41 protein-coding genes and 1 tRNA gene (2 of these 42 running past the window's edge) are annotated in these 57671 nt (G+C 59.1%); 25 read left to right on the top strand and 17 right to left on the bottom strand.

What is annotated here, in order from left to right:
- The 3 genes from ACVMIH_RS25905 to ACVMIH_RS25895 all read right to left on the bottom strand — a co-directional run.
- On the bottom strand, positions 1–61 hold the 5' end (the start) of the coding sequence (locus tag ACVMIH_RS25905; protein ID WP_057021118.1) for an FAD binding domain-containing protein. It extends 740 nt beyond the left edge of the window; the window shows 61 of its 801 coding nt (coding positions 1–61); it begins with the start codon at positions 59–61; its stop codon lies off the left edge, out of view.
- Positions 62–74: 13 nt separating this feature from the next.
- Positions 75–2414: a xanthine dehydrogenase family protein molybdopterin-binding subunit gene (locus ACVMIH_RS25900; RefSeq protein ID WP_076834783.1), complete on the bottom strand. Its 2340-nt coding sequence runs from the start codon at positions 2412–2414 to the stop codon at positions 75–77.
- Positions 2415–2504: 90 nt separating this feature from the next.
- Positions 2505–2990 (bottom strand): (2Fe-2S)-binding protein, encoded by a 486-nt coding sequence (locus ACVMIH_RS25895; RefSeq protein ID WP_028335209.1) that lies wholly within the window; start codon positions 2988–2990, stop codon positions 2505–2507.
- Positions 2991–3394: 404 nt separating this feature from the next.
- Here ACVMIH_RS25895 and ACVMIH_RS25890 point away from each other — a divergent pair, with 404 nt between their 5' ends.
- The 4 genes from ACVMIH_RS25890 to ACVMIH_RS25875 all read left to right on the top strand — a co-directional run bounded on the left by ACVMIH_RS25890 (position 3395) and on the right by ACVMIH_RS25875 (position 8183).
- The gene (locus tag ACVMIH_RS25890; RefSeq protein ID WP_456863908.1) at positions 3395–5110 is read left to right on the top strand and encodes a PQQ-dependent dehydrogenase, methanol/ethanol family; all 1716 of its coding nucleotides are present in this window, start codon (positions 3395–3397) and stop codon (positions 5108–5110) included.
- Between the two features lie 27 nt (positions 5111–5137).
- Positions 5138–6346, top strand: coding sequence for a c-type cytochrome (locus tag ACVMIH_RS25885; protein ID WP_316395493.1), 1209 nt, complete (start codon positions 5138–5140; stop codon positions 6344–6346).
- Between the two features lie 135 nt (positions 6347–6481).
- Positions 6482–7162 carry a response regulator gene (locus tag ACVMIH_RS25880; protein ID WP_016843264.1) on the top strand — a complete coding sequence of 227 codons (681 nt, stop codon included), beginning with the start codon at positions 6482–6484 and terminating at the stop codon, positions 7160–7162.
- Positions 7163–7442: 280 nt separating this feature from the next.
- On the top strand, positions 7443–8183 hold the full coding sequence (locus ACVMIH_RS25875; protein ID WP_057021123.1) for a LuxR C-terminal-related transcriptional regulator: 741 nt from the start codon (positions 7443–7445) through the stop codon (positions 8181–8183).
- A gap of 105 nt (positions 8184–8288) precedes the next feature.
- Here ACVMIH_RS25875 and ACVMIH_RS25870 read toward each other — a convergent pair whose 3' ends face one another.
- Together ACVMIH_RS25870 and ACVMIH_RS25865 are read right to left on the bottom strand one after the other, a co-directional pair.
- Entirely contained in the window at positions 8289–9662 is a 1374-nt protein-coding gene (locus ACVMIH_RS25870) for an ATP-binding response regulator (protein ID WP_456863905.1), read from the bottom strand.
- A complete protein-coding gene (locus tag ACVMIH_RS25865; RefSeq protein ID WP_253638355.1) occupies positions 9659–10831 on the bottom strand; it encodes an FIST N-terminal domain-containing protein in 1173 nt (390 codons plus the stop codon). Before ACVMIH_RS25865 ends, ACVMIH_RS25870 begins: the two co-directional genes overlap by 4 nt.
- A gap of 466 nt (positions 10832–11297) precedes the next feature.
- Here ACVMIH_RS25865 and ACVMIH_RS25860 point away from each other — a divergent pair, with 466 nt between their 5' ends.
- Positions 11298–13331, top strand: coding sequence for a methyl-accepting chemotaxis protein (locus ACVMIH_RS25860; RefSeq protein WP_456863902.1), 2034 nt, complete (start codon positions 11298–11300; stop codon positions 13329–13331).
- Between the two features lie 165 nt (positions 13332–13496).
- Here ACVMIH_RS25860 and ACVMIH_RS25855 read toward each other — a convergent pair whose 3' ends face one another.
- Positions 13497–13865: a DUF3175 domain-containing protein gene (locus ACVMIH_RS25855; RefSeq protein ID WP_456863900.1), complete on the bottom strand. Its 369-nt coding sequence runs from the start codon at positions 13863–13865 to the stop codon at positions 13497–13499.
- 184 nt (positions 13866–14049) lie between these two features.
- Here ACVMIH_RS25855 and ACVMIH_RS25850 point away from each other — a divergent pair, with 184 nt between their 5' ends.
- The 11 genes from ACVMIH_RS25850 (at position 14050) to ACVMIH_RS25800 (ending at position 27902) form a co-directional block, all read left to right on the top strand.
- The gene (locus ACVMIH_RS25850) at positions 14050–15540 is read left to right on the top strand and encodes an MFS transporter (RefSeq protein WP_316395465.1); all 1491 of its coding nucleotides are present in this window, start codon (positions 14050–14052) and stop codon (positions 15538–15540) included.
- Positions 15541–15543: 3 nt separating this feature from the next.
- The gene (gene otsB / locus ACVMIH_RS25845; RefSeq protein WP_057021127.1) at positions 15544–16377 is read left to right on the top strand and encodes a trehalose-phosphatase; all 834 of its coding nucleotides are present in this window, start codon (positions 15544–15546) and stop codon (positions 16375–16377) included.
- A gap of 202 nt (positions 16378–16579) precedes the next feature.
- Entirely contained in the window at positions 16580–18031 is a 1452-nt protein-coding gene (locus ACVMIH_RS25840) for a trehalose-6-phosphate synthase (protein ID WP_057021128.1), read from the top strand.
- A gap of 448 nt (positions 18032–18479) precedes the next feature.
- Positions 18480–18569 (top strand) — tRNA-Ser (locus ACVMIH_RS25835).
- 747 nt (positions 18570–19316) lie between these two features.
- Entirely contained in the window at positions 19317–20159 is an 843-nt protein-coding gene (locus ACVMIH_RS25830) for a hypothetical protein (RefSeq protein WP_456863896.1), read from the top strand.
- A gap of 339 nt (positions 20160–20498) precedes the next feature.
- Positions 20499–20693 (top strand): methylation-associated defense system helix-turn-helix domain-containing protein MAD1, encoded by a 195-nt coding sequence (gene mads1 / locus ACVMIH_RS25825; protein ID WP_456863893.1) that lies wholly within the window; start codon positions 20499–20501, stop codon positions 20691–20693.
- Positions 20693–22717, top strand: a complete 2025-nt coding sequence (locus tag ACVMIH_RS25820; protein ID WP_456863890.1) for a type I restriction-modification system subunit M — start codon at positions 20693–20695, stop codon at positions 22715–22717. Before mads1 ends, ACVMIH_RS25820 begins: the two co-directional genes overlap by 1 nt.
- Entirely contained in the window at positions 22714–24054 is a 1341-nt protein-coding gene (locus ACVMIH_RS25815; protein WP_456863887.1) for a restriction endonuclease subunit S, read from the top strand. The genes ACVMIH_RS25820 and ACVMIH_RS25815 overlap by 4 nt, the downstream gene beginning before the upstream one ends.
- Entirely contained in the window at positions 24051–24365 is a 315-nt protein-coding gene (locus ACVMIH_RS25810; RefSeq protein WP_456863884.1) for a hypothetical protein, read from the top strand. The genes ACVMIH_RS25815 and ACVMIH_RS25810 overlap by 4 nt, the downstream gene beginning before the upstream one ends.
- Positions 24365–24766 carry a TIR domain-containing protein gene (locus ACVMIH_RS25805; protein WP_456863881.1) on the top strand — a complete coding sequence of 134 codons (402 nt, stop codon included), beginning with the start codon at positions 24365–24367 and terminating at the stop codon, positions 24764–24766. The genes ACVMIH_RS25810 and ACVMIH_RS25805 overlap by 1 nt, the downstream gene beginning before the upstream one ends.
- A 133-nt stretch (positions 24767–24899) precedes the next feature.
- Positions 24900–27902, top strand: a complete 3003-nt coding sequence (locus ACVMIH_RS25800; RefSeq protein WP_456863878.1) for a type I restriction endonuclease subunit R — start codon at positions 24900–24902, stop codon at positions 27900–27902.
- Between the two features lie 1175 nt (positions 27903–29077).
- Here the strand turns inward: ACVMIH_RS25800 and ACVMIH_RS25795 are convergent.
- A complete protein-coding gene (locus ACVMIH_RS25795; protein WP_057021133.1) occupies positions 29078–29281 on the bottom strand; it encodes a DUF3606 domain-containing protein in 204 nt (67 codons plus the stop codon).
- 86 nt (positions 29282–29367) lie between these two features.
- Here ACVMIH_RS25795 and ACVMIH_RS25790 point away from each other — a divergent pair, with 86 nt between their 5' ends.
- Positions 29368–29655, top strand: a complete 288-nt coding sequence (locus ACVMIH_RS25790) for a hypothetical protein (RefSeq protein WP_456863874.1) — start codon at positions 29368–29370, stop codon at positions 29653–29655.
- Positions 29656–29854: 199 nt separating this feature from the next.
- Here ACVMIH_RS25790 and ACVMIH_RS25785 read toward each other — a convergent pair whose 3' ends face one another.
- Positions 29855–30070 carry a hypothetical protein gene (locus tag ACVMIH_RS25785; RefSeq protein ID WP_456863872.1) on the bottom strand — a complete coding sequence of 72 codons (216 nt, stop codon included), beginning with the start codon at positions 30068–30070 and terminating at the stop codon, positions 29855–29857.
- A 178-nt stretch (positions 30071–30248) separates the two neighbouring features.
- Here ACVMIH_RS25785 and ACVMIH_RS25780 point away from each other — a divergent pair, with 178 nt between their 5' ends.
- Positions 30249–30704 carry a TspO/MBR family protein gene (locus ACVMIH_RS25780; protein ID WP_456863870.1) on the top strand — a complete coding sequence of 152 codons (456 nt, stop codon included), beginning with the start codon at positions 30249–30251 and terminating at the stop codon, positions 30702–30704.
- 370 nt (positions 30705–31074) lie between these two features.
- Here the strand turns inward: ACVMIH_RS25780 and ACVMIH_RS25775 are convergent, their stop codons facing one another.
- From ACVMIH_RS25775 to ACVMIH_RS25765, 3 genes are all read right to left on the bottom strand, one after another.
- On the bottom strand, positions 31075–31347 hold the full coding sequence (locus tag ACVMIH_RS25775; protein WP_456863867.1) for a hypothetical protein: 273 nt from the start codon (positions 31345–31347) through the stop codon (positions 31075–31077).
- 176 nt (positions 31348–31523) lie between these two features.
- Positions 31524–32900: a recombinase family protein gene (locus ACVMIH_RS25770; protein WP_456863865.1), complete on the bottom strand. Its 1377-nt coding sequence runs from the start codon at positions 32898–32900 to the stop codon at positions 31524–31526.
- Positions 32897–33343 (bottom strand): DUF2924 domain-containing protein, encoded by a 447-nt coding sequence (locus ACVMIH_RS25765; RefSeq protein WP_456863863.1) that lies wholly within the window; start codon positions 33341–33343, stop codon positions 32897–32899. The genes ACVMIH_RS25770 and ACVMIH_RS25765 overlap by 4 nt, the downstream gene beginning before the upstream one ends.
- Positions 33344–33700: 357 nt before the next feature.
- Between ACVMIH_RS25765 and ACVMIH_RS25760 the strand changes: the two genes are divergently transcribed.
- From ACVMIH_RS25760 to ACVMIH_RS25735, 6 genes are all read left to right on the top strand, one after another.
- Positions 33701–34783 carry a hypothetical protein gene (locus ACVMIH_RS25760; RefSeq protein WP_456863860.1) on the top strand — a complete coding sequence of 361 codons (1083 nt, stop codon included), beginning with the start codon at positions 33701–33703 and terminating at the stop codon, positions 34781–34783.
- Positions 34784–34875: 92 nt separating this feature from the next.
- On the top strand, positions 34876–35103 hold the full coding sequence (locus tag ACVMIH_RS25755) for a helix-turn-helix transcriptional regulator (RefSeq protein ID WP_456863857.1): 228 nt from the start codon (positions 34876–34878) through the stop codon (positions 35101–35103).
- Positions 35104–35305: 202 nt separating this feature from the next.
- Positions 35306–35956, top strand: coding sequence for a helix-turn-helix domain-containing protein (locus ACVMIH_RS25750; protein ID WP_456863854.1), 651 nt, complete (start codon positions 35306–35308; stop codon positions 35954–35956).
- Between the two features lie 135 nt (positions 35957–36091).
- On the top strand, positions 36092–36355 hold the full coding sequence (locus ACVMIH_RS25745; protein WP_456706866.1) for a hypothetical protein: 264 nt from the start codon (positions 36092–36094) through the stop codon (positions 36353–36355).
- 348 nt (positions 36356–36703) lie between these two features.
- Positions 36704–39067 (top strand): PAS domain S-box protein, encoded by a 2364-nt coding sequence (locus ACVMIH_RS25740; RefSeq protein ID WP_456863851.1) that lies wholly within the window; start codon positions 36704–36706, stop codon positions 39065–39067.
- A gap of 232 nt (positions 39068–39299) precedes the next feature.
- Positions 39300–40643: a sensor histidine kinase gene (locus ACVMIH_RS25735; protein WP_456863848.1), complete on the top strand. Its 1344-nt coding sequence runs from the start codon at positions 39300–39302 to the stop codon at positions 40641–40643.
- A 144-nt stretch (positions 40644–40787) separates the two neighbouring features.
- Here ACVMIH_RS25735 and ACVMIH_RS25730 read toward each other — a convergent pair whose 3' ends face one another.
- On the bottom strand, positions 40788–41654 hold the full coding sequence (locus ACVMIH_RS25730) for a transglutaminase-like domain-containing protein (protein ID WP_456863845.1): 867 nt from the start codon (positions 41652–41654) through the stop codon (positions 40788–40790).
- A 551-nt stretch (positions 41655–42205) separates the two neighbouring features.
- On the opposite strand from ACVMIH_RS25730, the gene ACVMIH_RS25725 reads away from it, so the two are divergent.
- A complete protein-coding gene (locus ACVMIH_RS25725; protein WP_456863842.1) occupies positions 42206–43642 on the top strand; it encodes a DUF1254 domain-containing protein in 1437 nt (478 codons plus the stop codon).
- 347 nt (positions 43643–43989) lie between these two features.
- On the opposite strand, the gene ACVMIH_RS25720 is transcribed toward ACVMIH_RS25725, so the two are convergent.
- From ACVMIH_RS25720 to ACVMIH_RS25700, 5 genes are all read right to left on the bottom strand, one after another.
- Complete coding sequence (locus ACVMIH_RS25720) at positions 43990–48804, bottom strand: hypothetical protein (protein ID WP_456863840.1); 4815 nt, start codon at positions 48802–48804, stop codon at positions 43990–43992.
- On the bottom strand, positions 48770–54004 hold the full coding sequence (locus ACVMIH_RS25715) for a hypothetical protein (protein WP_456863837.1): 5235 nt from the start codon (positions 54002–54004) through the stop codon (positions 48770–48772). The genes ACVMIH_RS25720 and ACVMIH_RS25715 overlap by 35 nt, the downstream gene beginning before the upstream one ends.
- Before the next feature lie 463 nt (positions 54005–54467).
- Positions 54468–55364 (bottom strand): plasmid partitioning protein RepB C-terminal domain-containing protein, encoded by an 897-nt coding sequence (locus ACVMIH_RS25710; RefSeq protein ID WP_456863834.1) that lies wholly within the window; start codon positions 55362–55364, stop codon positions 54468–54470.
- Between the two features lie 3 nt (positions 55365–55367).
- Positions 55368–56246 (bottom strand): ParB/RepB/Spo0J family partition protein, encoded by an 879-nt coding sequence (locus ACVMIH_RS25705; RefSeq protein ID WP_456863831.1) that lies wholly within the window; start codon positions 56244–56246, stop codon positions 55368–55370.
- Positions 56224–57671: the 3' portion of a recombinase family protein gene (locus tag ACVMIH_RS25700; protein WP_456863828.1), read on the bottom strand. The gene runs 151 nt beyond the window's last position; the window shows 1448 of its 1599 coding nt (coding positions 152–1599); the start codon falls outside the window, past its right edge — the gene reads right to left on this strand; the stop codon is at positions 56224–56226. The genes ACVMIH_RS25705 and ACVMIH_RS25700 overlap by 23 nt, the downstream gene beginning before the upstream one ends.

Here is a 57671-nt window from a genome sequence, read left to right as displayed (position 1 = left end):
TGGCGAAGGTTGCGGCGGCGTCAGCGACCGAGGAAGCGCGGTGATAATTTGTCTCGTACATGGCTCTTCCTCCCTCAACCGTGAATGGCGTGCCAGACGCGATCGGGCGTCGCCGGCATTTCCAGCTTGTTGTTGCCGATCGCGTCCGTGATCGCGTTGATCACGGCAGCCGAGGCGCCGATCGCGCCGGCTTCGCCGCAGCCCTTGACGCCGAGCGGGTTGCCCGGACACAGCGTCGTGGTGTGGGAGAGCTGGAACGAGGGCAGGTCGTCGGCCCGCGGCATGGTGTAGTCCATGAAGGACGCGGTCATGAGCTGACCGGTGCCGTCATAGACCACACCTTCGAGCAGTGCCTGGCCGATGCCCTGCGCAAGGCCGCCATGGACCTGGCCCTCGACGATCATCGGGTTGATCAGCCGGCCGAAATCGTCGGCTGCGACGAAGTTGACGAAGGAGGTCTTGCCGGTGCCGGGATCGACCTCGAGTTCGCAGATATAGGCGCCGGCCGGGAAGGTGAAGTTGGTCGGGTCGTAGAACGCCGTCTCCTTCAGGCCGGGCTCCATGCCATCGGGCAAATTATGCGCGGTGTAGGCGGCGAGCGCGACCATCGGCAGCGCGATCGACTTGTCGGTGCCGGTGACCTTGAACTCGCCGTTCTCGATCACGATGTCGCTCTCGGACGCCTCGAGCGCATGCGCCGCGATCTTCTTGGCCTTGGCCTCGACCTTCTCCATCGCCTTCACGATCGCCGTACCGCCGACCGCGAGCGAGCGCGAGCCGTAGGTGCCCATGCCGAACTGCACCTTGTCGGTGTCGCCATGGACGATCGAGACCTGGCTGATCGGCACGCCGAGCCGCTCCGCGATGATCTGGCAGAACGTCGTTTCGTGGCCCTGGCCGTGGCTGTGCGAACCGGTGAGCACCTCGATGGTGCCGACCGGGTTGACGCGGATCTCAGCCGACTCCCACAGGCCGACGCCGGCGCCGAGACTGCCGACCGCCTTCGACGGCGCGATGCCGCAGGCCTCGATGTAGCAGGAGATGCCGATGCCGCGCAGCTTGCCGTCGGCTTTGGCCTTGGCCTTGCGGGCCGGGAAGCCGGCATAGTCGATCGCCTTCATCGCCGCATCGATCGAAGCGTGGAAGTCACCAATATCATACGCCATGATCACAGGCGTCTGATACGGGAACTGGGTGATGAAGTTCTTCTTGCGCAGCTCGGTCGGATCGACCTTCAACTGCCGCGCCGCCGTTTCCATCATGCGCTCGATCAGAAAACTGGCCTCGGGGCGGCCGGCGCCGCGGTAGGCGTCGACCGGCGTGGTGTTGGTGTAGACGCCGATCACCTCGGCATAGATCGCCGGAATCACGTACTGGCCCGACAGTAGCGTCGCGTAGAGATAGGTCGGGACGGCCGAGGAGAACAGCGACATATAGGCGCCGAAATTGGCGTGGGTCTTTACCCGCAGACCAAGGATCTTGTTGTCCTTGTCGAACGCCAACTCCGCCTTCGAGACATGGTCGCGGCCATGCGCGTCGGTGAGGAAGGCTTCCGAACGGTCGCCGGTCCACTTCACCGGGCGACCCACCTTCTTCGAGGCCCACAGCGCCACCATCTCTTCGGGATAGATGTAGATCTTGGAGCCGAAGCCGCCGCCGACGTCGGGCGCGATCACGCGCAGCTTGTGCTCGGGCGCGATGTTGTAGAACGCCGACAGCACGAGGCGGGCGACGTGCGGGTTCTGCGACGTCGTGTAGAGCGTGTAGTGCTCTTCGGCCTGGTCGTAATGCGCGATCGCCGCGCGCGGCTCCATCGCGTTCGGCACCAGGCGGTTATTGGTGAGGTCGAGCGTCACCACATTGGCCGCCTTGCTGAAGGCATCCTTGACCGCGGCTTCGTCGCCGAGATGCCAGTCGTATACGATGTTGCCGGGAGCTTCGGGATGAAGCTGCGCGGCGCCCGGCTTGATCGCGGCCTTGATGTCAGGCACCGCAGGAAGTTCTTCGTAATCGACGACGACCGCTTCGGCGGCGTCCCTGGCCTGGTTCTTGGTCTCGGCGATCACGACCGCGACCGCCTGCCCGACAAAGCGCACGGTCTCCGGCGCCATCGCCGGCCACGCGCCCATTTTCATCGGTGAGCCGTCCTTCGAGGTGATGGCCCAGCCGCAGATCAAATTGCCGACCTTGTCGTCGACGATCTGCTGTCCGGTCAGCACCGCGATCACGCCGGGCATCTTCATGGCCTCGGCGGAATCGATGCCCTTGACCTTGGCATGGGCATGCGGGCTGCGGATGAAGTGAGCGTAGCTCATGCCGACCATTTTGACGTCGTCGACGTAACGTCCTTGTCCGGTGATGAACCGGCGATCTTCCTTGCGCACGACACGTGCGCCAATTCCTTCAACACCCATTGTCTAGTCCTCCCGACCGGAGATTCGATTTGCCGCCGTTTCCATCGAGACCGGCGGTGGTGAGCTTGATCGTGTGCGGTGCGTGGCGCGCTATTCGGCGGCCTGCGCAACCTTCATGCGGCCGGCTGCGTCGAGCACCGCCTTGACGATGTTGTGGTAGCCGGTGCAGCGGCAGATGTTGCCTTCGAGCTCGTGGCGAACCGTTTCCTCATCGAGCTTGCCACCATGGCGGTGCACGATGTCGACAGCGGACATGATCATGCCGGGGGTGCAATAGCCGCACTGCAGGCCGTGATTGTCGCGGAACGCCGCCTGCATCGGGTGCAGCTCGTCGCCCTTGGCGAGGCCTTCGATCGTGGTGACGTTGCAGCCCGCGGCCTGGCCGGCCAGCATGGTGCAGGATTTGACCGCCCGTCCATCGACATGGACGACGCAGGCGCCGCATTGGCTGGTATCGCAGCCGACATGGGTGCCGGTGAGGTTCAGGTTTTCGCGCAAGAGGTGCACGAGGAGGGTTCGGTCCTCAACGTCGACCGAGACCGCCTTGCCGTTTACCGTCAGTTTGACTGTAGACACGCGTTTCTCCCAATAGCTTCGTTATGGGCCCAGTAGACCACGCTTCATGTGGGTCGTAACCGCGATCAAAGTCGTAGTCGCGGCCCTGTCATGAAGGCGCCGGGCAGTGCCTGCGATCCTAGCAGGCAGCCGTTCAATGGGCAATTTGCAAGCAGCCTGCGGCGTGCTCCGGCGCGACGAAATTGCCCGGCAGCGCAAGCGGTTTTCGGCAAACTGACGGTGCTCGCCGCACGCCAAAATCGTCGCCGCGATCGCTACTACCTTCCGCCTATAACGACGCAAGGGCGTTGCTGTCATTTTCATCGCCGACGCAGCGGCAGAAGATCGCTGGTTCATGAAATTCGGTAGCGATCCGCGCCCGCGATGCATCCATCGCGGCAACAAAATCATATTGGAGGAAGCCAATGAAGCTGAGGAGCGGGATTTTCTTTGCCGGCGTGTCGCTGGTCGCCATGGTGCTGGCAGGCATTGGTGCGTCGAAAGCCAATGATTCCGTCGTGAAGGCGGCATCCGATCCCAACGGATGGGCAATTGCCGGCCACGATTACGGCAATACGCGTTTCAGCCCGTTGAAGCAGATCAACTCCGAGAATGCCGGCAAGCTGCAGCTGGTCTACTCGCTGTCGCTGGCTTCGCTCCGCTCCAACGAGTCGTCGCCGGTTGTGATCGGCAAGAACCTGTATGTGTCGACCTCGTGGGGTCCGAAATACGTCTATGCGATCGATGCCGCGACCGGCGCGCGCAAATGGACCTGGCAGCCCGATATTCCGGATGACGTGCTTCAATACGCCTGCTGCGACGTCAACAATCGCGGCGTGTCCTATGCCGACGGCAAGATCTTCGTCGGCCGGCTCGACGGCAAGCTGACCGCGCTCGACGCCGAGACCGGCAAGGAGCTCTGGACCTCGACGGTCGTCGACTACAAGCAGGGCTCGGTCATCACCTCGCCGCCGCTCGTCGTCCGCGACAAGGTCATCACCGGCTTCGGCGGCGGCGAATATGGCGTCCGCGGCGCCTTGCAGGCGTTCTCGCTCAAGGACGGCAAGCTGCTCTGGCAGACCTACACGGTGCCGGCGCCGGGCGAACCCGCCAGCGACACCTGGAAGGGCGACACCGGGCTGCACGGCGGCGGCGCCGCCTGGCTGGTCGGCTCCTACGATGCCAAGTCCGACACGGTCTACTGGGGTACCAGCAATCCGGGGCCGTGGAATACCGCGGTGCGCTCCACCGGCGACGGCAATTTCGGCAAGCTGACCAACCTTTACACGGCCTCGACGCTGGCGATCGATCCCAACACCGGCAAGATCAAGTGGCACATCCAGGGCACGCCGGCTGACGCCTGGGACTATGACGGCGTCAACGAACTGCTGCTCGCCGACCTCATGATCAAGGGTACCGAGACGCCCGTGCTGATGAAGGCGGACCGCAACGGCTTCTTCTTCGTGGCCAACCGCGAGACCGGCAAGATGATCTCCGCGGAGAAATACGTCTTCGCCAACTGGGCCAAGAAGTGGGACATCAACACGATGCGGGCGGAAGAGGATCCGGACAAGCGTCCGGGCCCGGGCCATCCCGCCAAGGACATCTGCCCGAACCTGATCGGCGGCAAGAACTGGCAGCCGATGTCGTTCAACCCGCAGACCGGCCTCGTCTACATCCCGAGCAACAATGTGTGCATGGACTGGTCGGTCTCTGACGTGAACTACAAGCGCGGCGTGTTCTATCTTGGCGCCGAATTCCCGACCAAGCCAGGCCCCGGCGGCTTCCTCGGCGAGCTCGTAGCCTGGGATCCGATCGCCAACAAGAAGGTGTGGAGCATCAAGGAAGACCTGCCCTTCAACGGCGGCACGCTGACGACCGGCGGCAATTTGGTGTTCTCCGGCAACCTGCATGGCGACTTCCGCGCCATCGATGCCAAGAACGGCAAGGTGCTGTGGAGCAAGAACCTCGGCAGCGGCATCGGTGCAGGTCCAGTGACCTATTCGGTCGACGGCAAGCAGTATGTCGCGATCGTGGTCGGACGCACCGCGGCGCTGCCGGCCTTCCTCGGTGACATCGGCAAGAAGATGGTCGCCGCGGCGCCCGAAGGCGGCTCGCTGTTCGTGTTCGCCCTGCAGTAAACGATCGTCTAGGAGGCAGCATTGTCCGTGTCCTGCATCGCCCGAAACGAACTGCGCACCCCCTCGCGCAACACGCGGTTGGAACATGCAATCCGGACCGTGCTGCTCTCCGCCCTGCTCATGGTGCCGGCCCTGGCGGCCGGCGCCGACGAGACAAAGCCGCCGCTTCGGCTCTGCGCCGACCCGACCAACCTGCCTTTCTCGAGCGACGACCCGGGCAAGCCCGGCCTCTATCTCGAGATCGGCCAGGCGGTGGCGCAGAAGCTCGGCCGCACGGTGAGCACCAACTGGTACAAGTCCTATTTCGGCAAGCGCACGGTGCGGGAGACGCTGCTCAGCAAGCAGTGCGACGCCATGGTCGGCCTGCCTTTGATCGACGATTTCATGGGCCCGGCGGTGATCTTCTCGAAGCCGATCGCCCATGAGGGCTATGCGCTGGTCGGCAGCAAGGACCGCAAGCTTGCCGGCGTCGACGACCTCAGGGGATTGCGGGTTGCGGTGCAGTATCAATCGACGCCGCAGAACCTGCTCGCGCTGCGCGACGACGTCCAGAAGGTGACCGTGCTCAGCCCGGAGGAGGGCATGGCGGCGCTCGAACAGGGCAAGGCCGACATCGCCTTCATCTGGGCGCCGGTGGCGGGCTGGCTCAACAAGACCAGCTTCGGCGACAAATATCAGATCGTGTCCACCGAGGGCGACGGCCTGCTCTGGGCGACCGCGATCGGTTTCGCCAAGGCGTCCGGCGCGTTGCGCGATGAAGTCGACGGCGTGCTGCCGGCGCTGCAGCCGGAGATTGCCGCCCTGTTTGCCAAATATGGCGTGCCGAACGGCGCACCGGTGAAGTTCGGCGAGGCCGACCGCGCGACGACGTCGTCCGTCGGCGCCAGCGAGCCCGTCACGGTCGGGCAGGCCGCGGCCGCGGCGGCCGAGAGACCGGTTCAGACCGCCGCGACCGCCGGCGACGCCAAGGGGGATGCCACCGCCGGGCGGGAGGTCTTTAACGGAACCTGCGCGCATTGCCACGGCCCGGACGCGGTGCAGGCCGAGCGAAAGATCGATCTCAGGCTGCTCAAGAAGCGCTATGCTGACGACATGGAATCGACATTCTGGAAGACGGTCCATGACGGGCGGCCGGCCAAGGGCATGCCGGCCTGGAAGGACGTCTTCAACGACGACGAGCTCAGAAACGTATATGTCTATCTGCAGAGCGTGCAGGATACCGGCGGATCGAACTAGAAGCTGCGGTTCGCAAGAGGAGCGTTTTCGAGCGAAGTGGATACCGGTTCGCGTGAAGAAAACGCGTCAGAACATGAATCGAGAGCCCCGTTCCGATCCAATCGGAACGGAGGCTTGGGCAGTGCGAGGGTCCTCATGATGGGGTTCCTGATCATCGACGATCACCCCCTGTTCGGGGAGGCGCTTGGCAACGCCATCCGCATCTCGCATCCCGATGCCCGGATCTATGAGGCCACCTCGATCAAGGGGGCCCTTGGCATCCTCGCCAGCGAGCCGAATATCGACCTGGCGCTGCTCGATCTGCTGCTGCCCGACGTGGTCGGCTTCTCCGGCTTCCAGAAGATCAGGGATCGCTATCCGCGGCTGCCGATCGCCATCGTCTCGAGCGAGGAGGACAAGCACACCATCCGCGAGGCGCTCGAGATGGGCGCGGTCGGCTATCTGCCGAAGTCGACCTCGCTCGGCGAGCTCTCGCAGGCGATCGCGCGTGTGCTGAGCGGGTCGGTCTCCGCGCCGCGAGATTTCGTCGCGGTCGGTGCGCTGGAACAGTCCGAGACGGCGCGGACGCTGCGCGAACGCATTCAGAAGCTGACGCCGCAGCAGATCCGGGTGCTCCATCTGATCATCCGCGGCCTGCAGAACCGCGAGATCGCCGCCGAGCTCAAGCTCGCGGAATCCACCGTGAAGGCGCATGTCACCGAGATCCTGCGCAAGCTGAAGCTGTTCAGCCGCAACAAGGCGATCATCGAGCTCGGCAAGATTCCGCTTCCGGTCCCGGAGGCCTGTTCGGGCGCAAAGGCGGAGAAGGCGCCCTAGTGTGCTGAATGCGAAGTTCGTGCGATTTCGCGGCAGCCACTTTCACGAACTTCGCATTGATAAAGCACACTAGAATCATAAGTTTGCTAGTGTCCTTATCGAATCCGAAGTTCGCTCCGAAGGTGCTGCAAATGATGCGAACTTCGGATTCGGGACACTAGCCGTGCTGCACTGCGAGGCGGGCGCATTGGAAATCCTGCCTATAGGCTGCCATCCGGCTTTGAGATAACGTCGTGCGCACAATGGCTGTTATGAGCATCCGAGGGAGGACGGCGCAGCATTGACCACGACCGCGCCCCTGGCGGACGAGCCGCCGCTCGGCAAGGCGGGTACGCCTCGACTGCTGATCGTCGAGGATCACCCGCTGTTCCGTGCCGCCCTGATCGGCGTGATCGGGGCCGAGTTTCCCGATGCCGAGGTGCTGCAGGCGACGTCGATCGACGGTGCGCTGGATGTGATCGCGGCGCGCGACGGCCTCGATCTGATCCTGCTCGATCTGTCGATGCCCGGCACCACGGGCCTGCTCGGCGCCTACCGGGTGCGTGCCGCCGCGCCGCGCAGCGCGCTGGTGATCGTGTCGGCGCATGACGATCCCCGGATCGTCGGCGGCGCGATCTCGCTCGGGATTTCCGGCTACATCCCGAAGTCGACGCCGAAGCTCGAGCTGGCGCGGCTGTTGCGCGGCATTCTCGAAGGCGCGGTGTGCCTGCCGCCGCGCTTTCGCGATACCGCCGCCGCCCGGAAGGCCCAGGCCGAGGCGCGCGAGCTGGTGCAGCAGCTCGGCCAGTTCACCGCGCAGCAGCTTCGCGTGCTCGACATGATCTGCCGCGGCCTGCAGAACAAGCACATCGCCTATGAGCTCGATATCTCGGTCACCACCGTGAAGGTGCATGTCTCGGAGATCCTGCGCAAGCTCGGCGTGCGCAGCCGCACCGAGGCCATCATCGCGCTGTCGAAGCTGGACTTCGGCAAGCACGACCACGCGCCGGTGACGGCCTCGCCGTCGTCGCATGGCGCCTAGAGCCTTTCCCGTTTCGATGGAATCGCAACGGGAAAGGCTCCAGGTTCTTGTCTGACGCGTTTTCTTCACGCGAACCGGTATCCACTTCGCTCGAAAACGCTCTGCTCATAACCGCGCGCCCGACTGCTCCGCCGCCAGCAGGAACGACAGCAGCGAGCGCATCTCGGCGGGCTTGATCGGCTTCTTCAACAGCTCATGGCCGAAGGCCGATACGTCGGAGGCGGCCTTGGCCGAGTAGTCGGCGGTCACGATGATCGCCGGCACCTTGGCGTTGATCGCGCCGCGGATGACATCGACGGCCTGAATGCCGGTCTCGCCATTGTCGAGATGCAGATCGGCGATGATGGCGTCGGGAATGCCGTCGAGCGCGTGGATGCGCTCGAGCGCCTCGGTCTTGGAGATCGTCACCGCGACGTCGCAGCCCCATTTCTCCAGCAAATGGGCGAGCCCCTCGGCGCTCGAGAGGTCGTTCTCGATCAGCAGGATCTTGGCGCCCTCCATGCCGCCATAGCGATAGTCGACGCTGGCCTGTTCGCGCACCGGGATCGCAACCGGATCCAGCGTGCGAGGCACGGTGACCGAGAACACCGAGCCTTTGCCGGCGCGCGAGCTCAGCCTGATGTCATGGCCGAGCAGGTCGGCAAACCGGCGCACGATCGAGAGACCAAGCCCGATGCCGGCCTTGTCGCCGGCGCTGGTTTCGCCGCGCTGAAACTCGACGAAGATGGCTTCGCGCTGCGCTTCCGGAATGCCCGGCCCGGTGTCGTGCACCTCGATGCAGATGTCATCGCCCCTGGCACGGCATCCCATCAGCACGCTGCCGCGCTGGGTGTAGCGCAGCGCATTGGCGACGAGGTTTTGCAGGATCCGTCGCAGCATCAGCGGATCGGAGCGAACGACCGCGGACGACGGCATGATCCGGAAACCGAGATTGCGCTTGGCGGCGGTCGCGACAAATTCCTGCTCCAGCGGCTCGAACAGCGAGGCGATCGCGACCGGCCCGAATTCGGGCCTGAGCACGCCCGCATCGAGCTTGGAGATGTCGAGCAGCGTCCGCAGCATGTCCTCGAGCGTCGCCAGCGAACGATCGATCTGATCGGTAAGCGCGACGCTCTTGGACTCGGTTGCCATCTCGGTCAGCGCGGACAGCGTCAGCCGCGCCGCATTCAGCGGCTGCAACAGATCGTGCGTGACCGAGACGAGCACGGATGATTTCAAGGAGCTCGCCGCCTCGGCCTGCTGCTTGGCCTGCAGCAGGCGACCATTGGTTTTCTCCAGCGATTGCAGCGCCTGCTTGAGCTGCTGGGTGCGGTCGCGCACCTGCTGATCCAGCGCGATCGCGGTCTCGAACAGCGAGAAGGCGTTGAGCTGCTGATCGGTCGAGCGTTCGACGCGCGACATCAGCGCCGCGTTGATCTTGCGCAGCTTCTCGGCCTCGCGTTCGAGCGCCGTAATTCGCGTGGTCTTGGTATCCGTCATTGCGGCGCGAGTGCCCGCTTGCCGATGGCGATGCCGGTCAGCGTCTGGTTGACATGCATGGAGCGATACTGCTCGCCATAGGTCTGAAAGCCAATCACTTTGTTGCGGCGATAGAGCTCCGACATCTCCCGCGACAGCTGGCGCTGCTCGACGTCGAGCCGGCGCAGCACGCATTCGAAGCCGATGAACATCGAGACCTCGCCGAGATCCTCGGTCAGCTCCTTGAGCAGGCGGCTCGTCACGTCGATCGGGTCGCGCTCGCGCGCCACCGTCAGCACCATGCCCTCGTCGATGGCGCAGAAGAATTGCAGCGATCCGTCCGGGTTGGTGCGCTGGATCGACCGCGCGTAATAGGCGCCGCCGACGCGAACCAGCACGGGATGCGCGGCGAACGAGAACAATTCGAGCTTGCTATCGCTGAGGCCGACGGCGCGGGAATATTCCAGCGCGGCCGGCTCGGCATTCAATTCCTTGACGATCCGGTGCTCGATGTCGGCCTCGGTCACCACCATCTTGGTCGAGGTCGGTTCGAAGTGGTCGCACTTGAACAGGCGGAACGGCAGCCGGGTCCGGATCAGGATCAGGACCGCGGCATCGGTAAAGGCTTCGCCGCCATGGAAGACCCACGATTTCTCGAAGCGCAGGCCGTCGCCGGCGGAGCCGCCGACCACCGGGATGTCGCCGAGCGACGCATAGATCGCCGACATGATGGTCTCCTCACGCTGGCACATGCCGTCGATGAAGAGCAGCCCGAAGGAATCATGGGTGTGATCGCAATGCTCGGTCCGTTGCGCGAATTCGTTCTGCAATTCGGTGCAGATCGAGCGGCCGTGATCGACCCGAAATGTCGAAAGGTCGAACAGCGGCCGGGCCGCGATGACGAAATCGGCCGCGTTGAAGCCCATCGCGACGACGCTGTCCTCGTCCCAACCGCCGGGCGACAATTCGCCGGCCGTGGTGCAGCCGAAGATCGGTACGTCGGGCATGCGGCTGGACAGTTCGGCAATGAATGTCTGCGGCTCGTAGACCGGCGACACGAACACCACGAGCATCGCGAGGTCAGCCGCCGCCAATTGGCGCGCGATCTCGTCGGCTGCTTCCCGCGGCCCGTCGGTCTTTGCCTGCACCACGACGATACTGTCGGCGGTGCTACCGTTCTGCTTCGCCAAAGGCGCTCTCCCTGACCAGAATTTTTTGCTTTTCTTGGCGCGGCCGATTGAACCCGCGCGGGTCGTGAGGGCATCCGGACCATGCCGCGATGGCTGGCGTTCCGGCTTGCCCGCGGCTTTCAGGTCGTGAGGGGAAATGCCATTGGCCGGGCTATTGCGCCGGCAGCTACGCTCGCCGCAAGCGCCAATGGCGCCGGTCGACGCGATGACATGGGACACCTCCCGATGTGTGTTCTCCTGGCCCGGGCAGGGACAGGATTTGATCGGTTCTAAACTATCGGGCCGGACCTGCGCGTCAATCGCCTTACCCACCCGCCTAGCCCGACCAAGGTAGTATCGCGCCGGGCCCGGCGGCCGCTGCCCATTTACCGGGCCTTATCGATTTTGCCTTAGTTTTGCGCTCCGGGGTCTAGGGCGGGTTGCTGCCGGACCTCGCGTGGTTTTCAGAATGAAGACGGGGGTTGGAATGCCGGGGCTGAAGCGATCGTTGTCGATCAGGATCCCAACCCTCAGATTTCGCGCCAAGATCATGCTCGGCTTTGCCGTCACGCTGGCGCTGTCGGCAGCCACCATGGGCTTTGCCTATATGGGCTTCGAGCGGGTCTCCGCCGGCGTCGGCTCCTATCGCCAGAGCGTCGCGGAAGCCGATCTGGCCCGCAACATCGATCGCGAATTGATCTCCTACCGTTCGCTGGCGCGCTACTTCGTCGCGACCGGCAAGGAGGACGACGCCAAGGCCGCGCTCGCCGCCGAGGGCAGTCTGAAGGACGCCATCATGGCGTCGATGAAGGGCACCACCAATCCGGCCCGGCTCGAGCAGATCACCAAGCTGGAGCGCGAATTCCGCGCCTTCACCAAGATCTTCGCCGAGATCGTCCGCATCAAGGACGACAGCGCACAGACCGCGCAGAACAAGCTGACCCGCAGCGCGACCTCGATGCGCTACAAGCTCGACGATCTTCCGAGCAATGCCGATGATTCCGAGCTGCAGTCGATCCAGTTCGGCGCCAAGAAGGTGACCGACCAGCTCCAGTCGATCACCGGGGCCGTCAATACCTTCGTCGTCAACGGCGACAAGACGGTCGCTTCGAGCGCGCTCGCCCGGCTGAAATTCGCCGACAATCTGGTGAAGGCGATCACCTCGAATAACGAGCGGATCACCCAGAGCGTGAAGGACATCACCGCGCTGCTCGAAGAGTACCGCGAGGCGCTCGCCAAGCTGATCGCGAACGCGAAGTCGATCGACGAACTGACCGTCGAGATGACGGAGTCCGCGGCCGCCATCAGCCAGGGCGCGGCGGCGATGAAGTCCGATCTGCTCGCCGACCAGAAGCGGCTTGAAAACGAATCGCACACCATGATCGGCGAGACCGAGCAGCTGATCCTGATGCTCGCCGCCGGCAGCTTCGTGCTCGGGCTGGTCTGGGCGTTCCTGCTGGGCAAGGGTATTTCGCGACCGATCGCGGCGATGTGTGCGGCGATGCGCGAGCTCGCGGCGGGCAATTTCGACGTCGTGCTGCCGGGCCTCGGCCGCCGCGACGAACTCGGCGAGATGGCCGGCGCCGTAGAGGAGTTCAAGGTCCAGGCGATCGCCAAGGCCGAACGCGATGCCGCGACCCAGGAAGCGCAGAACAAGGCAAGTGCGACCGCGCGACGCAATGAGCTGATTCGTTTTGCCGACGAATTCGAATCCGCGGTCGGCTCGATCGTCTCCAACGTGTCGGCCTCAGCCGCGCAGCTCGAATCCGCGGCCGGTACGCTGACCCGGACGGCGGAGACCACGCAGAACCTGTCGAGCCAGGTCGCCGGCGCCTCGGAGGAAGCCTCCAGCAACATGCAATCGGTCGCCTCCGCAACCGAGGAGCTGTCGGCGTCCGTCGACGAGATCGGCCGTCGCGCCAAGGAGTCGAGCCAGATCGCGGATTCCGCCGTGCGTCAGGCCGAGCAGACCGACGCGCGGATCGGCAAGCTCTCGCGCGCTGCGCAGGAGATCGGCGACGTCGTCAAGCTGATCACGGCCATCGCCGAGCAGACCAATCTGCTGGCGCTGAACGCCACCATCGAGGCCGCGCGCGCCGGCGATGCCGGCCGCGGCTTCGCGGTGGTTGCGGCCGAGGTGAAGTCGCTGGCGAGCCAGACCGCCAGGGCCACCGACGAGATCTCCACCCATATCTCGGGCATGCAGGCGGCGACGCAGGAATCGGTCGCCGCCATCAAGGAGATCGGCGGCACGATCGGCCAGATCTCCGGGATCGCGACCAACATCGCAAGCTCGGTCGAGCAGCAGAGCGCGGCAACTCAGGAGATCGCGCGCAGCGTGCAGAACGTCGCGCAGGGCACACAGGAAGCGGCGTCCAGCGTCACCCACGTGAATCGCGGCGCCACCGAGACGGGAGCTGCCTCCGAAGAGGTGCTGAACTCGGCCCGCTCGCTGTCGGTCGAGAGCTCGCGGCTGCGCGAGGAGCTCGACCGCTTCATGGCGAACATCCGCGCAGCGTAAGGCGCGCGCGGGTCTATCCATCGTCGTCCTGGCGTAAGCAAGGACCCATAATCACCACTCACTATTGTTTTAAGTGCAACTCGCCGCGTGCCCTTTTGTTGGGCCGCGGCGTATGGGTCCTGGCTTTCGCCGGGACGACGCTCTTTGGTTGGCGAGATGATGCGATTAATCTCGTCCGAACTGGTGCTTCAACTCGACCTTGGCGCGCTCCAGCCGCGACCGCTCGGTCTTCGGCAGCGTCTTGCCGGCGCGGTTGATATAGAAGGTCAGCATCGAGAGCGCGGAACGATAGGCGCCGCTCTTGCGGCGCACGCTGTGCTCGGCGGACCGCTTCAGCGATGATGCGATCTTCTTCGCGCTGGTCTGCTTGAACACGCCGCGCTCGAGGTCGAGCGCATCGCTCTCCTTGGTCACCCGCTGCGACCAGCGCTTCGCCGTCCTCTTGCTTGCGCCACGCCTGCGACGCGTCGCGCTCGTGGACCGTGCCGGTGATGTCCTTGCCGTCTTGCGCGTTGCTTTCTTGTGTGCGGCCATCGATGCCTCCGTGTCTTTTGAGCCGAGAACAGATCGCCGCGACCGCGGTTCCTATGCCGCATTGCGGGAACCCTTGCCGGCCTGCCGCGTTGACACCGCGTGGCGGGCACTCCGTTTGCCGCAATTCCGGGTGAGTGAACCTTGGAGCAGATCGTTCCGGGGTTTTTCTCATTGGTCGATTCTGATGACAGTGCAGCCGACACAATTGAGTTCCGCGACGACGCAACAGGCCGTGGCTCCGGTCACGCCGGACGATGACCGCATCATCGAGACCTCGATTCCGGTCCGGCTCGACAATCTCAGCTGGAGCCGCTTTCACACCCGCGTCGTGCTGGCGCTCGGCATCACCTGGATCCTCGACGGGCTGGAAGTGACGCTCGCGGGTGCATTGTCGGGCGCGCTGAAGGACAGCCCGACGATGAGCTTCTCCAACGCCGATGTCGGTCTTGCCAGCAGCGCGTATCTCGCCGGCGCCGTGCTCGGTGCGCTGGGCTTCGGCTGGCTCACCGACCGGATCGGGCGCAAGAAGCTGTTCTTCATCACGCTCGCGCTTTATCTGTCGGCGACCGCCGCGACCGCGCTGTCGTGGAATGTCGCGAGCTACGCGCTGTTTCGCTTTCTCACCGGTGCCGGCATCGGCGGCGAATACACCGCGATCAACTCGACCATCCAGGAACTGGTGCCGGCGCGCTATCGCGGCTGGACCGATCTCGTCATCAACGGCAGCTTCTGGATCGGGGCGGCGATCGGTGCGCTGAGCGCCATCATCCTGCTCGACCCCGCGTTCCTTGCGCCGGACCACGGCTGGCGGATCGCCTATTTCACCGGCGCGGTGCTCGGCCTCGTCGTGCTGCTGATGCGGATGTGGATCCCGGAGAGCCCGCGCTGGCTGATGATTCACGGGCGTCCCGAGGAGGCCCACAAGATCGTGGCCGACATCGAGACCTCCGTGCTCGGCCACGAGCAGTCGAGCGCAGACTTCGAGAAGATCAGGCTGCGGATGCGCGATCACACGCCGCTCCGCGAGGTCGCGGTGACGCTGTTCTCCACCTACCGGCAGCGCTCGCTGGTCGGGCTCACGCTGATGGCCGCGCAGGCGTTCTTCTACAATGCGATCTTCTTCACCTTCGCATTGATCCTGACCGACTTCTTCGGTGTCGCCGCCAGCAATGTCGGCTGGTACATCCTCCCCTTCGCCGCCGGCAACTTCCTCGGGCCGCTGCTGCTCGGCCGCCTGTTCGATACGCTCGGCCGCCGCACCATGATCGCGCTGACCTATGGCATCTCGGGCGTGCTGCTGGCGCTGTCCGGCTATCTGTTCTCGATCGGCGTGCTCAGCGCGCAGACCCAGACCATCGCCTGGATGGTGATCTTCTTCTTTGCCTCGCCGGCCGCGAGCGCCGCCTATCTTACCGTCAGCGAGACGTTTCCGCTGGAGGTCCGCGCGCTCGCGATCGCCGCCTTCTATGCGATCGGCACCGGCATTGGCGGCGTGATTGGACCGGCGCTGTTCGGCGTGCTGATCGACACCGGATCGCGCAACAGCGTCTTCGCCGGCTACCTGCTGGGGTCGGCGCTCATGATGGTCGCCGCAGCGGTCGCATGGCGCTATGCCGTCGCGGCCGAGCGGAAATCGCTCGAATCTGTCGCGCGACCACTGGCATGTGTGGAGTAGACTATGACGAAACATGACGTGGCCGAGATGCCCATGGATGATGACATCGCCCCTGACGCCAAGACGGACAGCGTGCCGACGCAGGCGTCGCTGATCCCGCCACTCCGCCAGGTCGCGGTGCTGCTTGACATCGACGGCACCCTACTCGATTTCGCGCCGACGCCGCGCGAGGTCTGGGTGCCGCCGGAACTGTCGACCACGCTGAAGCAGCTGCATGAGCGCACCCACGGCGCGCTGGCGCTGGTCAGCGGCCGCTCCCTCAATGACATCGACCTGATCTTCGCGCCGGAAGTGTTTCCTGCGATCGGCGGCCACGGCGCCGAGATGCGGCTGCAGCCGGACAGCGAGGCGGTCGCCGCACACGCGCCGCCGCTCGACAAGGAGTTGAAGCGCCGTCTTGCCGCGATCGCAAAGCTCAGCCCCGGCATTCTGCTCGAGGACAAGGGCTATTCGCTGGCGCTGCACTACCGGCTGGCGCCGCAGGCGGAGAAGGCGATCTATGAAGCGGTGTCGCTGATCCGCGCCGAGTTGCCGAATGCGCCGATCGAGGTGCTGCCGGGCAAGAGCGTCTGCGAGATCAAGCATTCCGGCTTCACCAAGGCGACCGGCGTGCTCGAGCTGATGACGCATGAGCCGTTCAAGGGGCGGCGTCCGTTCTTCATCGGCGACGACGTCACCGACGAGACCGTGTTCGCGATCATGCCCGATTTCGACGGTCTAGCGTTCTCCGTCGGCCGTCGCGCAACCGGCGTCGCCGGACATTTCGACGGACCGAGCGATGTGCGCGAATTCCTCGCGCATCTGCTCGACGTTGATAGGGACGTCAGCCTGTCCTAACCGAAACGCATTCATCGCAGGCGAATCGAATACGGTGCTTTTGCGTCGTGGCGTCAACCTCGCGCGTAATTTTCTTTTCGCGAGTTCCCGCGAGTTCCGTGCGTGTTCGCCAGAATTTGGTTTCAATTGGGAGATTCCTTGATCAGGAACCATCTTGATGAATGGTTGTTAATACGCGAGTTGACCAACAGGAGGGGACCTGGTGAACCTCGTCGTCGTATCGAACCGCGTCTCGCGCGGAAAACCCAATGAACCCATGACGGGGGGGCTGGCTGCGGCATTGTTGCCGGTGGTGGAAAAGACAGGGGCAATATGGGTGGGTTCCAGCGGACGCGTCCGCGACGGGAACCTGAAGGAACCTTTCGCAGAGGTCGAAGCGCTCGGGGCGGGCGCGCTGGCGATGCTCGATCTGCCGGCCGCGCACTATGGCGGCTATTACGAAGGCTTTGCCAATTCGGCGCTGTGGCCCGCGATGCATTCGCGCGCCGATCTGATTCGTGCGTCTCGCGAGGACTACGCGAGCTATCGCGAAGTGAACGCGTTCATGGCGCGCGCGTTGCTGCGCTTCCGCAAGCCGGATTCCGTGTTCTGGGTCCAGGACTATCATTTCCTCGCGCTCGGCGCCGAGCTGCGCGATCTCGGCGTCACGCAGCCGATCGGCTTCTTCCTGCACACGCCATGGCCGGCGCGCGCGGTAATCGCGGGCGTGCCCAATCATCGCGAGCTGATCGAGGCGATGCTGTCCTATGACCTGATCGGCTTCCAGACCGATGAGGACTGCGAGAACTTCCTGAGCTATGTGCAGCACGATCTCGACTTCGAGGTGCGCGACGGCGTGATCAATTCGTCGTTCGGCCGCACCCGCGCCGCGGTGTTTCCGATCGGCATCGACCCCGGCAAGTTCGCGCAGCAGGCGACCAAGGCGATGACGCATCCCGACGTGACGCGGCTGCGGCGCAGTCTCAACGGCGAGAAGCTCGCGATCGGCGTCGACCGGCTCGACTACTCCAAGGGCCTCGTCAACCGCATCAAGGCGTTCGACAAGATGTGGACGCTGCATCCGAACCTGAAACGTTCGGTGTCGCTGCTGCAGATCGCAACGCCCTCGCGCGGCGCGATCGAAGCCTACGGCAATCTGCAGAGCGAGGTGGCGAAGCTCGTCACCGACGTCAACGGCGTGCATGGCGAGGTCGACTGGACGCCGATCCGCTACCTCAACAAGGGCTTTGGCCAGGGCGTGCTCGCAGGCCTTTACCGCACCGCGCAGGTCGGCGTCGTGACGCCGCTGCAGGACGGCATGAACCTCGTCGCCAAGGAATATGTCGCCGCGCAAAACCCGGCGGACCCCGGCGTGCTGGTGCTGTCGAAATTCGCCGGTGCGGCGAACGAGCTCGACGCGGCGCTGCTGGTCAATCCGCACGATATCGACGGCATGGCGCGCACCTTGGCGACGGCCCTCGCGATGCCGCTGACCGAGCGGCGGATGCGCTGGGAAGCCATGATGGAGAAGCTCAACAGCGGCACCATCCAGCAATGGTTCGCCGACTTCATCGAGGCGCTGCAGGATACGCACAATGCGGGAAACGCGGCGCTGCCGGAGCCACCAACCCTGTGGCCGCGCCGCACGGCGGATTTTGCCGCGCGCTATCACTGAGCGAGCATGACGATGCAGGGTGGGTGCGTTAGTTCGCCCATCCGCGGTTCTGTCGTCCCTGCTAATGCGTAATTGCGCACTAGGCAGGGAACGACACTGAATGTGTTGCGCGGCCAGTGGTCATAACTTCGCGTTCTCGCGACGGGGCTCGCGAAAGCGGGAATCCGGCATCCGTTCTTCCAGGAGCGATGCGGTCCAATAGATTCCCGGCTCTCGTCTGCGGCGAGCCTCCGGACGAAGAGGCGGGCTGATCGGATGCACTCATTGATTTGCGCCGGTCCCTGACCGACCGCCGGCCAAAATCGCGCGCGTCCACGCGCAAGGCCGCAGCGCGCGGCTGCCGTCGCTATCAATTTACCCAATGTTTTCAATCTGTTGTGGAAATTTCGCGCTCCCGGCCTGCGCTCCCTTGCAAAATCCGCCTCAGCCCTTCAAGAGAGGGCCTCCCGGAGAGATGGCCGAGTGGCTTAAGGCGCACGCTTGGAAAGCGTGTGTGCGGGAAACCGTACCGTGGGTTCGAATCCCACTCTCTCCGCCACTTTGCCTCGAAATTTAGTACCTCGAAACGGAGAGGGGCCGAAAACTCGGCCGTTTTCGTGAATCTTTTTGCCCTGGAGAATGTTGGCCGTACTAAAAACGAGCCGCAAATGGGGCTGGAGAACGCATTTTTCTCCGAATCCTAGAACGTTGGGAATTGGTACAGTACGGTATTTCGGCGAAAAGCTAGGCCCTCATACGGGCCAGTTTTGAATCTCTCTCGCTCAACCAAATAGCGATTTGGTATTTCGATTTCTATCGCCTGGGCCAGCAAATCCTGCGTCCGTCCTTGCTCGACAAACCGCTTCTCTTGGACTGAAAATCCAGGCCGCTTTCGACCTAATCTCCGGACTTACGGCAACCCCTCTCGAGCGAGATCGCATAAGCTTCCGAAGGTCGGCCTTCAGCTCAGGACCGGGCCCAAGCGCGAATTGCTCTTCACGTCCTCCGCTGAACAACGGCCGCATCAAGATTTACCGTCATCCGGCGCCGTATCGGTCCCGTTCGAGGAACGTCGTGGAAATGAAGGCGCACCCTAGCTGCCGCTCAATTGCGCCCTCGGCCAATCACATCGACCCTAAGACGATCGCGCCGGTCCAACTCCATCAAGTATCGTCCTTACTGGCTGCTCTTTCAAAACGGTAAGCCGAGAGTCGGAATTGACGTGCAAGCATCTTGGCGAAAGGAGAATGGCGTTTGACCTACAATTCACAGTAGAACAGAAAACAATGGATCGGGAGCTTACCTGGTGTCGAATTCGGATGACTGGTTTTGGCGTTTGCGCATGGGCCTTCCTCCTCGGCCTGAGGATCGAGAAGCCATCCGACGTATCGCACCAGAACTGTTCAACGGCGAGCATTGGTTTAGGGAACCTCCTCAGCAAGAGTTTTGGCACGCCGAGGATTTTCGAAGCGATATTAGGAGCTGGCTTGCGACGGATGATCCGCGCCCCCTCGTAACAGTGCGTGCTGGGACCTGCGCACAGCCGGACTGCCCGCTTCAACTCGGCCGTCCTCATCCCGGCTCTGCTGGTTCGTCCAGCAGCGAGGCCGCCGCAATGAGCGGAGAAATCGTCCTTGAGTTAATGACAGTCGCGGGCGGCTGGAGCGCCAAATCGAATGCGTTTCTGGATGCCGCCCGCAAGGTACATAGCGGCAAAGGACCGGCCAAAGACTTGCTAATTACGGACCCGTTCATTTATGCCGACAAGGGCGAAGAGGGCACGGTCGGAGGAATCAACAACTTTCTAACCTATCTGGACCTGCTTGAGATTCCGACATCAGGCACGCTGACGATCTTCCAGCCGCCCTTTGCGAAGGGCAAGAAGGCAGAATCCGGTTGGATTTGGCGCCGGAGTGTGAAGCAACACGGCGAAAATCGAGGTTACAAGATCAAATTCACATATTTCAGAACGAAGACCGGCACGCGCTTTCATGACAGATTCTACTTGGTGCGGCACCGCAGTGGTGAGATCTCTGGGTTGTTCGGCCCCTCGATGAACGGCCTGAATGACAGGAGCTTCGTTTTGATCGGAGAGCTTGAAGCCGCAACCGTACAACGAGTTTGTAGCTTCATTGACGAGTGGGCCTAGTATCGCGTGCTGCGTCGGGGTTTCAAACTACAACAATGCAGAGCTTGTGGCCGGACGTTTTGGTGTAGATCGGTAGGACTGTTGCTATGGGTAGATAGCACCTCATGCCAACTCCAGGGTTTGCAGAAGCCCTAGAGAGCGCCGCACGGTCCGACGCGCGGCCTCGAAAATGGATTTTTTCGCGATGAGTGCCTGGGGGAAATCGCCGACGACATCTAGTGCCCAGACCAGGGGCCGCATGAGTGCGGGGCGCGAGCCGCAGCCTTTTGTTCGACTTGGATTTCCCGATTTTTCCCGTATTCTCTCATTTCGGGCTGGATACTCCGGTAGGGAGCCGTGGTGGAAACCGACATCATGACGATTCGGGAGGTGGCTGAGTATCTCAAGCTCACCGAGAAGACGGCTTACCGCCTCGCAGCGGACCGCAAGATTCCGGGCTTCAAGGTCGGTGGAGCTTGGCGTTTCCGGCGCGGTGAGATCGACAGATGGATCGAACGACAGTCGGCCGCAGTGAATGAAGGAGAAAGAGAATAGTGTCGGGGGCAAATGCCAAGGTTCAGAGCCTTGAAAGCTTCGTCTGGTCGATCGCGGAAATCCTGCGCGGTGATTTCAAGCAGTCCGAGTATGGCAAGGTCATCCTGCCGTTCGTCGTGCTCCGGCGCCTCGATTGCATCTTAGAGGTGTCGAAGACGGGCGTGCTCAACGCGGCCAAGGCGCTGCCGGACGGCGTGGACGATGAAACTCGCGACATGATCCTGTTCGGCGCAGCCGGCGGCAACATCCGAGTGTACAACCTCAGCGCCTTCACCTTCAAAAGCCTTAAGGCCCAGGATCCCGGCCAGCTTCATGCCAACCTGATTGACTACATCACAAAATTCTCGGGCAACGTCCGCGACATCTTCCTCGACAAGTTCCTGTTCACCGACCAGCTCAAGCGCCTTAACGAAGGCGGCATCCTCTGGCAGGTGTTCGATCGCTTCACGCAGATCGACCTGCACCCCGATCGCGTGAGCAACATCGAGATGGGGTATCTGTTCGAGGATCTGATCCGGCGGTTCTCGGAAATCTCGAACGAAACGGCCGGTGAGCACTTCACGCCGCGCGAGGTCATCCGCCTCATCGTTGATCTTTTGATTGCCAACGACGACACCAAGCTGACTGGCAAGGGCATTATCCGCCAAGTGTACGACCCGGCCTGCGGAACCGGCGGCATGCTGGCGTTGACCGAGGAAGCGCTGAAGGATTTCAATCCCTCGATCCGAGTCGAACTATTCGGGCAGGAGCTGAACGGCGAGTCCTTCGGCATCTGCAAGTCCGACATGCTGGTAACGGGCCACGATCCCGAACAGATCGCGTTCGGCAACACACTGACGAACGATGCGCACAAGGGCAAATCGTTTCACTACATGCTCTCCAATCCGCCCTATGGCGTCGACTGGAAGAAGTATCAGGACCCTATCCGGGAAGAGGCCGAGACGCTGGGCTTCGACGGCCGGTTCGGTGCCGGCCTGCCGCGCATCTCCGACGGGCAGCTATTGTTCCTCCAGCACATGGTCGCCAAGATGCGCGACGATGAGACTGGCTCACGCATCGGCATTGTCATGAACGGCTCCCCGCTCTTCACAGGCGGCGCAGGTTCTGGCGAGAGTGAAATCCGCCGCTGGATGCTGGAGAAGGATCTAGTCGAAGCCATCGTGGCCCTACCAACCGACTTGTTCTACAATACGGGTATCCATACCTACGTTTGGCTATTGACCAATCGCAAGCCAAAAGCGCGGCGCGGCAAGGTGCAGCTGATCGATGCCAGCGGAGAGCGCTTCTGGAAATCGATGCGCAAGTCGCTCGGCTCCAAGCGACGGGAAATTCCCGAGGAGGCGCGCAAGGAAATCGTCCGTATCTATGCAGGGATGCTCAGTGGCAACGGCGAGTATGGCGAGTTCTCCAAGATATTTGACACGGCTGACCTCGGCTATCGCGAAATTCGCGTCGAACGCCCGCTGCGTCTAAACTTCCAGGCCAGCCACGATCGAATCGTCCTGCTTCGGGAAGAGAAGGCGTTCCAGAGGCTTTTGGAGAACGAGCAGAAGGAGATCGAGGTTGCTCTTCTTAGCATCGGTGAGGCGCTCTTCACGAACCGCGATGCTTTCGAGAAGGTACTGAGCAAGGCGCTGAAGGCCGAGGGGGTAAAGGTCGGCGCGCCGATCCGCAAGGCCATCCTGGCAGCTTTGTCGGAGCGGGACGAGGAGGCCGACATCTGCATCGACAAGGACGGCAACCCCGAGCCCGATGCTGAGCTGCGTGAGCACGAACTTGTGCCGCTGAAAGAGGAATGGCGTGACTATATGGCGCGTGAGGTCAAGCCCTTCGTGCCGGATGCCTGGGTGGACGAGAGCCACCGCGACGCCCGCGACGGCGATGTTGGCCGTCTTGGCTTTGAGATCAATTTCAACCGCTATTTTTACCGCTACGTCCCGCCACGCCCGCTTGATGAGATTGACTCCGAGCTGAAGGCGCTCGAGGCCGAGATCGCCAAGTTACTAAGGGAGGTCGTGGCGTGAAAACTCTTCAAGAGCGCGTGCACTCCGCCGCCCCGCCTGTTCATTGGAGCTTGAACAAGCTCCATCACGTTTTTCATGTACGTAAGGGTCTAAAGAACACCGGAATGCAGGAAGAGAACCTGCTTTCGTTGAGCTACGGACGCATCATCCAAAAAGACATCGATGCAGCTGAAGGCTTGTTACCGGAGAGCTTCGAGACCTATCAGCTCGTTGAGCCCGGCAACATCGTAATGAGGTTGACCGATCTGCAGAACGACAAGCGCAGCCTGCGGCAGGGTTTGGTCAAAGAACGCGGAATCATCACATCCGCTTATGATGCGCTTGAGCTGGGCAAGGATCACGACCCCCGCTTTTGGGCATTTGCGTTGCTCGCACTTGACCTCGCAAAATACTACTATTCCCTCGGCGGGGGCGTGCGGCAGTCGATCAAGTTTGCAGATTTTCCCAATGACTGGATTGCAACCCCTGACCTACCTACCCAAAATGCCATCGCGAATTTCCTCGACCGCGAAACTGCTCGCATCGATCAGCTGATTGAGAAGAAACAGCGATTAGCGGAGCTTCTTATTGGGAAACAGGAAGCGCTGCGGGACACACTGGTTTGCAAAGGCCTCAACCGTGAAGCGCGCTATAAAGAAAGCGGCGTCGATTGGCTTGGACAAGTCCCAGAACATTGGACGGTATGTCGCTTCAATCGTCTGATTTCATCGAAAGTCGATTATCGCGGTCGCACTCCCGAGAAGGTTAACGACGGCATCTTCCTGGTAACCGCACGAAACATTCGCACGGGCAAAATTGACTATGAACGCTCTCAAGAGTTCACAACTGAGGAAGATTGGCAAAAGCTGAGCGCTCGTGGGAAGCCAAAGATCGGAGACGTGCTTTTTACGACTGAAGCTCCCTTGGGCAATATTGCGCAAGTTGATCGACTTGATGTTGCGTTTGCACAGAGAATTATGAAGTTCAGAGCCAACGAGGCCTTGGTCTCCAACAACTTTCTGGCCGAGTTCATGATGTCAGCTTCATTTCAACGTTCACTAAACCTCTACGCCTCTGGATCCACCGCTTCGGGAATCAAGAGCGAGCGCATGGCACATCTTTTCGGCCTTGTGCCACCACCCGAAGAACAGGACGAAATCGTCCGTCTGGTTAGGGCTAAGAGTGCGCAGGCCGAGGCCACAATCGAACCTCTACAACGCTCCATAGATCGTTCAAGAGAGTTTCGCGCCGCGCTCATTACTGCCGCCGTCGTTGGTGCGATCGATGTAACCGCTTGGGGTATGCATGGCACGGCGAAGCAGCGGCTTGAAAAAATCCAGGAGGCGGTGCAGGCATGACGAAGTTTCACGGAACGCTTGATGAGCTGAAGGCAGCTGTCGATGTCTGCGGGCTCGTCGGTGAGTGGCGGAACAACGACAAAGGCGGCAATCATTCCTTCCGGGGTCGGACAGGAGAAATTTTGAACTGGTGGCCGGCAAAGGGGACGATCCAATTTCAAGGCCATAACCAGGACGGCTTCCGCGCGGCCTTTTCCGGCGTCGTCGCTGGGGCGACGACGACAACGCCAGTCTCGGCTGCCGCGAACGCAAAGATCTTGTGGTCCATGGCCACGACCGCGACGCCCGTGACCAGCTTGAACTCGTTCTGATGCGTTTGGGGCTTCAGCCGTTCATACTTCAGAACGCCGACGGCGAGAGTAAGACTATCATCGAGGCACTTGAGCAGAACATTTACCGCGAGGCCGCATTCGGCATCGTCCTCTTAACACCTGATGACTTCGGTTACTCGAAATCCGCCGGTGACACCGAGAAGCAACCGCGCGCACGTCAGAATGTGATCCTTGAGATGGGCATGGTCATGGCGGCGCTTGGTCGTCAGAAGATGGTTATCCTGAAGAAGGGGGCACTGGAGATGCCGTCGGATGCGGGGGGGATTCTTTATATTGAGTTCAATGACCACGTTCGAGAGATCGTGCCCAAGCTCGCGCAGCGCTTGCAGGGAGCGGGCTTCCAGATCGACCCGCGCAAGATTGCGGAGGCATCCGCATGAACAGGACCGCGCCACCGTTCAGCACTTATCCGCGTCTCGTGAAAGCGGGCTTGGGGAAGCCGGGCGGCCAGCTCGCTCACCACAGTTTCGAACGTGCCTGGACTCTGGATAACCTATTGCGTGAGGCGTTAGCATGACTGCCCACGCCGCTCAGAATGTTCATCGCGAGCTTGTGCTTGAAGAGCACTTGGTTGATCACCTAGTCGCCAAACAGGGCTATATCGGCCGCCTTCCGCAGGACTATGACCGCGGCCTAGCGATGGACCGAGAGCTTGTCCTTCGATTCGTCAAAGAAACACAGCGGGATGAGTGGCAGAAGCTGGAGGCGCAATATGCCGCTGCCGCGGAGACCGAGTTTTTCAAACAGCTGGACAAGGCACTGAAAACTCGCGGCGCGCTTGATGTACTGCGACACGGATTAAAGCTAATCCCCAACATCCGATTGGCGCTCTGCTTCCTCAAGCCCGCGTCCGGGTTGAACGTCGGCCTGATGCGCCTCTACGAGGCGAATATCCTCTCCGTAATCCGACAGCTCCGCTATAGCCATCGTTCGGAGAATGCCATCGATTTGGCTCTGTTCGTCAACGGTCTCCCAGTGGCGACGGCGGAGTTGAAGAATCTGCTGACTGGCTCCACCTTTCGCCATGCGGAAAAGCAGTATCGCTACGACCGCTCTCCTGCCGGCGAGCCGCTCCTGACCTTTAAGCGCGGTGCGCTCGTCCATTTTGCGATGGACGAAGACAATATCTCGATGACAACGCGCCTCCAAAACGGCAAGACCCGGTTCTTGCCGTTCAACCGTGGCCGAAACGGCGGGGCTGGAAACCCGGACGTGTCAGGCGAGTTTCGCGTGGCTTACTTTTATGCCGACCTTCCAGAGGGCAAGGCGGTGCTGTCTCGCGACGTGCTTCTCGACATTATCGGGCGCTTCCTCCATCTGGAACGGCAAGAAACGCTGACTTCGAGCGGTTCAATGGAAGTGCGGGAGACACTAATCTTCCCACGCTTCCAACAGCTCGACGCGGTACGTAAGCTGATGATGCATGCGCGCGCTTTCGGCTCAGGCCACAATTATCTGATCCAACACTCAGCCGGCTCCGGCAAATCGAACACCATCGGCTGGACAGCGCACCAGGTCACGAACCTGCATGACGATGCGGACAAGCCGATCTTCAATTCGGCCATTATCGTCACTGACCGCGTCGTGCTCGACCGGCAGCTTCAGAGCACCGTGGCGCAGTTCGAGCAGACAAAAGGCGTCGTGAAGAAAATAGACGGCACGTCCCGACAACTGAAGGCCGCCCTGGAGAGTGGCGCGCGGATTGTTATCACGACCATTCAGAAATTCTCGACTGACCACTTGAAGGAGATTTCCGGTCAGGGCGCCCGGACTTTTGCGGTTATCATCGATGAGGCACATGGCAGCCAATCTGGCAAAAGCGCGCAGGCGATGAGCGACGCTCTAACTCGAGACGAGGCCGACGGAGATCGCGACATCGAGGATCTGATCGCGGACTATCAGAAAGCGCGCGGGCCCCAGCCGAACATCAGCTATTTCGCTTTCACAGCCACGCCACGCAACGTGACGCTGGAGCGGTTTGGTACAAAGGGCGCTGACGGGTTACCACACCCATTCCACCTGTATTCCATGCGTCAAGCCATCGAGGAGGGGTTCATTCTGGATGTACTCCAGAACTACATGACCTACAAAGCATACTATCAACTCGAAAAGACAATTGAGGATGATCCCGAGCTGAACACTCGCAGGGCTCAGCGTCGCGTGGCACGCTTCGCCTCGCTCCATCCGACCGCGATCGGCCAGAAGGTTGAGGTCATTGTCGAGCACTTCAGGCGCCATGTACTGGACGAGCTCGAAGGCCGCGCCAAGGCAATGGTCGTCACCGGAAGCCGCGAGCACGCACTTCGCTATTATTTTGGCGTCCGAGACTACCTCAAAACCAATGGGTACAACGACGTGAAACCTCTGGTCGCTTTTTCAGGCGACTTGGAAGTCGACGGCCAGACGTACACCGAGGCGGAGCTGAACGGCTTCTCCGAAAGCGAGCTGCCACGTCGCTTCGACACGGATGCTTATCAGGTACTGATCGTCGCGGAGAAGTACCAAACTGGATTCGACCAGCCGAAACTCTGCGCAATGTATGTGGATCGGAAACTCGCCGGCCTTCAGGCCGTTCAGACTCTCTCACGCCTTAACCGAACCTTTCCGGCGAAGGACCGGACGTATGTCCTCGACTTTCAGAACACCACCGAGGATATGCAGCGCGCCTTCAAGCCCTTCTTCGAGGTGACAGCACTGGAAGCTACTTCCGACCCCAATCAGATTTACGAACTGGAAGCACGACTAAGAACGTTCGGCGTCCTAGACCAGGGCGAGATCGAGCGCTTCGCCGAGACCTTCTATAAGGGCGCACTCGATACTCACGATCGGGCGCGATTGGAAGGGCTGGTGCGGCAGGCGGTGCTCCGCTTTGAGGCAGAGGACGATGAGGGACGACAGGAAGAGTTTCGCCAGCTTCTGAAAAGCTATATGCGCTTCTACAGCTTCGTCGCGCAGGTGATCCGGCTCGGCGACACCGGCCTTGAGACGCTGTATTCTTATTCCGCCTGGCTGTCGCGATTGTTGCCGAACCGGGAGGTGCCGCCCGATATCGAGATCACTGAGGACATGCTTCGGCTTCAGGCGTTTCGCGTCGAACAGAAAGAGCAAGGCTCGGCATCACTTACAGCCGGCGACGGAGAAACGCTCAAGCCCATCAGCGAATTTGCTGCCAAGCCGTATACGGAAGAAGAAGAGCGTTCGCTCTCCGAGATCATCAAGGCATTTAATGACCGCCATGGAACGGCGTTTTCGCGTGAAGACTTCCTCCGCTTCGAGCAGGTCAACCGCGAGATCATGGACGAGGGCCTCGCCGATATGCTGCGCAACAACCCAGCCGACGTGGTGTTCTCAGCTTTCAGTCAAGCGTTCTTCAAAGGAGCCATCAAGATGTTCCAGCGCGACAATGAGATGAAGAACATCGTGTTGAGTGATCCTCAAGCCCGCGAGCAGGCAATCCGCCATTTCTTCAACCGAGCGATTCGAGAGGTCCGGGAGGGTCCACAAGGCCTGATCTAAAGAGGGATTGTTGAGCCGGGCCGGATCCAAAAATGGCCTTTTAGGCGTTCGCGGTCAAAACCACCCGGCCGAGGGCGCAGATATTGCAATTAAGGAAAATTTCTTGCTTTTCCGATCACGCCTCAGATTACGTCTAGAGGATTGAACTTGAGTTAGGGTCGATTCTATTTGGGCGAGGTACCGGGTGGGGAAGCGCCATTCGAACTCTCTCGCTCTCTCTAAAGACAAGGTGAAGTTCCATAACATTCGATGGGCGAATCCGGGCCGATGCAGCCCTGCGACACCATGCAACCAATTTGCATACGGCATCGGTGGCCGGCGGTCCTAACGAAGTCGTAGAAATGAAAGAGAGGCCGCAGATTGCTGCGGCCTCTCTTTTTTCGATCAGGACGTCACCACCAATGGCGGTGATGATGGCGCCAACCGTAGTGGTGGCCTCGGTGCCAGCCATAGTGGTGGCCGCGGCCCCAACCGTAGTGATGACCGCGACCGCCGTGATGGCCCCACCCGTGTCCATGTCCATGTCCGTGGCCGCCTCTGACCTGGATGACTCCATCGTCCGTGTTTGCCAGGGTCTGTGGCGGTGCCATCGGCATGGCAGATGCCGACAGCATTGGCATAAGCAAAAAAGCACAACCGATAACTGCGGATGCCAATAGCTTTTTCATCTTGAGATCGTCCTCCCTTGTTGCGCGATAACCCAGCAGACTATCAGTCGCGCATTCCAATACTCGCTGAACGGTGCATTCACCTGCGGTTCATCGATGCCGCGCTTCAGCGCTTGCCAGAATTCTCCAGGGCCCATCGGAATCCGATCCAAGTAGCCGGCGTACGGGTCGTCCCATCGTTCGGCTGCCCCCGCTATCGAACCCTGCGTTATCTTGGCCTCGGCCCTCGCGGCGCGGCGGCGAAGGTTAGGCCCAGAACCTTGGCCCTGAGCCGTACCGCGGCTTCGCTTCGGTTCATCTCAACGGCAATGTCGACGGCATAACGGCCTTCAGCGATTAGCTTTTGCAGAGTGCCGTCTTCAGCGGGATCCCAGGGGCGGTTCTTCGGCATTGTGATGCAAATCAGTCTTAGAGGCCAATTCGTACTGGTGAGCCTTCTCCAGCAGCGCATCTCTGATCGGGCCGGGCGGAAGGAGAGCGGCCTGTCTTCGCGCTTCGCGTGCACACTCAGAGCTGACTTCCTGCTCTCTCGTCATGGCTCGCCTCCAGCTCCTTGCGGACGGCCGCAGCAGAATTCCCGACTTTATCGATCGCCTTACGAAGCTCTGCCTTTGAGACACCGAGCGCATGAGCCCAGCATCTCATTTGATCAGGCGCATGCACATTGATCTTTGAACGCTCGAACTGATCTTTCTTGGTAAGGCTGTCCATTCCCAATAACTCGAGCTCGGGCGCAGCGTTCCTAAGTAGGAACTGGCGGGCCGACTCATGTGTTGATCCGAGCAGGAGGTGCCGACATGGCAAAGGCAAAGGCAGCATGGAAACGACCGGGTTCACCCATCGGCAAAAAGGGCGCGCGAAAGGCCAACCCTAAGTACAAGCGCCGTTCGCGCCAGCCTTGGACTGATAAGGAAGTCAGCCAGCTTCGATCGCTCGCAAAGGCGAACACGCCTACGGGTGTGATTAGCCTCAAGATGGAGAGACCGAAGGGTTCGATCGCAAGCAAAGCGCAGCGCGAGGGCATCTCGCTTCGGCCGATCAACCGCTCCCCCTACAATCGTCGCAAGAAGGCCGCGCGGCACTAGTTCTCGGTGGGCAGGGTCTCCGAGAGAACCCCGCTCACATCTGGCTCCTCCACGCCTTGATCAATGTCGTCGGAGCTGTTGCACGCGCATCTCATGCCTGCGCCACACTGGCAACCACGCGGGTCTTTCGTCCAGGCCAGGTGAGGGTGGTTTTCGCAAACCCAGCCCAGACCGCCGCAGATCGGACAATGTGGGTTGATCATGCCGCGAGCAGACGCTTGTAGCGCCGGTAAGCGTCAATGGCATTGTTCGCGAGCATCAGCGGCCGATGCTCACCAGTCCGCGCCATGTCGTCAATACTTCTGAGAAGGAAGCGGCTCGCATCGGCGGCATTTGTGATTTCGCCGGAGCGCTCGAGGAAGTCCCAGGCGATCTGAATCGACTTCTCCACGAGGACTGGCAGCGGCTCGCTCATAAAAGCAAAACAGGTCTTGAGCTGGATGGTTCCTTTTCAACATACACCCGGCCGGCGGCAGTCTATCCGCACCTACCGTTATAGCTTACTTTGCAGCCGGGCCGCAGGCGAGGCGTGCGGCTCGCGAAGTCCAGCCTCGCCACCTAAGCTTGTTTGGTCCCAACGTGCCATACCGGCCATGAAAACACGAAATCGCAGCCTGCTCGTCTTTCTTGTTGCCGTTGTAGGCATCGGCTGGCTGATCGGTGCAACCAACTTGCCTGGCGCATGGTACGCTGCGCTGCAGAAACCGCCATTCAATCCGCCGAACTGGGTGTTCGCGCCAACCTGGACCGTTCTGTACGTGATGATCGCCATCGCTGGATGGCGGACCTACCTACAGGAGGTCAATGGCCTGGCCTTGCAGGTCTGGCTCGGACAGATGGCACTTAATTTTCTCTGGTCTCCCGTTGTCTTCCGATTGCATAACTTGGCTATGGGCCTTTCGGTCATCGTTCTGCTGCTGGGTTTGATACTATTTTTTATAGGTCTGCAATGGCGGACCAATCGGCTGGCGGCGCTCTTATTTATCCCGTACGCGGCCTGGGTGGCGTTTGCGTCGCTCTTAAACTTTTCGCTCTACCGCCTAAACTGATCAGCCGAAAAGATCGCGATCATCCAGAGCGATCGTCGTGGCGCACGATTGCGTCGCACAACGCGGTTCGGGCTTTCGAAGGAAGCCGATAGATGTAAAATTAGCTTCAGACTCACAGGGACCGACGACTTGCGGCGGACACTGCTGATCAATCCTTTTAATCTACTCGCCGAAACGCCCGGCCAGCGCGCGGATCCGCGCCAAAGATACACGCCGGTGTGCGATCGTTGCGGCTCAGATGACATTGTTTGTCACGCAACGATCCAGTGGAGCAATGAGGCCCAAGACTGGCAATTGACGAGTAGTTCGGGCAGCCGGCGCACTGCAATCGCTGTAAATCTCCGTGCGGCTTGGAATGGCTTGCCTTCAGCTAGTCACGTGCTGCCATCTGCTGCAAGAGAGCTTCTTGCCGGTCCCACTCGATTGGGAGCGACTTGAGCAAAGTTGCCAGATCAAGCCCGATGGGTTGTTGGCCGTTGAGAATCGCTTCCGTGAGCGTTGGCGAGAGCAGCGTCAGCCGGAGCACCCGGCAGAGATAGGATTCGTTGATCTTCTCGGCCTTTGCCAATTCTCGGACTGAAGTAAATAGGTTCGATTCGAGCATGCCCCGCCATCGATGGGCGCGAACGAGCGCCTTGATCATGGTGTTGTCGATGCGCGTGGGAGCCGGGGACCAGGGCGATGAGTCAGCCGGGGTGACCACGCGCTTCCGACCTCCCTGTCGGCGTGACGCAATTGGGATACTCACTACAATCGAGCGTCCATCACGGCTCAATTTGGGGCGGCCAGGTGGGCCGATGGTAATGGGAGCTGGGCGGGTCATTCGGCGGCCTCTAGGAGGTTTGGCTTGGTAGTGAGTTGGGCCGTTAATGAAGTGAGGCCATCAACCCTAAGCGTGATGTCCAGCCTGTCCGACCCGAGGTCGGCGCGCTCAACCAGCAGCTCAACGATGCGAGCTTGTTCTGCTGGGAACAGCTCATTCCATAGCTCGTCAAATCCGACTAGAGCGTCGCGGACTTCGTTCTCAGTGACGTCCTTGCGCTGCTTGCGGGCTGCACGCCAAGTCTGCACGATGACTTCAGGGGTTTGGAGTAGAAGGCGAACTTGATCGACGACGATCCGTTCGATCTCGGCAGCCGGCACCATTCTGACCGGACAGTCGGATCCGCCCTGCTTCAGGGCTGTCTGGCTGATGTAGTAGCGGTAGAGTCGACCGGATTTCCGTGTGTTGGTTGGCGTCATTGCTGCCCCATCAGGAGCGAAGAGGAGGCCTCTCAGCAGTGCTGGCGATCGCGCACGGGCATTGTTCGCTCGCTTGCGGGGGCTCTCCTTCAAGATGCCGTGCACCTGGTCCCAGAGCTTGCGATCGATAATCGCTTCGTGCTCGCCGGGATACGATGTGCCTTTATGTACGGCTTCGCCGATATAGACCCGGTTGTGGAGGATCTTGTACAGCACCCCCTTGTCGAGCACGTGGCCATATCGGTTTCTCGCGCCGGCGGCGACGAGCTCGCGAGCCAGCAGCGTTGCCGACTTAAGTTGGACGAATCGTTGAAAAATCGACCGCACCCGTTCAGCATCTTGCTCATGAACGAATAGCTTGCGGTCGCGGACCTCATAGCCGAGGGGTGTCCAGCCTCCCATCCATTTGCCACGCTTACGGGACGCGGCAACCTTGTCGCGGATACGCTCGCCGATCACTTCCCGTTCGAACTGCGCAAACGTGATCAGGATGTTCAAGGCCATGCGGCCCATGGCGTCCTTGGTGTTGAAGGACTGAGTCACTGAGACGAATGTGGCTCCGTGCTGCTCGAAGAGCTCAACCAGCTGAAGGAAATCGAGCATCGAGCGAGAGAGGCGGTCGATCTTATAGACGACGATGACATCGATCTTCCCGGCTTTGACGTCCTCCAGGAGGCGCTTGAGGGCGGGGCGCTCCAACGTGCCGCCCGAGAAGCCGCCATCATCGTAGCGGTCTGAAACTGGAGCCCAGCCCTCGGCTCTTTGGCTTGTGATGTAGGCCTCACAGGATTCCCGCTGCGCGTCGAGTGAGTTGAAATCCATGTCGAGCCCTTCTTCGCTCGACTTGCGGGTGTAGACGGCGCAACGCGTTTTACGAACAGCGCCCGGCCGTGAGCTCGTATCAAATGGGCTTGAACGCTTTGCGCCGCTTTGCGGGCGATGGCGAAGGCTCATCTGCGATCCAGTGTGTTCTTAAGGCCGAAAAAGACCCAGCCATTCCATTTCGTGCCTGTGATGTCGCGGGCAATCGAGGAGAGGGACTTGTAGGGCCGGCCAAGATATTCGAAGTCGTTCAAACGGACGGTCACCGAATATTCCACGCCTTGCCATTCTCGGATCAGCTTGGTTCCGGCGATTGGCCGAAGTGCGGGCCGGGCTTTGCGCTCAGTCGGTTCCTGATTGGCGTATTGCGCGGCCATGGCCTTCAGGCGGTCGTGAGTCTCGCGGCTGAGCCCACCGTAAGCCAGTTCCTGGATCCGGTAGGCCAAGCGATTCTCCAGGAAGCGCCGGTTGTAGGCTGGAGGCTCGGTATCAAAGAGCTCGCGCCAGCGGGCTTTAAGGACGTCCACAGGGGCGCTCTTCAGGGCCGCCAGCTGCGACAGAACGTGGGTCTTCACAGAGCTAATTCCTTGTTATTTTGCCGGACATGACCCTCAACCAGCTCGTCACAGTCGAGCGGATTTTCTTCGTTGCGGTGAGATAAAGGACTGGACTTTCGCTCCAGAAGACGCTGGAGGCCGGCGGCTAGAAGGGCCCCCAGTTCGTTTAGTGAGTTATCGTGATGTGCAGTCATACGCCGTCATTCGGCGTAGTCGGTCTGCCTGGTCCAACGGTTTCATATGAAACGGTAGAGGCCGGCATTTGATCGCATTTGATCGTACTGGCTGCGTCGGTGTTTCTGTGGAATGAACTCGACTAAAAGCTTCCACTCGGTCCCGCCGTTCGAAAAACTAGCCACCTGATTCGGGTGGGGAATGAAAGACGGCTCAAATTTCCAGGCATGGACCTTGGACGAGGCTCTCGAGCGTGTGCCGAATTCCAAAATCCATTTGCGTAGTGGCGAGTTGCTGGCTTGGGGTCGATTGAGCGATCCTGGAGCTGAATTGTCCTACGTCCCTCCCTCGCTTTGGCGTGACAGCATTTTCTCCGGGAGAAGCAAGGCCTCGAAAAGAGAGGCTATCTGCGGAGGCATGCCTGTTTTCGATCTGCGCATTTTCCCGGTAATGGAGGCGCCGAACGCAGTTGAGCACTTGGGCCATATTCCCCTGAAGGATTTGTTCAATCGTTTTGTCGTTGGGGATCCAGAGGTGCAACACCTTGCCCAGTTTGCGATCGTGCGTTCACCGGATCTGCGGCGGGTCTATCGACCGTCGGAAAGGAGCGATTTTTGCTTCTGGCCGCTGGATCCGGATGGTCTCATTGATATCGGCGAATTCACGGATCCAATCCAGAACTACCTTCCAGGCTATATCCACACTCCCGAGACAGCCGAAGTCGAGAAGGTGCTCAGGGGACGCTATCGAGCCATGGTTAGAGCGCTGCAATCCGGTCTGTTTGTCGCTGTCGGAGATCCTGTCTGGGAAAGGGACTCGAGAGAGATTCTCCCCACGATTTGGGGAGCGCCCGGCTACTACTTGGATCGGAGAACCGGAGACTTGCTGCAGGACAGGGATTGGGGGGACGAAGAAACCGAGGTTACCCCAATGCTCGACAACAGCGAATGGTACGAATTGCGTTGGCGGGCTGTTCTGCTGAGGCCTGCTAGCCCTGCTTCTTCTGTCGATAAGAGCAACGAAACCAAAGCGGGTAATCACAAAAATAAGTTTCAGGAGCGATCCGACCGGTGTTTAGATTACCTTTGCAAGCTAATGAAGGATAGCCCGCACCACAGGCCCAAAACTAAGCGCATGATTTTTCGCGACGCAAAGATTGTCTGTGGTGGTAATCTGGGTTGGGGAATTTTTTGCTTGGCCTGGGACGCGGCAAAAGAGGCCGTCCCTGATGCGGTCGAGGCGTGGAGCCGCGCGGGCGCGCCGAAGAAATCGTACCGAAAATAATCGTATGAGATCTTCTCTAATTCACTAGGTATTCGCTCGTTTGAAATTCAACCACGTTCGTCTCCATCGAAATTGATGTGGGACTAACGTAGATGAATTCGATTTCAGTACAGCACGACCCCGATGCGCTGCTGACCGAGCTTGCGGTAGCCGAAATTCTGAATCTCTCCATTCGTACGCTGCAGTCGTGGCGTCTGCGAAGCGCCGGTCCGCCGTTCGTGCAGGTTGGCCGCGCCGTCCGATACCGCCGACGCGATCTAATTGGCTGGATCGAAGCAAACACCTGCGGCGGATCCGTGGAGCGTCAGTCGTGCAGATAAAGCTCCCTAACCCATCAAGCGATCATTCGGAAGAAGAGCCGAAAACATATTCGGTATATCTGGGGCGTGAGCGACTCGGACGCTTTGTTCGCATTGGTCGGAATGAGTTCGATGCGTTCGACCGGGGCGACCAACCGTTGGGCACCTTCCCCAAACAAAAAGAAGCGGTTAGCGCAATTCGTGCAGCAGTGGATCGATGCCTATGAGTTGGCAAGCCACCGCCTGGGCGATCAAGCAGAAAACCGGATCAGCGAGGCGCAAAGCAGTTTTGCTTGCGCTTGCCAACTACGCGGACGCGGACGGAGTCTGTTGGCCTTCCCAGGAGAGGCTCGCCAGGGACACCGAGCAGTCCGTTGATTCCGTTCAGCGTCATTCAAATGCACTAGAGGAGCTAAAGCTCATCAAGCGAGAAGCCATGCCAAAGCGACGGGGGCATTACGCTGGCTATCGCTATAGCCTGGCCATGCAAGCAGACCAACGAGAGGGGACAGAAATGGGTTCGCAAGCGCTCGGCTTGCGGTCCGACCAGGCCGCAAAATGTCGAGAGCCCACGCCGCAGAGCCTGCGGTACAAACCTTCCATAGAACCTTCAGATAAACATTCACGCACAAAGGGCTCCTTCGAGGGCGTGGAAGCCCGCCTCAAGGCCTTCCGAGCAAAGCAGGAATCCGTAGAGGTCATTCAACATCGAATAGCTCAAAGGATTGGCTATGATGGCTGGCTTGTTCTGGGCGATATGAATGACAACCAGCGTCAACGGCTCACCAGACTCGAGCGTCAGGGCAAGTTGGACGATCAGACGCTTCGCAGCGTGGTGTTTGCGGCGCGCAGCCTGGCGCGATCGCAAGGGTGACGGGCGCGGAGGCCCGGGGGGGGGCGAAAGTCTAGGACGCCCCGACCACCCGACCGGTGTGGTTCGTACGCAAAGTTCTGGAATTAAATACAAAAAGCCACACGTAGGCGTCCATTAAGACGACGGAGAATATGCATGATCAAGCGGAAACACTCGCCTGAAACCAAAGCTCGCATGGCAGAACTTATGCGCTCGCGTAGTGCCGAAATAAGCAGGCTTACCAAGGAGCGAATGGCAGATCCTGAAGTGAGGAAGCGAATTCGAGATGGGATGCAAGCCGCTTCGGGAGAGGCGACGGAAATTCAGGTGCTCCGGATGGCCTGGGCGGCTGCGCGGCCATCTGCTCGAACTCGGTTTCTTACCGAGTTGACGAAGGCCGATGAAGATCGACAAGAATGAAAAGAATGTGCAGGGTGGAGGAAGCTGCCAAAATCATCGAGCGACGGTTCAGCAGATCAGTTCGTCGATCCCTACCTGACCAGTGCGGCACCGCAGCTTAGTGTCCTGGCGCGTGAAGCTGGGTCACCTTGGTCGGCCAGCGGCTGACTTCTTCCATAACATCCCATACACGAAGCCTATCATGCCTGAGGTGGCGGTGGTCCCGGATACCTGCCATCAAGAACAGGATGCTGCCCTTGCGCAATCGATGGCTCTTTTCAGTACCGCACCATTTCTACGGAACCGAATGGATCGGGCGGTGTTTCTCTAGATTACGTCCTAACCCGAGGGGTCAGGGATAGGATTGGCATGGACACCTCAAACCGCTTCGAAGCCGCACAGACCAGCGACGACCGGTACCGTCTTCTCGTCGAAGCAATCACTGATTACGCGATCTACATGCTGGATCGCGAGGGTCGCGTAACCAGCTGGAACCCCGGCGCCAGGCGCTTCAAGGGGTATGAAGCGGATGAGATCATTGGTCGACACTTCTCGACCTTTTACACAGATGCTGAACGGTCGCAGAACGTGCCTGCAAAAGCGCTGGCAGAGGCCGAGCGTACCGGTCGTTTCGAGCGCGAGGGCTGGCGCGTTCGCAAGGACGGCTCTCAGTTCTGGGCGCATGTTGTCATCGACGCGATCCGCTCGCCTCAGGGAGAGCTTGTCGGCTTCGCCAAAATCACCCGCGACTTGACCGAGCGAAAGGCTGCCGAGACAAAGCTGCGCGAAAGCGAAGAACAGTTCCGATTGCTGGTTCAAAGTGTTACCGACTACGCCATCTTCATGCTAGATACCAGCGGCCACGTGGCGAGTTGGAACGCGGGCGCGCAGCACATTAAAGGGTATGCCCCTGAAGAGATCATAGGCCGGCACTTTTCCGACTTCTACACGGAAGCCGACCGCGCCGCTGGGCTGCCGCGGATTGGCCTCGAGACGGCAACGCAAAACGGACGCTGGGAGCACGAAGGCCAACGGGTCCGAAAGGACGGCACTGCGTTCTGGGCACACGTCGTAATCGACGCAATACGGGACAAAACAGGCACCCTCCTCGGCTTTGCCAAGATTACACGAGATGTCACCGAACGGCGCGAGGCGGAAGCCGCGCTGCATGCTGCGCAGGCGACCATGATCCGCTCGCAGAAGCTGGAAGCGATCGGGCAACTCACCGGTGGCGTTGCTCACGACTTCAATAACTTGCTCCAGGTCATCGGTGGAAACCTGCAACTGCTGAGCAAAGACATAGTGGGCAATGCCCGGGCCGAGATGCGGGTCCAAAACGCCCTCGGCGGTGTCGCCCGCGGCGCGAAACTTGCCTCTCAATTGCTTGCCTTCGCGAGGCGACAGCCGTTGGAGCCAAGAGTTGTGAACGCCGGCCGTCTCATCAAGAACATGGACGAGATGCTTCGTCGCGCCCTCGGTGGAGAGATCGAAGTCGAAACGGTGGTCGCGGGTGGACTGTGGAACAGCCTCGTCGATCCAGATCAACTGGAAAATGCGGTGTTGAACCTCGCAATCAACGCTCGCGACGCCATGAATGGCGAGGGCCGGCTCACGATCGAGGCAAGCAATGCCTTCCTCGACGACGAATATGTCCGCCAGCATGACGAATTGTCTGCGGGGCAATACGTGATGATCGCGGTCACCGATACCGGCGTCGGCATTCCGCCAGATATTCTGGAACGTGTCTATGAACCATTCTTCACAACCAAGACGGAGGACAAGGGCACGGGCCTCGGCCTCGCTATGGTTTACGGCTTCCTCAAGCAGTCCGGCGGACACGTCAAAATCTACAGCGAGGTCGGTGCCGGGACTACGGTCAAACTATACTTCCCGCGAGCGGTAGCGAGCGAAGACACGCTAATCGGAGCTCCGGCCGGTGAGGTTCGAGGCGGAGAGGAAACCGTACTCGTGGTTGAAGATGACGATGAGGTTCGCGAGGTTGCGGTCTCGATGCTCAGCGAGCTCGGCTACCGCGTGGTTAAGGCGCGAGATGCGGCAAGCGCACTCGTCGTCGTGGACAGCGGCATTCCGATAGACCTGATATTCACCGACGTCATGATGCCGGGCAGCCTGCGTAGCCCGGCCTTGGCGCGAAAGGCCAAGGAGCGATTGCCCAACGTCGCCGTACTATTCACATCCGGCTACACGCAGAACGCCATCGTGCACGGCGGACGGCTCGATCCCGGGGTGGAGCTCCTGGCCAAGCCTTACACGCGCGAGGCGCTCGCGCGGAAAATCAGACATGTATTGGCGAATCAAGCTCAACGGCGCGTGGCTCAAGGGTCACAACACTCGGCCCATGCAAAGACTATTAGGGATGCGACCGTGTTGCTCGTCGAAGACGACCCGCTTATCCGCCTAACGACGACGGAGATGCTGAGCGACATCGGGTGCGAGGTAAAAGAGGCCAGCACGGCAAAGGAGGCCCTGAAGATCCTTGATGAGCAACCTGTGGACGTTTTACTTACGGATGTCGGCCTTCCTGGAGTCTCGGGACTGCAGCTCGCAAGGGACGTCCAGGCGCGTCGGCCCGATCTACGCTTGGTTCTCGCAACAGGTGACAGCGGAGTAAAAGCTGAAGCCGCACGACTGGGCGCGCTATTAATCGTGAAGCCTTACACCCCAGAGTCTCTCCGCCAGGGGTTGGAAAATGCGATGAAGAACCGTCGCTGACTAGATTTGCCTCGCTTGATGGCTAACATGGCCCGCCGGGCGCATCTCCCTGCCGTCCGCCGCCCGCGGCATTTGTCGTCAATGACCAGCCAGTCGCGCGGGCCCCTCAGGCAATAAGGAGCTGCAAGTATTTATAAGCGGCCTCTTTTGGGGTAAAAATGTCCCAACCCAGCCATCTCTCGTCTTTAACTGCGGCCGTCGTAGAGAGAGGAGATGGCACGAGCGAGGGCGGATGTCGGACGATCGTTTGGATGGGCTTAGTCGGATTGCGCTTGCCGCGTTGGTCGACGCCATCCCACAACTTGCGTGGATCGCAGACGCCTCCGGCGACAGATATTGGTACAATCGTCGCTGGTACGAGTACACGGGCACTGATTTCGAACTGATGCGAGGCTGGGGTTGGCAGAAGGTTCATCACCCAGACCATGTGGATCGCGTCGTCGCGAAGATGAAAGCGTCATTCGCAAACGGGACGCCGTGGGAAGACACGTTTCCGTTGCGGGGTAGGGACGGCACTTATCGATGGTTTCTTGCGCAAGCGCTTCCATTTCGTGATTCCGCGGGCCAGATAATTCGTTGGTGCGGAACGAACACTGATATTACTGAGCGCAGAGAGATCGAAAGCGCGCTTCGCGATAGCGAAGAGCAGCTGAGATTACTTGCCTCGATAGTCCACTCAAGCGATGACATCATCGTAAGCAAAACTTTAGATGGCATCATCTCGAGCTGGAACGAAGGTGCCGAACGCGCGTTCGGTTACATGGCGGCGGAGGCAATCGGACAGCCCATTACAATTGTCATTCCGGAAAGCCGCCATGCTGAGGAACGGGAAATACTGTCAAAGGTACGGCGCGGAGAACGCATCGAACATTTCGAGACAATTCGTCAGCGTAAAGATGGTACGCAGATTGTGGTCTCTTTGACTGTCTCTCCTATCAAAAACATAGCGGGCGTTATCGTTGGCGCTTCTAAGATCGCTCGCGACATTACTGAGCAGAAACGCGTACAGGAGCGAATTTCCGTACTTGCACGGGAGGCCGAGCACCGAAGCAAGAATGTGCTCGCCAATGTGAGCGCTATGGTCAATCTGTCGCGGGCCGATTCTGTCGATAAACTAAAACGCTCGGTGCAGGGACGCATCCAGGCTCTCGCGAACGTTCATTCGCTTTTTGCAGCGAGTCGCTGGACCGGAGCGGAACTGACGCTGATCCTCAAGCAGGAGATGGCCCCTTATTCATTTGGCGAGAATGATCGCGTTCGCACGAACGGACCTCAAGTGTTGCTTGAACCGGACCTGGCGCAAGCCATTGCCATTGTCGTCCACGAATTGGTGACGAACGCTTCTAAATACGGCGCCCTATCCACAAGCCACGGCTGTATTGACGTGACGTGGTCCGATTCCGACCGGAAGTTGCAGCTTGTCTGGGCTGAGAGCAATGGTCCGAAAGTGGAGGCGCCGAGCCATACAGGCTTTGGCAGCAAAATCATTCAGGTAATGGCTGTCGAGCGAAAGGGAGCCGTGACTTTTGATTGGCGTCCCGAGGGTATGGTATGCCGGATTAGTTTTCCGCTTTGATCGTATGTCGGCGACGACCTGCTCCTCAAGGTACGCTCACGGATCCTTGGAGCTCAATGTGAAGCGCAGCGGCGAGCGTTCTGCGATCACCTAGCCGGTAAAGCTGAGCAGGCGCTGGAGTGTCAAGGCGCAGGAATATCCCAATCAGGCAAACGCTGCCTCGCGTTCAGCGGGAGCATGATTGCACGTCTGCTGCTCGTTTGGAGTGGAGCGTTCTTCGGTGATGACGGCAAAGCTCGACAGTTGCGCGGGTCCAAAAGCCGTCGATATAGCAACGTCCGCAGCATCGCGGCCTCGCGCAATCACAATACGACCGATGCGCGGATGATTGTGTCGAGCATCGAAGGTGTACCATCGGCCGTCAAGATAGGCTTCAAACCAAGCACTGAAGTCCATTGGGGCAGGATCTTTTGGCACACCAATGTCGCCGAGATAACCTGTGCAATAACGAGCGGGAATGTTGAGGCATCGACAAAGTGTGATGGCTAGATGAGCAAAATCCCGGCATACGCCTCGTTGTTCGTCATGTCCCTCGGCGGCTGTTCGATCGCAGCGCGCATGGTGATAGCCGAACTCGAGCCGGTTATGGACATAGTCGCAGACGGCCTGTGCTCGTTGCCAGCCGCCGATGATGGTGCCGAACTTAGACCAAGCAAAATCGCTGAGCTTTTGCATATCGCAGTAGCGGCTACCGAGCAGGTAGATTAACGCGTCGTCCGGCACTTGATCAATCTCGACCTGCCGGGCATCAGGGGCGATTTCATCCGGTCGGCCGCTATCCGAAATGATGAAGCGATTGTGTATCTCAATTAGGCCGGCTGGCGCGGTCAAACGCGTGCATATATTGCCGAACGAATCGCGATAATCGCGATGCGCGACATCGGGAGAAAAGCTGACTTTATGTTGGGTCAACAAGTCAGCGTGCCGCGACGGATGAACAGTAAGCATGAGGACCATGGGCACGTCTTGAAGGCAGTGGAAGGCTATATCGTAACCGGCTTCGATTTCCATGGTCTTGCCTCGTTGCGTTGGTGTGCAATAAGTTGGATCAACGCAGCGGGTTCCAAATCCAATGTGCTGAAAAGACAGGCAAACATCCCGCCGCGCGGGAGGGGACAGAGAACCAGCTTTCCGTGTAGCTCTTATTCTGTTTTCATAACATCGGATGTGCCGAGCTCGCGTTCTATCAGGCTGCCATGCCGCCGCTGGCGTCGCCGGCGCGCGCAGACACCTCGCGAAGAACGGCGGCCGAGAGTTGGACATTGCATCTTCAGAGATGCGATCAGCAGTACCTGGCCTTTGATCAATAGCGCAAACGTGCCTAAGTGACCAACGCAGCGCAGGTAATCATGTCAGCTTTTGGCCCCGTTGCGGACATCGGGCGAGCTTCGACCGATATCGCTTTCTGAAAAGACGACGGCGGTGAGCCTCTGGTTGACAGCGGCCCGGTAGACAACTGTTGGTCTAAATCTATAGGATGGCTCTGCGTAGATACTTGTTTCTAGATCCTGAGCCGGATCGACCGCCTCCAATGTTTATTCAGAAAACCGAAGGGTAACTGCATGAACGCGATTAATCGACGGATTTTTCCCGCTGTTAGCCTCGCTATATCGATTTGTTTTGCGGCCACCGAACCATCGCGCGCGCAATCCATATCAGCTGCGGAAGCGCAGCAGATTGCCACCGATGCCTATGTCTATGGCTATTCGCTGATCACGACCGAGGTAACCCGCGTGCAGATGAGCAACGTGCCCAAAGTCGAGGGGTTCACAAGTCCCACCGGTGAGTTCGTCAACGTTCCTCGCTATCCGCCTGCGGACTATCGTGGCGTTTCCGCGCCCAATGCCGATACGCTGTATTCCGTTGCCTGGCTCGACCTTACCGAGCCGCAGGTATTCAGCCACCCGGATATGGGCGATCGCTTCTATCTTTTTGAAATCACCGATCTGTGGATGTCGGATTCCGAGCACTCGCCGAGCAAGCGGACGGCCAGCGGCAAGGCCGCCAACTATCTCTTCACCGGCCCGGGTTGGAAGGGCGACGTTCCGGCGGATATGAAGCATTTCCCGATGGCGACGCGTAACATGGTCATTCTCGGTCGTACCTACGCGGACGGCACCGAGGGTGACTACAAGGCCGTCAACGCGCTGCAGGCTCAATACAAGATCACGCCGCTTTCGTCGTGGGGCAAACCATACACGCCGGTCGCGCCTCCGGTGAATCCTAATCCCGGCTTCAGCATGACCGACAAGCCGCAGACGGTCATTCTCGCCATGGGAACGGAGGGTTACTTTAGTTTGATGGCCAAGCTCATGGCTTCCACGGCACCTGCCGCCGCGGCAGATGCACCGATGCTCGCAAGCATGGCGAAGATCGGCATCGTGCCCGGCAAGCCGTTCGAGATGAGCAAGCTCGATCCGGCAGTACAGGAAGCGTTGAAAGACATCCCAAATATCGCCCTTAAAAAGATCGAGGCCAACAAGGAAAACCTCGGTGGGATCGTCGACGGCTGGTCGATCACGAAGGGTCTCGGCACTTACGGTCCCTCCGATTACATGAAGCGCGCAGTTGTGGCGGCCTTCGGTTGGCCCGCGAATCAGGAGCGTGATGCGGTCTATCCGAATACCGAGAAGGACTCGAAAGGACAGAAGCTGAGCGGTGCAAACAAGTACACATTGACGTTTGCAAAGGATGCGACACCACCTGTCAATGGCTTCTGGTCGTTCACCATGTACATGATCGACCAGGGCTGGTGGTTCGTTCCCAATCCGCTGAACAGATTCACCGTCAGCATGCGCGACAATCCAAAGTTCGATCCGGACGGCTCGCTGACCCTCTACTTCCAGAACGAGTCGCCGGGTGCTGACAAGGAGTCGAACTGGTTGCCGGCGCCCAAGGGCGATTTTGTCCTGATGCTGCGAATGTACTGGCCCAAGGACACTGCCCCTTCGATCATCGATGGAAGCTGGAAAGTGCCACAGGTGATCAAGGTCAACTGAATAGAACAGCTGAACTCCGCCGGCGCGAGACCCACAGCGTCGGCGGAAGCATTTTTAGTGCCCGGAGCTTTGCGAGCACTGTAGGCGTCGCTGCGGATGTCAGTTTTTGGCCCTTCACGGACCTCCCGATGGGCGGCGTTGATGTCTGGTTCCTAGATCGATGCGGATGGCGCGTACGAAGACGATCGGTTGTATCTCCAGGGCCCGGCCTTGCTCGTCTAAAGGCCGACTTCTTCCATAACATCGGATAGGCGAATGGTAGAATCCCTCTGGTCGTAGACCGCTGCAGTAAGGACATCTAGCGCTTAGGACGTTCCTCATGGCCGCACGTTCGGTAGAAAGATGGGCTACACCACGACGTGAAACTCCTGCCAGGCGCTCCAGGCAAAGCCGTCATAGACCTGAACCCAAAGATCGTCTGCAACCGCCCCGCTCTGGAAGGTCGTGCTGGCCAGCTGGGCGGCTGTGACATCGATGTTCTGATTGGTCCCCTTGGACACGCCATTGACGACGAAGTGTCCGCTGGAGGCATCCGTCGTCGAATCCCAGAAACGGAAGGTGGACATGCTGTCGCCGTCGCTATCGCTGACCGAGAATAGGCTAGAGGCCGCGATGGTCTGATTGTGGCTGGCGGCATAATTGGGGGCGGCGACCACCGGGGCGTGATTCACCGGCGCGTTGACATGAAACTCTTTCCAAGCGCTCCAAGCCAAGCCGTCAAAGGCGCGTACCCACAAATCGTCCGAGCCCGATCCCGATTGGAACGTCGTGCTGGCGAGCTGAGCGGCGCTGACATCGATGTTCTGATTGGTGCCTTGAGCGGTTCCGGCTACGTCAAAGTGACCGCTGGTTGAATCGCTCGTTGAGTCCCAGAACTGATATTTGGTTATGGTGTCGCTATCGGCGTCGCTGACCGAGAACAGGCTGGAGACCGCGATGATCTGATTGTGGCTGGCGGCATAATCGGGGGCGGCGACCACCGGGGCGTGATTCACCGGCGCGTTGACGTGAAACTCTTTCCAAGCACTCCAGGCCAAGCCGTCATACGCGCGTACCCACAGATCGTCCGATCCCGATCCCGATTGGAACGTCGTGCTGGCGAGCTGAGCGGCGCTGACATCGATGTTCTGATTGGTGCCTTGAGCGGTTCCGGCCACGTCAAAGTGACCGCTGGTTGAATCGCTCGTTGAGTCCCAAAACTGATATTTGGTGATGGTGTCGCTATCGGCGTCGCTGACCGAGAACAGGCTCGAGGCCGCGATGCGCTGATTGTGGCTGGCGGCATAATTGGGAGCGGCGACCACCGGGGCGTGATTCACCGGCGCGTTGACATGAAACTCTTTCCAAGCGCTCCAGGCCAAGCCGTCAAAGGCGCGTACCCACAAATCGTCCGATCCCGATCCCGATTGGAACGTCGTATTGGCGAGCTGAGCGGCGCTGACATCGATGTTCTGATTGGTGCCTTGAGCGGTTCCGGCCACGTCAAAGTGACCGCTGGTTGAATCGCTCGTTGAATCCCAAAACTGATATTTGGTGATGGTGTCGCTATCGGCGTCGCTGACCGAGAACAGGCTCGCGGCCGCGATGCGCTGATTGTGGTTGGCGGCATAATCGGAGGCGGTGACCACCGGGGCCTGGTTCAGCGGCGCGTTGACATGAAACTCTTTCCAAGTACTCCAGGCGAAGCCGTCATAGGCGCGTAACCACAGATCGTCCGATCCCGATCCCGATTGGAACGTCGTATTGGCGAACTGGGCGGCACTGACATCGATGTTCTGATTGGTGCCCTGGGCCGCTCCGCCCACCACAAAGTGGCCGCTGGCTGGATCGCTCGTTGAGTCCCAGAACTGATATTTGGTGATGGCATCGCTATCGGCGTCGCTGACCGAGAATAGGCTCGAGGCCGTGATGCTCTGATTGTGGCTGGCGGCATAATCCGAGGCGGTGACCACGGGAATGTGGTTCACCGGCGGGGTGACATGAAACTCCGCCCAGGCGCTCCAAACGAAGCCGTCGTAGGCGCGTACCCACAGATCATCGAAAACCGCACCCGCCAGGAATGTCGTACGGGCCAGCTGACCTGCACTGACATCAATCGTCTGATTAACGCCTTGAGCGACGTTGCCGACAACAAAATGACCGCTCGCCAGATCAGCCGTTGAATCCCAAAACTGAAATTTCGTGATCGTGTCTGAATCCTGATCCGAAACACTAAAGAGGCTCGACACAGCGATAGCTTGGTTGTGCGAAGTGGCGTTGAAGTCCGGTGCCTGCAAGAGGGGAGAATGGTTTGCGGCTCTTGTTAGAACATCGATGCTGACTGATTGTCCCCACTCAAATCCATCAAAGAGCTCTACCTGCAAGTTGTCGGCGCCAAGCGCGGTTCCGCCCTGCAGCCAGACCGTGTTCAGTTGATCCGCTGCGACCTCAATGCTGCCGCCCTGCGATAGATTGCCTATCGCGGCCGCCCATAAATGCATGCTGTTGCCCTCTGCAGACCTATCGGTAAATCTATAGGCTACGATGGGATCGCCATCGGCGTCCAAGGCCTGCAGCGGGAGATTGTTAAGGCTGATCTGGATCCACTGATTTAGTTCAAGCGAGTATCCTCCGGTTTTGCTCGCGACGGGAGCCTGATTGAACGGGGACGGAGGTGCAACCGTCTCAACTAGCACTTCGGCCCAGTCTGACCAGGCGATTCCGTCATAGGCCCGGATGCTCAAAGATTCCGTTCCTGGATCTTGACCCCCAACCGCCAGCAGTTTCGAGAGATCACTGAACTGGAACGGAGTTCCGGCCGACGAACTGACGTTGGCACCGTCGTAAGTGAGGTAGGCGGTCCCAGCCGATGCATCGTTCTCATAGATTTCGTATAGAGCGGCCAGATCCCCATTGTTGTCGGCATAGCGGATTGCATCCGATATGGGGGACGAAGCGCTGGTCAAAACGACCAGATCATTTGGCAAGACGAAAGGAGAGTCGTTGCCGGCCAGTGTCGTAATCGAGAAGTTGTGCCAATCTCCCCAGTCCTTTCCATCGTAGGAACGCACTTGCATCGACGTTGTGCTCGATGCCCCCAGTGAGCTCGCGCCGACTAACATCAGCTCCTCGAATTGAGTTGCCGTGACAATCGACTGATCCGCTACAGTAGAACCATTAAGCTGCCAGCTCGCCGAGCCGGCGCCGGCAGATCCGACGCCAAGTTGATATGCCGTAATATCATCGCCATTTACATCGTGCGCCCGGATCATTGAGCCTGCGCGAACGGCTTGGCCGCGCATCAATGAGAAGTCATTGGCCTGCACCTCAGGTGCGACATTGCCCGGCATTTCTGTGAGATTGACAGTGCCCCAGTCACTCCAACCGCCGGCGTCGGACGCGCGAAATTGCAAGGTAGCGGTTGAAATGGCCGAAAGGCCACCGGAAGCTCTGTATTCGAGCTTGTCAATGTCTGTCCAGGCGACCGAAATAACCCCGTCCGAACCACTCGTGGCTGGGGCGCCATCGAAATACCAGGAGCCGCTGAGACCGGCACTGACTTTGCCCTCGATCATGCCCAGTGGGTCGCGATTAATATCAGAAACCGAGAATAAGCTGCTGACCGAGAGCTTTTGACCCTGTTGTACTGTGCTGTCGATGCCCGTAACTACGGGCGTCGATTTGGCAAGGCCAGTCGTTATGGTGAACTGCTTCCAGTCGCTCCATTCAACGCCATCAAACGCCCTAACCTCGACGTCATCGGTGATCGTATCATTTTGCGGGTTGCCAGCCATGAATGCGATCGACCCAATGTCTGTGGCTGAGACGTCGGTCGTAAGCCACTGTCCGTCAAATCCCTGCCCCGCATCGAGAGAAATTGTCGACTTTCCCGCACCGAGTTTAAGCCAACCGCCACTGTGTGGGTCGGCATTGTGATCTCTGAATTGATAAGTCAGAATGGAGTCGCCATTTTTGTCGTTGACGCTCACGAGTTGATCGAATGACAGAATTTGCCCTTGTTGCAGTACTCGATCACTCGCGCTGATAACGGGGCGATCGTTGATTGGCTGGGTGGTCAGCACAACCGGCACCCATGTTGACCAAGCAATTCCGTCAAAAGCCCGAACCGAGATGAAATCGTCCACCGGTACGACAGTGTTAGTCGCGCCCGTGAAATGAAGCCGGCCAAACTCGTCCGCGGTCAGTTCCGCGCTGGCCGCAACGCGAACACCGTCGAGTGATATAAAACCAGACCCGGTGTCCGTCGTGTCATCGCGAACCTGAAACTTCGAAACAGGATCGCCGTTTGTATCCGATGCCGTGACGACCGTTGCAAACTGAATTGACTCGCCAAGGTGTACCGATTGCGGCCTAACGCTAAGTGTTGGTGGCACGTTAAAATTGGTCGTGACGGCAAAGCTCGTCCATTGCCCCCAACTGATGCCATCATACGCCCTTACGGCAAGGCCATCGGTAATTGACCTGTCGGCCGCAGATGCACTTGTGAACGTCAGGCCAGAAATGGATGCGCCGCTGACGAAATGATATTCACCAGCGGTGAGAGTGGCACCACTCAGCTTGAACGATCCGCTCGATGCATTCGTGTTCCGATCGTAGATTTCGATTTGTTGAATGGGATCGCCATCTGGATCGGTGATTGTGAACAGCTGGGCGGCTGAGATGTCCGTTCCGCGATCGACTACCAGATTTTTCGCCGTAATAATTGGAGGATTGAAAAACAGCGGATTGGGAAGCGCAAAGACATCCTCAAGCTGGCCGACATCGTCGAACGTGACGCCTGGGCTGGCGGTTTGAAACGTAATGAAGCGACCATCGGCGGAGATTCCCGAAACATTGCTGCCCTGGACGAGCGTCGTTCCGAGAATATCCGAACTGACTTTTGCGAGTTTTCCGGTCGCGAGATCCTTTACAAAAACGTCTGATGATTGGTTGTCATCGCCTGGAACAAAATTGCTTGCCTTGGACTGGAAAACGACAAAACGTCCGTCGGCGGAAATATACCCGTTGGCGCTCGTATCGTTGCCTCCAACGCCAGCTTGTGTTTCGCTGACCCGCTTCAGCGCATTCGTGACGAGGTCCTTCACGAAGATGTCGCCGTGAGCGTTGCTGTCTCCCGGCACAAGATTGTCAGCCCAAGCTATTGAAGAGTACATAACGACCATCGGGCGTAATCGCGCGAAGAACAGAGTCTGCGTTCGCCTGAGTGCCATTTTCGCCTGTACTGACGCGAACCACTGCACCACTCGTCAGTGACTTCACGAAGACGTCCGCGTACCCGTTGGTGTCCCCGACCACGAGGTTGCTGGCATACGAGGTAAACGCGACCTCTCCCGCATCTCTGGTTAGGTCGGGACCCCAACTGTCGCCGTTGCCTTGCACGCCGTCCTTGCTGAGGCTCACGACTCGCGCAAGGCCGGTCGCAATATTGAACAGAACGACGTCAGCGAACTGGTTCGTATCGTTGGACACGATGTTCGTCGCCAAAGTGGAGAACACAATGGCGTCTCCATTGGCGTCGATCCTTGGATCGAAGCTTTGATCATTCGCATTGCCGCCAGTGACAGAGCCGCTTACCAAGGTGATCGCGTCGCTGCTTTGGTTATAGTAGAAGATGTCGCGATAGACATTGTCGTCACCACTCACCAGATTGGTCGCCCAGCTTTCAAAAACGATCTTCTTGCCGTCGCCAGAAACTGATGGGTTGGCGCTGAAGTCATTGGCTTCCAAGCCGGAGAGACCATTGGTCAGCCGACGGGTCGAGCCGCTTTGCAGGTCGCGCAGAAAAATATCTTGCTGCCCAGCATCGTCGCCAGGGACCAGGTTGCTGGCCTGGCTTTCGAACACCAGATATCGCCCGTCAGCCGAGAACGCAGAGCGTCCGCTGTCGCCGTTGCCACCCAGCAAATTCGGCGCTAGCGACTCGCGCCTAAGCTCGGAAACCGTCAAGTTGATCGCGGAGATCTGAAACTCGGCGGTGTCGCTCCAATTAGTGCCGTCGCTTACTCTCAACTTGACGATGTCGACTGTATCGGCGGGGCCAGCAATGTAAGTCAGATTTGATAGATCGGCGGGACTGATCCGAAAGGGTGTTGAGTCCCTGGATACCCCATTCAAAACAAAGTGCCCGCCCGCGACCGAGGAGTTCAGGTCCTGAAACTCGAGCGTCGTTATCGTGTCCGAGCCATTCTTGTCCGTAGCCCGAAACAGAGATTGGGCTGAAACCGCATGTCCGGCCGTGATTTGCTGATCCGTGACCGTTAGCGTAGGACGCCAGTTAGGATGTGCATCGTACAGCGGATTAGCGATGGCATAGACGTTGCCATTTCCGCCAAAGGTTAGGGTGCGCCCGTCCGACGAAACGCCGATCGCGAACTCAGTTCCGTCAGAGACAATCAGGCCGGTGAAGTTTGCGATCCGATCCGTTGCTGTGTCATAGACGTATCCGCCGGAGGGAGGTGGAAAAGGGGAGTTTGTTTTCGGCGTAGCATAATAGGAAAAGACGATGTAGCGGCCGTCCTCCGAGATCACTGGGCCGAATGCACCGTTGTCCATACCGGCCGTGAGCCGCTTGATCTCTCCCGTTTCTGTATCTTTCAGGAAAATATCGGTTCGGCCATTAGTGTCGCCGACCACTAGGTTGGGGGCGTCGCTCTCAAAGGCCACGTATCTCCCATCGCCCGAGATGCTGGCATTTCTCGATGAACCTTGGGCCTGCGAGCCGTCACCCGCGATGCTGACGAGGAACGTCTGTCCAGTAAAAAGATCACGGACGAAAACATCTTCCGTTCCGTTTGTGTCAACCGCGACTAGCTTCGTGGATTGACTAGAAAATGCGATATACCTGCCATCGGAAGAGAAGTTTCCAAGTGTACTGGAGCCGATCGGGCCCGTGTTATCGACGGTCGTCGTAACTCTATAGAGTGCGCCGGTCGTTATGTCGCGGGCAAAGAGATCGTAGCTTCCGTCCAAGTCTCCTGCGACAAGATTGTTGGCAGCGGTGCCGAACGATACATAGCGACCGCTCTGCGAGATCCCGCCGAACGCTACGTCAGATTGCTGGCCTTTGCCGCTCAGATCATAGCTGACGAGATCGACTTGTCCGTTCTCCAGATTCTTGACAAAAACGTTATCGTAGTAGTGAAGGACTGGAATGAATTGATGCGTTACCGGATCAATGAAGCCTGCTCCGGTATTGACACCTTCAATCCAGCCCGAATCTTGCGGATTGCCGACGAAAGCCAGGTACTTTCCGTCGAATGACAGGGCTTGATGAGCTTCATAAAGCCCGGTCCGAACATTACCCATCAGGGGGCTTCCGGTGGAGCTTGTCGACAGCAGTCGAACTTCACCAGTCTTTAGGTCTCGCGAGTAGATTTCCTGGTAGCTTCCTGCTGTGGTTGGCGTTGCGCTAAGCACGTCGGTAGCGAAAGTGTTGAACAATACAAAGCGACCGTTGGCGCTGACCGAGCCGCCATATGCGGGCGCGTTCAGTGCGCCGTGGATCGGGTCTTCGGAAACTCGCGTAAGCAGCAGCGGATCAACCATGAATTCCGAAGCATCGAGCTTACCGCTGGTCAGGCTCGCGGATTGGATGACAAAGGAGAACCCGTTGACGCTGGAGGAATTGGCCGCGATGGCGCTTGACAGCGTCAGCGCGCCGGCTGGCGCGGCCGGGGCAACTTCCCATAACTTCTTGAGATCGTAGTGCTGCTCACGTCCCAAAGAGTCTCCGAACGTGAGCCTTTCAATGGAACTTGCAGCAGATCCCATATCCACTATTCGGATAGTGGTAGAGACGCCTAGGTCGAGATAGGACAGTAGAAGATCGTTGCCGCTTCGCAAAAGCGATAGCTTGGATGGATCGATGAACGCTCGGCCCTGGAAGAAGCTGTCCCGCGTTCCTGGATCCCTCAGCGTCCGCAGCGCGGCATCTTCTGAGATTGGGCGGGGCAAGAGAATTAACTCGTCGATTCCGCCGCTGTCGTTGATCGCGGGTGAACTTCCGAGGGTGATAAAGAACTTGTCGCTTTGGTTTCCACCAAATGCTTTTGCACTTCCGGCTAGTATAACGAACTTGTCTACTCCGCCGTTCCCACTGCCGCCGCCATAGAGAATGTCACGGCCATTCGCGACGAGCGTTTCGTTATTGTGGCTCCCGATGAACAATTGATCCTTGCTTGCAAAATCAGGATTTCCTAGTGGGGCATTGAGGTAGAAAGACGACGCTTGATTCCAGAGTGCGGGGCGGCCTCCCAATACGACGTATTGCGGCGCTTTGTCTGCCAGAGAAGGGTTCGATTTCAGAAAGTCTTGATTGGGATGGCCAGCCAGAAAGGTCTCTATTCGTTCGATCTCGAGTGCATAAAGATCGGCTGAATGATGGGCCTTACTCCAGCGCGTGGTGTTGGCGCTATCGTCTAACTGGATATCGATGTCGACGGTTCTACCCGCCAGTACATTTCCGCCCAGGTTGATTGGCTGGGTTAGGTTTCGCGCAATATCGTTGGTGTTTTCGAAGTTTACGATCGCGTCATTTGGGCTTCCGCTCCCGGCGCCGAGCGGCGCCAATGTGACGCCCTGAACGTTGAGAGTTGGATAGAGGGAATGCAGATGCTGGTACCAGAGTTGAACGGGCACCGTACCCAGACTGTGTCCGGTCAAGAGGACTTGGGTTACACCATTATCGACAATGTATTTCTCAAGTGCAGCATGTAGTGCGTCAAAGTCGTGATAGTAACTTTCACGGGCTGTGGCCAAAGGCCAGTCCGCGGTATCGCGCAACTCATCGCTTCCACGATAGGCGACGACAAGTGTCCGAGCACCGTTCATGTTTCCAACGACAATCAGGGCGGCGGCATTGGCGTTGGTAAATATGCCGTTGATAGTATTTGCGACCGATCCGCCGTTCACGGACAGGTCCAGTTGCAACGGCTTCCATCCAGCGGAGAGTGAACTGAGGTCGACGATCGGCTTGTAGGCAGCGACGGCAAACTTCGCGAGTTCTGTATAGAGATGATTGACGGCGACGTCGGCGAATGCCGTACCTTTCAGGCTAACCGTGACCGGTGCGCTCCAATCGATTCCGTCATAGGCCCGGATCTGGATCTTATCCGCGATGTCGCTGGCCGCTGGTAAGAATTCGAGCCTCGATAGATCCTCGTACGACAGGTTGGAAACCGGCTGATGAGGTCGTTGTGCGATTCCATTCAGTTTTAGGAAGCCATTGCCATCCGTCAGGTCGATGACCTCAAATCTCAAATTTCGCAGTTCTCCGTCAGGATCTTGTGCTTCGATCAGCGCGCCGATCTTGACGGTCTCCTCAGATCCCAGTGTCCGATCGCCCTTACTGGTGACAACCGGCACTCTGTTGATTGCCGTGATCGTGAAGCTGGCTGGTGCACTATGGTCAATTCCGTCGCTCACCACGACCGAAAGCTTATCTATGCCGGCGGCGCCGCTAACTTTGTATTTTAGGACCTGGAGTTCCGCTGCAGTGAACGTCGTCTGATTGATTTTCGTGACGCCGTCGAAGGTAAAGTATCCGCCCCCAGTGCTATTCGCCAACCGCGGCTGAAACGCATCTGTGAAAGTGTATGTTAGATTTGGCGTGTCGGTGACATCGCGGTCGATGCCCACCACTGCTTGAGAGAGTTCGATAATCGTTCCCGTGAGGGCCGACTGGCTGATCGCCGCTCCAATGAACGGCTTTTGATTTTGCACCGTTCCGGTGACGGTCGCAGCATTACCCCATAGGCCTGTCGAAGCGTCCTTTGCTTTAATGGTTATGCTGACGTTTTGAAGCGGTGAGTCGGTGGTGACAAATACGAGATGCGCAATTTGATCACTTGTATACTCACGCCCGGCATCCGAGATCGTGCCGTCCAGCATCAAATGACCAGCTCGCGGATTTTGATTAGCTACGTAGAATTTGCTTGGAGCCTGCTCATCGGTCCAACTAAAGAGATTTGAGAGATTGTACGTTTGATCGCGAAAAAATGTCCGCGCAACTGTCGTAAGTTTTGGAGCGTAGTCGACGCTCACGCTTATGACGTAGCTATAAAGCCCGTAAATGTCGTAGAGAGTTACGATGCCGGACCCGTTTAATACAACGTCTCCATGCCGCGCGTAAGTTCTTGGTAGGCCGAAGTCATACTGGCCGATGAAGTTCAGAGTGAGGTCGTAGTGGAGCTTTCCTGGCCCGGTGACCGAAGCGTACAGGTAGTCATCGAAGTTTAGAACTTGAACGGAATTTGGGCCATAGCTCGCCGGCGTTCGAGAAAAATCAGAGAGGGTGATATACTCATCTCGACCGATAAATCCGTATCGATTCTCAAGGATTGAAAACCTTGAACTCGACTGCATCCGAGTCCCCCGTGCCTTTGGCAATAATTTTGGAAAAAATCTTCGATCGGTGTCCTTGTGGCAGCAACCATCGTTGCCTCAGCAATGAAAGCTGAGGCTGTGATCTGGTCAGCTGTGCAGGTCTCGCAAGTTTTGAGCGCCCATCCGTCGAAACCAAGGGCGCACCATTCATAATCGGCGCAAGCAGCAAAGTGATTTCTAAGTAAAGTGAACCAAGCTAGCCTAAGGGCAATTTGGATTAGCGTAACGATGGCCTAGGCCTATTGCGACGAAATGTCACGGCCGGGGAGTAGACCCTAACTGGCCATCGCTGCCCCATGCTGAACCTTTGGAGTCCGCGGTGGGCAGCCCGATCAAACTGGAGGTGGGATTGTTAGTTGAGCCCGCTGGCCGACGTCTTCCATAACTTTCAATACGCGAATGAAGCCAACTTTATTCAAGGGCTGCCGAACAGGGTAGACCGTTAGGCCGCGGTCGACTCGGATTCCGTGATCCGCTGGAATTCAAATAGCAGCTCCTGGAAGTGCTTTGCCAGATAGCCAACGACTTTGCCGTTGCGCAGGAGTTTTGAGAGGTAGCCGACCGCCAACACCAGATCGAGATGGTCGGTGCCATAGGTCTGTTCGGCGACCTTGAACTCTCGGGCGAGCGACGCGGATTCCCGTTCCATCAGTGCAACTTGCTCGTCCGACAGCCCCTTGGGCTGGCGCGGTGTGTAGCCGGACGCTAATTGACCGCGTGGGGTCGCCACCACCAGCGAACGCACATAGCTATTCGAGAAATTGTTCATCGCGATCATTAGCTCCGCGGCCTCGATCTGCCTGATCGGGGCCAGTTTGCGCAGCTCTGAAAACGTATTGAGGGTCAGATGTTTCTCTTTGAGCAGCTCAACCGCCTCGGCGCAGATACCATCCAAGAGTTTGCGCCGGCGACGGATGCTCGCGACGTCGACATTAAGGGCTTTTGCGATCCGCGCCTCTGAGACGCCCTTCTCGATCGCTTTGAGGATCATTCGATGTTCCTGAATGATCGCGATACGGTTGACCCGCTTGTTATAGGTGAAGGCTTCGTCTTCGGTCGACACCAGACATTCGATCTCCACCAGGCCGGAATCCTTCAAGACCTCCAATCGCAGATGACCATCGAGCAGCAGAAATTTGCCACTTGCGTCCCGGCTCCGCGCCACGACCGGCGGCTCGACCAGTCCGATTTCTGCGATCGAGGCCGCGATTTGGCGGTATTTTGCCGAGCGCTTGACCTCCTCTGACACCAGCTTGAGGGGCTGGATATCGGCAAGTCGGACGGTGAGCGTGCGCTCCTCAAAGCCCATCCGGACTGAAATATGAGGCCGGCGCACCATGGCTCAGCCCTGGCCGTGCAGCCGAACGGCAAGATTCTTCGGCAAAGTATCGAGCTTTTCACCTTCCAGGATAGATAGAAAGTCCGGCTCGGTCAGGAGCTTCCGTAAAGCCTCCAGAATGAAGACCAGCCGCGCCTTCGTGCTGTTGGATTTGCGGACCAAGACCCGCTTGCGGTCGACGTCCTGCCGATAGGCACGGAGCAGGGCGTTCGAGCTGATCGGGGCGTCGTCGCCCCGGCGTGGGCCGGTCTTGTATCCCTTGCCGCGGCGCCGCCGCTGCTCGATCAATTTCTTGGCCGCAAGCAGGCGCTGGCCTCGCAATAGCTTTTCCTCGTACGCGTGTTGCAAGACGTTTTGAACGTCATTGTCTTCGGCCTGGGAGATCAAGACGGCGATGCTGACCGGCAGTTGCCCGGCCTCGACTGCGCGCAACAACCGCTGTTCGCCATTCTCCAACAAGTTGCTGACACCCCTCACATATTCGACGGTCAGTCCGGTCTTGCGGGCGATGTCATCGAACTCGTATCCTCTCTGCCGCAGACCGTCGATGTCGTGCAGCAGGTCAATCGAGCGGTGTTGGCGCCTGGCGCAATTCTCAACCAGGCTCATGATCGCGCTGTCCTCATTGGTCGCATCGATGACGATTGCCGGGATCTCTCGCTGCCCAAGCGCTTGGTAGGCCTCGAGCCGCCCTTGGCCACAGACAAGATCGTAGCGCGGCTCGCCGTCACCTGCTTTTCGCTTCACCGTGATCGGCCGCTTTAACCCGAGTTCAGCGACGCTAGTCACAATCTCCTTGAAGACGCGCCGGTTGCGAGCCCGCGGGTTCACCACATCGATCGCGCCGATCGAAACCATGTCAATGGATTGAACCAAGCCCATAGCTAACCTCCATCAATTGCGAACGCGCGGCGAGTTCAAATAGCATATCCAAGGTGTCGAAGCGGTACGCATCCAGCGCCAAACCATTGTCTTCGGCGAGCGAAGCACGCGAGTGCTCAATCTCGAACCGCGGCAAGAGATAGTAGTCGAGGATGGCGCTGTTCATCTGGTTCATGCGTATCGCGACGGTGATGTCCGGGCGCAGGCCGGCATCGAATCGGATTTTCCACCGGTGTGAGCCGGCCAGCGTCTCCTGTGCACGAACCAAACATAACGAGGTCGTGAATTCGTCATTGACCGAAAGCAGGTCGGTCTCGACGTTCTGCTCGACCGTGCCGCCAATCTCCTCGATCCCGCGAATCGTTGTCTCAATCAAGTCTGGATACATCCGCCGCAGTGCCCGGTTGATCTCAATATAGCGGTAGTCTCGCTCCGGGCTGAAACCGATCAATTCATATGCCCGGATAAGGCTTCCGAAACGGGAACGGTAGGCGCTGCTCGAGGGCCCAAACTCTAACTCATCAATGATGATGCCGGACAAATAGCCGTGCTTCTCGAGCAGGCCGCGCAGCAAGTCCAGCAATTCTTCATCGGAGTAGGTGTTGGCGCGATCGTTGATGATCTTCTGCGCTGCCTGGAAGGTCTCGTCATCGACAATCGAGTCGAACGCTTTGTCGTGCCGAACCCAGCGCTCGGGTGGGTTATGGACTCGGTGACCCTTCAGCTTGCAGGAGCAGCGGTTCCAGACATTGTTGCCGACATACTTCTCGTTGATCAGGATCTGGTGCACCGTGGCCCTACTCCAAGGGCGACCGAGATCAGTCAGGATTCTTCTGTCGTTGAGGACGGTCGCGATCTCGCGCTCGGCTTTGGCGTGATGCACGAAACTATCGTAGATAAAGCGGATGGTCTCGATTTCTTCATCCGGGCCAGGAATTAGGACGATGCGATCGGTCTGGATGCTTTTGTGTTCACCGCGAACTAGTTCTCCTTTGGGTACACCATTCTGATCGATCAATTGTCGCCGCAGCCCGAAGCCGGCCGGCCCGCCTTGACGATAGCCAAGTTCGATCAATCGGCGCTGCCCAGCAAAAACCTTAACGGATAGCTCGCGGCTGTATTCGCCGGCCATCGCTCGCTTGACGCCTTTCACGATAGTCGAAACGGGGCTTCCATCATTTTCGAACTGTTCGGCGCAATAGCGCACCGAGATGCCCGCACGTTTGCAGATGTATTCGTAATAAGCGCTTTCATCAGCATCTTGAAAGCGGCCCCAGCGACTGACGTCATAAACCAGAATAGTCGAGAAGTCCGCCGCGCCGCTTTGCACATCCTCGATGAGCTGCTTTAGCGCGTCTCGGTCATCTAGATTTAGGCCGCTCTTGCCGCTGTCTTCGTAAGTTGTCTGTATCTGAAAGCCATGCC

This window comes from Bradyrhizobium sp. USDA 4503, assembly GCF_054055815.1.
This window is presented reverse-complemented; position numbering and strand designations above follow the sequence as displayed.

Bases quoted from the DNA above. Each gene is read 5' to 3' on its own strand.
- ACVMIH_RS25755 (WP_456863857.1), top strand. From the start codon at position 34,876: ATGAATTCGATTTCAGTACAGCACGACCCCGATGCGCTGCTGACCGAG.
- ACVMIH_RS25890 (WP_456863908.1), top strand. From the start codon at position 3,395: ATGAAGCTGAGGAGCGGGATTTTCTTTGCCGGCGTGTCGCTGGTCGCC.
- ACVMIH_RS25790 (WP_456863874.1), top strand. From the start codon at position 29,368: ATGGCAAAGGCAAAGGCAGCATGGAAACGACCGGGTTCACCCATCGGC.
- ACVMIH_RS25735 (WP_456863848.1), top strand. From the start codon at position 39,300: ATGTCGGACGATCGTTTGGATGGGCTTAGTCGGATTGCGCTTGCCGCG.
- ACVMIH_RS25730 (WP_456863845.1), bottom strand. From the start codon at position 41,654: ATGGAAATCGAAGCCGGTTACGATATAGCCTTCCACTGCCTTCAAGAC.
- ACVMIH_RS25710 (WP_456863834.1), bottom strand. From the start codon at position 55,364: ATGGTGCGCCGGCCTCATATTTCAGTCCGGATGGGCTTTGAGGAGCGC.
- otsB (WP_057021127.1), top strand. From the start codon at position 15,544: ATGACGAAACATGACGTGGCCGAGATGCCCATGGATGATGACATCGCC.
- ACVMIH_RS25860 (WP_456863902.1), top strand. From the start codon at position 11,298: ATGCCGGGGCTGAAGCGATCGTTGTCGATCAGGATCCCAACCCTCAGA.
- ACVMIH_RS25785 (WP_456863872.1), bottom strand. From the start codon at position 30,070: ATGAGCGAGCCGCTGCCAGTCCTCGTGGAGAAGTCGATTCAGATCGCC.
- ACVMIH_RS25810 (WP_456863884.1), top strand. From the start codon at position 24,051: ATGACGAAGTTTCACGGAACGCTTGATGAGCTGAAGGCAGCTGTCGAT.
- ACVMIH_RS25805 (WP_456863881.1), top strand. From the start codon at position 24,365: ATGCGTTTGGGGCTTCAGCCGTTCATACTTCAGAACGCCGACGGCGAG.
- ACVMIH_RS25705 (WP_456863831.1), bottom strand. From the start codon at position 56,246: ATGGGCTTGGTTCAATCCATTGACATGGTTTCGATCGGCGCGATCGAT.
- ACVMIH_RS25715 (WP_456863837.1), bottom strand. From the start codon at position 54,004: ATGCAGTCGAGTTCAAGGTTTTCAATCCTTGAGAATCGATACGGATTT.
- ACVMIH_RS25745 (WP_456706866.1), top strand. From the start codon at position 36,092: ATGATCAAGCGGAAACACTCGCCTGAAACCAAAGCTCGCATGGCAGAA.
- ACVMIH_RS25855 (WP_456863900.1), bottom strand. From the start codon at position 13,865: ATGGCCGCACACAAGAAAGCAACGCGCAAGACGGCAAGGACATCACCG.
- ACVMIH_RS25775 (WP_456863867.1), bottom strand. From the start codon at position 31,347: ATGATCAAGGCGCTCGTTCGCGCCCATCGATGGCGGGGCATGCTCGAA.
- ACVMIH_RS25770 (WP_456863865.1), bottom strand. From the start codon at position 32,900: ATGAGCCTTCGCCATCGCCCGCAAAGCGGCGCAAAGCGTTCAAGCCCA.
- ACVMIH_RS25795 (WP_057021133.1), bottom strand. From the start codon at position 29,281: ATGGACAGCCTTACCAAGAAAGATCAGTTCGAGCGTTCAAAGATCAAT.
- ACVMIH_RS25870 (WP_456863905.1), bottom strand. From the start codon at position 9,662: ATGACGGATACCAAGACCACGCGAATTACGGCGCTCGAACGCGAGGCC.
- ACVMIH_RS25880 (WP_016843264.1), top strand. From the start codon at position 6,482: ATGATGGGGTTCCTGATCATCGACGATCACCCCCTGTTCGGGGAGGCG.
- ACVMIH_RS25900 (WP_076834783.1), bottom strand. From the start codon at position 2,414: ATGGGTGTTGAAGGAATTGGCGCACGTGTCGTGCGCAAGGAAGATCGC.
- ACVMIH_RS25760 (WP_456863860.1), top strand. From the start codon at position 33,701: ATGAAAGACGGCTCAAATTTCCAGGCATGGACCTTGGACGAGGCTCTC.
- ACVMIH_RS25720 (WP_456863840.1), bottom strand. From the start codon at position 48,804: ATGGTCGTTATGTACTCTTCAATAGCTTGGGCTGACAATCTTGTGCCG.
- ACVMIH_RS25750 (WP_456863854.1), top strand. From the start codon at position 35,306: ATGAGTTGGCAAGCCACCGCCTGGGCGATCAAGCAGAAAACCGGATCA.
- ACVMIH_RS25800 (WP_456863878.1), top strand. From the start codon at position 24,900: ATGACTGCCCACGCCGCTCAGAATGTTCATCGCGAGCTTGTGCTTGAA.
- ACVMIH_RS25780 (WP_456863870.1), top strand. From the start codon at position 30,249: ATGAAAACACGAAATCGCAGCCTGCTCGTCTTTCTTGTTGCCGTTGTA.
- ACVMIH_RS25740 (WP_456863851.1), top strand. From the start codon at position 36,704: ATGGACACCTCAAACCGCTTCGAAGCCGCACAGACCAGCGACGACCGG.
- ACVMIH_RS25850 (WP_316395465.1), top strand. From the start codon at position 14,050: ATGACAGTGCAGCCGACACAATTGAGTTCCGCGACGACGCAACAGGCC.
- ACVMIH_RS25725 (WP_456863842.1), top strand. From the start codon at position 42,206: ATGAACGCGATTAATCGACGGATTTTTCCCGCTGTTAGCCTCGCTATA.